The sequence below is a fragment of the Peribacillus loiseleuriae genome (assembly GCF_001183985.1).
GTDB lineage: Bacteria > Bacillota > Bacilli > Bacillales > DSM-1321 > Peribacillus > Peribacillus loiseleuriae.
Window position 1 is genome coordinate 1 of record NZ_LFZW01000002.1, and the last position, 57,671, is coordinate 57,671.

General features: G+C 37.2%; 55 protein-coding genes, 4 pseudogenes and 1 other annotated feature. Of the genes and pseudogenes, 19 read left to right on the forward strand and 40 right to left on the reverse strand.

Going from position 1 to position 57,671, the window contains the following annotated elements; translation table 11 throughout:
• Nucleotides 1–245 precede the first annotated feature (245 nt).
• From AC625_RS23720 to AC625_RS23735, 4 genes are all read right to left on the reverse strand, one after another.
• Nucleotides 246–1,448 (reverse strand): IS110 family RNA-guided transposase, encoded by a 1,203-nt coding sequence (locus AC625_RS23720; RefSeq protein ID WP_049683896.1) that lies wholly within the window; start codon nucleotides 1,446–1,448, stop codon nucleotides 246–248.
• A 300-nt stretch (nucleotides 1,449–1,748) separates the two neighbouring features.
• On the reverse strand, nucleotides 1,749–2,165 hold the full coding sequence (locus AC625_RS23725; RefSeq protein ID WP_049681167.1) for an Rrf2 family transcriptional regulator: 417 nt from the start codon (nucleotides 2,163–2,165) through the stop codon (nucleotides 1,749–1,751).
• A 224-nt stretch (nucleotides 2,166–2,389) separates the two neighbouring features.
• On the reverse strand, nucleotides 2,390–3,022 hold the full coding sequence (locus tag AC625_RS23730; RefSeq protein WP_049683897.1) for an NAD(P)-dependent oxidoreductase: 633 nt from the start codon (nucleotides 3,020–3,022) through the stop codon (nucleotides 2,390–2,392).
• A gap of 345 nt (nucleotides 3,023–3,367) precedes the next feature.
• Nucleotides 3,368–3,604 carry a DUF3953 domain-containing protein gene (locus AC625_RS23735; RefSeq protein ID WP_049683898.1) on the reverse strand — a complete coding sequence of 79 codons (237 nt, stop codon included), beginning with the start codon at nucleotides 3,602–3,604 and terminating at the stop codon, nucleotides 3,368–3,370.
• A gap of 177 nt (nucleotides 3,605–3,781) precedes the next feature.
• Between AC625_RS23735 and AC625_RS23745 the strand changes: the two genes are divergently transcribed.
• Nucleotides 3,782–4,929, forward strand: a protein-coding gene (locus tag AC625_RS23745; protein WP_425415446.1) for an IS3 family transposase whose coding sequence is annotated in 2 segments (ribosomal slippage) — nucleotides 3,782–4,028 and nucleotides 4,028–4,929 — 1,149 coding nt in all. Because the reading frame shifts where the segments join, the coding sequence is not laid out codon by codon here.
• A 320-nt stretch (nucleotides 4,930–5,249) separates the two neighbouring features.
• On the opposite strand, the gene AC625_RS23750 is transcribed toward AC625_RS23745, so the two are convergent.
• The 11 genes from AC625_RS23750 to AC625_RS23795 all read right to left on the reverse strand — a co-directional run bounded on the left by AC625_RS23750 (nucleotide 5,250) and on the right by AC625_RS23795 (nucleotide 15,905).
• The gene (locus AC625_RS23750) at nucleotides 5,250–6,002 is read right to left on the reverse strand and encodes an SDR family NAD(P)-dependent oxidoreductase (protein WP_049683899.1); all 753 of its coding nucleotides are present in this window, start codon (nucleotides 6,000–6,002) and stop codon (nucleotides 5,250–5,252) included.
• Between the two features lie 398 nt (nucleotides 6,003–6,400).
• Nucleotides 6,401–7,828, reverse strand: a complete 1,428-nt coding sequence (locus AC625_RS23755; RefSeq protein WP_049683900.1) for a YVTN family beta-propeller repeat protein — start codon at nucleotides 7,826–7,828, stop codon at nucleotides 6,401–6,403.
• Nucleotides 7,829–7,955: 127 nt separating this feature from the next.
• The gene (locus AC625_RS23760) at nucleotides 7,956–8,708 is read right to left on the reverse strand and encodes an anti-sigma factor (RefSeq protein ID WP_049683901.1); all 753 of its coding nucleotides are present in this window, start codon (nucleotides 8,706–8,708) and stop codon (nucleotides 7,956–7,958) included.
• The gene (locus AC625_RS23765) at nucleotides 8,698–9,282 is read right to left on the reverse strand and encodes an RNA polymerase sigma factor (RefSeq protein ID WP_049683902.1); all 585 of its coding nucleotides are present in this window, start codon (nucleotides 9,280–9,282) and stop codon (nucleotides 8,698–8,700) included. Before AC625_RS23765 ends, AC625_RS23760 begins: the two co-directional genes overlap by 11 nt.
• 128 nt (nucleotides 9,283–9,410) lie before the next feature.
• Nucleotides 9,411–9,914 (reverse strand): hypothetical protein, encoded by a 504-nt coding sequence (locus AC625_RS23770; RefSeq protein ID WP_049683903.1) that lies wholly within the window; start codon nucleotides 9,912–9,914, stop codon nucleotides 9,411–9,413.
• A 695-nt stretch (nucleotides 9,915–10,609) separates the two neighbouring features.
• Nucleotides 10,610–11,434 (reverse strand): carbohydrate ABC transporter permease, encoded by an 825-nt coding sequence (locus AC625_RS23775; RefSeq protein WP_049683904.1) that lies wholly within the window; start codon nucleotides 11,432–11,434, stop codon nucleotides 10,610–10,612.
• Entirely contained in the window at nucleotides 11,431–12,309 is an 879-nt protein-coding gene (locus tag AC625_RS23780; RefSeq protein WP_049683905.1) for a carbohydrate ABC transporter permease, read from the reverse strand. Before AC625_RS23780 ends, AC625_RS23775 begins: the two co-directional genes overlap by 4 nt.
• A gap of 113 nt (nucleotides 12,310–12,422) precedes the next feature.
• A complete protein-coding gene (locus AC625_RS23785) occupies nucleotides 12,423–13,742 on the reverse strand; it encodes an ABC transporter substrate-binding protein (RefSeq protein ID WP_049683906.1) in 1,320 nt (439 codons plus the stop codon).
• A gap of 121 nt (nucleotides 13,743–13,863) precedes the next feature.
• The gene (locus AC625_RS23790) at nucleotides 13,864–14,424 is read right to left on the reverse strand and encodes a substrate-binding domain-containing protein (RefSeq protein WP_082191304.1); all 561 of its coding nucleotides are present in this window, start codon (nucleotides 14,422–14,424) and stop codon (nucleotides 13,864–13,866) included.
• Nucleotides 14,425–14,484: 60 nt separating this feature from the next.
• On the reverse strand, nucleotides 14,485–14,655 hold the full coding sequence (locus AC625_RS26210) for a LacI family DNA-binding transcriptional regulator (RefSeq protein WP_082191305.1): 171 nt from the start codon (nucleotides 14,653–14,655) through the stop codon (nucleotides 14,485–14,487).
• A gap of 206 nt (nucleotides 14,656–14,861) precedes the next feature.
• Nucleotides 14,862–15,905, reverse strand: coding sequence for a zinc-dependent alcohol dehydrogenase (locus AC625_RS23795; protein WP_049683908.1), 1,044 nt, complete (start codon nucleotides 15,903–15,905; stop codon nucleotides 14,862–14,864).
• Between the two features lie 734 nt (nucleotides 15,906–16,639).
• Between AC625_RS23795 and AC625_RS27090 the strand changes: the two genes are divergently transcribed.
• The 3 genes from AC625_RS27090 to AC625_RS23800 are packed head-to-tail and all read left to right on the forward strand — an operon-like array spanning nucleotide 16,640 to nucleotide 17,740.
• Entirely contained in the window at nucleotides 16,640–16,816 is a 177-nt protein-coding gene (locus tag AC625_RS27090; protein ID WP_156187675.1) for a hypothetical protein, read from the forward strand.
• A gap of 49 nt (nucleotides 16,817–16,865) precedes the next feature.
• Nucleotides 16,866–17,267: a hypothetical protein gene (locus AC625_RS28695; RefSeq protein WP_425415494.1), complete on the forward strand. Its 402-nt coding sequence runs from the start codon at nucleotides 16,866–16,868 to the stop codon at nucleotides 17,265–17,267.
• Nucleotides 17,228–17,740: a tyrosine-type recombinase/integrase gene (locus AC625_RS23800; protein ID WP_180320164.1), complete on the forward strand. Its 513-nt coding sequence runs from the start codon at nucleotides 17,228–17,230 to the stop codon at nucleotides 17,738–17,740. Before AC625_RS28695 ends, AC625_RS23800 begins: the two co-directional genes overlap by 40 nt.
• Nucleotides 17,741–18,233: 493 nt before the next feature.
• Here AC625_RS23800 and AC625_RS23805 read toward each other — a convergent pair whose 3' ends face one another.
• The 9 genes from AC625_RS23805 to glpX form a co-directional block, all read right to left on the reverse strand.
• Entirely contained in the window at nucleotides 18,234–18,692 is a 459-nt protein-coding gene (locus AC625_RS23805; RefSeq protein WP_281177280.1) for a hypothetical protein, read from the reverse strand.
• A gap of 122 nt (nucleotides 18,693–18,814) precedes the next feature.
• Nucleotides 18,815–20,053 (reverse strand): M24 family metallopeptidase, encoded by a 1,239-nt coding sequence (locus AC625_RS23810; RefSeq protein ID WP_049683910.1) that lies wholly within the window; start codon nucleotides 20,051–20,053, stop codon nucleotides 18,815–18,817.
• Between the two features lie 249 nt (nucleotides 20,054–20,302).
• Complete coding sequence (solA, locus tag AC625_RS23815; RefSeq protein WP_049683911.1) at nucleotides 20,303–21,466, reverse strand: N-methyl-L-tryptophan oxidase; 1,164 nt, start codon at nucleotides 21,464–21,466, stop codon at nucleotides 20,303–20,305.
• 851 nt (nucleotides 21,467–22,317) lie between these two features.
• Nucleotides 22,318–22,461 carry a GapA-binding peptide SR1P gene (locus AC625_RS26220; protein ID WP_082191308.1) on the reverse strand — a complete coding sequence of 48 codons (144 nt, stop codon included), beginning with the start codon at nucleotides 22,459–22,461 and terminating at the stop codon, nucleotides 22,318–22,320.
• A 463-nt stretch (nucleotides 22,462–22,924) separates the two neighbouring features.
• The gene (gene rpiB, locus AC625_RS23820; protein ID WP_049683912.1) at nucleotides 22,925–23,371 is read right to left on the reverse strand and encodes a ribose 5-phosphate isomerase B; all 447 of its coding nucleotides are present in this window, start codon (nucleotides 23,369–23,371) and stop codon (nucleotides 22,925–22,927) included.
• Nucleotides 23,372–23,463: 92 nt separating this feature from the next.
• Nucleotides 23,464–24,423: a 6-phosphofructokinase gene (gene pfkA, locus AC625_RS23825; protein WP_049683913.1), complete on the reverse strand. Its 960-nt coding sequence runs from the start codon at nucleotides 24,421–24,423 to the stop codon at nucleotides 23,464–23,466.
• Nucleotides 24,424–24,904: 481 nt separating this feature from the next.
• Nucleotides 24,905–26,908: a transketolase gene (tkt, locus tag AC625_RS23830; RefSeq protein WP_049683914.1), complete on the reverse strand. Its 2,004-nt coding sequence runs from the start codon at nucleotides 26,906–26,908 to the stop codon at nucleotides 24,905–24,907.
• A gap of 39 nt (nucleotides 26,909–26,947) precedes the next feature.
• Nucleotides 26,948–27,811, reverse strand: coding sequence for a class II fructose-1,6-bisphosphate aldolase (gene fba, locus AC625_RS23835; protein WP_049683915.1), 864 nt, complete (start codon nucleotides 27,809–27,811; stop codon nucleotides 26,948–26,950).
• A gap of 29 nt (nucleotides 27,812–27,840) precedes the next feature.
• Nucleotides 27,841–28,815: a class II fructose-bisphosphatase gene (gene glpX / locus AC625_RS23840; RefSeq protein WP_049683916.1), complete on the reverse strand. Its 975-nt coding sequence runs from the start codon at nucleotides 28,813–28,815 to the stop codon at nucleotides 27,841–27,843.
• A 583-nt stretch (nucleotides 28,816–29,398) separates the two neighbouring features.
• Between glpX and rpe the strand changes: the two genes are divergently transcribed.
• The 4 genes from rpe (at nucleotide 29,399) to hxlB (ending at nucleotide 32,585) form a co-directional block, all read left to right on the forward strand.
• Nucleotides 29,399–30,064, forward strand: coding sequence for a ribulose-phosphate 3-epimerase (rpe, locus tag AC625_RS23845; RefSeq protein ID WP_049683917.1), 666 nt, complete (start codon nucleotides 29,399–29,401; stop codon nucleotides 30,062–30,064).
• Nucleotides 30,065–30,658: 594 nt separating this feature from the next.
• Nucleotides 30,659–31,006, forward strand: coding sequence for a winged helix-turn-helix transcriptional regulator (locus AC625_RS23850; protein WP_049683918.1), 348 nt, complete (start codon nucleotides 30,659–30,661; stop codon nucleotides 31,004–31,006).
• A gap of 377 nt (nucleotides 31,007–31,383) precedes the next feature.
• Nucleotides 31,384–32,025 carry a 3-hexulose-6-phosphate synthase gene (hxlA, locus tag AC625_RS23855; protein ID WP_049683919.1) on the forward strand — a complete coding sequence of 214 codons (642 nt, stop codon included), beginning with the start codon at nucleotides 31,384–31,386 and terminating at the stop codon, nucleotides 32,023–32,025.
• 2 nt (nucleotides 32,026–32,027) lie between these two features.
• Nucleotides 32,028–32,585 (forward strand): 6-phospho-3-hexuloisomerase, encoded by a 558-nt coding sequence (hxlB, locus tag AC625_RS23860; protein WP_049683920.1) that lies wholly within the window; start codon nucleotides 32,028–32,030, stop codon nucleotides 32,583–32,585.
• A 945-nt stretch (nucleotides 32,586–33,530) separates the two neighbouring features.
• Here hxlB and AC625_RS23865 read toward each other — a convergent pair.
• The 9 genes from AC625_RS23865 to AC625_RS23905 all read right to left on the reverse strand — a co-directional run bounded on the left by AC625_RS23865 (nucleotide 33,531) and on the right by AC625_RS23905 (nucleotide 42,172).
• Nucleotides 33,531–33,995, reverse strand: coding sequence for a Rid family hydrolase (locus tag AC625_RS23865; protein WP_049683921.1), 465 nt, complete (start codon nucleotides 33,993–33,995; stop codon nucleotides 33,531–33,533).
• A gap of 138 nt (nucleotides 33,996–34,133) precedes the next feature.
• Nucleotides 34,134–35,582: an amino acid permease gene (locus AC625_RS23870; protein WP_049683922.1), complete on the reverse strand. Its 1,449-nt coding sequence runs from the start codon at nucleotides 35,580–35,582 to the stop codon at nucleotides 34,134–34,136.
• A 364-nt stretch (nucleotides 35,583–35,946) separates the two neighbouring features.
• On the reverse strand, nucleotides 35,947–37,371 hold the full coding sequence (aspA, locus tag AC625_RS23875) for an aspartate ammonia-lyase (RefSeq protein ID WP_049683923.1): 1,425 nt from the start codon (nucleotides 37,369–37,371) through the stop codon (nucleotides 35,947–35,949).
• Between the two features lie 90 nt (nucleotides 37,372–37,461).
• Nucleotides 37,462–38,721 (reverse strand): Zn-dependent hydrolase, encoded by a 1,260-nt coding sequence (locus AC625_RS23880; protein WP_049683924.1) that lies wholly within the window; start codon nucleotides 38,719–38,721, stop codon nucleotides 37,462–37,464.
• A gap of 41 nt (nucleotides 38,722–38,762) precedes the next feature.
• Nucleotides 38,763–39,440, reverse strand: coding sequence for a DUF1028 domain-containing protein (locus AC625_RS23885; protein ID WP_049683925.1), 678 nt, complete (start codon nucleotides 39,438–39,440; stop codon nucleotides 38,763–38,765).
• A 103-nt stretch (nucleotides 39,441–39,543) separates the two neighbouring features.
• Complete coding sequence (locus tag AC625_RS28280; RefSeq protein WP_049683926.1) at nucleotides 39,544–39,783, reverse strand: nucleotidyl transferase family protein; 240 nt, start codon at nucleotides 39,781–39,783, stop codon at nucleotides 39,544–39,546.
• A 52-nt stretch (nucleotides 39,784–39,835) separates the two neighbouring features.
• Nucleotides 39,836–40,099, reverse strand: a complete 264-nt coding sequence (locus AC625_RS28285; RefSeq protein ID WP_049683927.1) for a nucleotidyl transferase family protein — start codon at nucleotides 40,097–40,099, stop codon at nucleotides 39,836–39,838.
• A 24-nt stretch (nucleotides 40,100–40,123) separates the two neighbouring features.
• The gene (locus AC625_RS23900; protein ID WP_049683928.1) at nucleotides 40,124–41,587 is read right to left on the reverse strand and encodes a 4-hydroxyphenylacetate 3-hydroxylase family protein; all 1,464 of its coding nucleotides are present in this window, start codon (nucleotides 41,585–41,587) and stop codon (nucleotides 40,124–40,126) included.
• Nucleotides 41,588–41,659: 72 nt separating this feature from the next.
• Nucleotides 41,660–42,172, reverse strand: coding sequence for a flavin reductase family protein (locus AC625_RS23905; protein ID WP_049683929.1), 513 nt, complete (start codon nucleotides 42,170–42,172; stop codon nucleotides 41,660–41,662).
• A gap of 221 nt (nucleotides 42,173–42,393) precedes the next feature.
• On the opposite strand from AC625_RS23905, the gene AC625_RS23910 reads away from it, so the two are divergent.
• Both AC625_RS23910 and AC625_RS23915 read left to right on the forward strand, forming a co-directional pair.
• Nucleotides 42,394–43,728: an amidohydrolase gene (locus AC625_RS23910; RefSeq protein WP_049683930.1), complete on the forward strand. Its 1,335-nt coding sequence runs from the start codon at nucleotides 42,394–42,396 to the stop codon at nucleotides 43,726–43,728.
• Nucleotides 43,729–43,731: 3 nt separating this feature from the next.
• The gene (locus AC625_RS23915; protein ID WP_245645126.1) at nucleotides 43,732–45,048 is read left to right on the forward strand and encodes a helix-turn-helix domain-containing protein; all 1,317 of its coding nucleotides are present in this window, start codon (nucleotides 43,732–43,734) and stop codon (nucleotides 45,046–45,048) included.
• A 161-nt stretch (nucleotides 45,049–45,209) separates the two neighbouring features.
• Here the strand turns inward: AC625_RS23915 and AC625_RS23920 are convergent.
• Nucleotides 45,210–45,410, reverse strand: a pseudogene (locus tag AC625_RS23920) (IS4 family transposase); the annotation flags it as partial.
• A 108-nt stretch (nucleotides 45,411–45,518) separates the two neighbouring features.
• Here AC625_RS23920 and tnpA point away from each other — a divergent pair.
• Nucleotides 45,519–45,668, forward strand: a complete 150-nt coding sequence (tnpA, locus tag AC625_RS27100) for an IS66 family insertion sequence element accessory protein TnpA (protein ID WP_425415495.1) — start codon at nucleotides 45,519–45,521, stop codon at nucleotides 45,666–45,668.
• Nucleotides 45,643–46,123: pseudogene (locus tag AC625_RS23925) on the forward strand (IS66 family transposase); the annotation flags it as partial. The gene tnpA and the pseudogene AC625_RS23925, both read left to right, overlap by 26 nt.
• Nucleotides 46,124–46,496: 373 nt before the next feature.
• On the opposite strand, the gene AC625_RS23930 reads toward AC625_RS23925, so the two are convergent.
• The 3 genes and pseudogenes from AC625_RS23930 to AC625_RS23940 form a co-directional block, all read right to left on the reverse strand.
• On the reverse strand, nucleotides 46,497–47,534 hold the full coding sequence (locus tag AC625_RS23930; RefSeq protein ID WP_049683933.1) for a PTS sugar transporter subunit IIC: 1,038 nt from the start codon (nucleotides 47,532–47,534) through the stop codon (nucleotides 46,497–46,499).
• Nucleotides 47,535–47,572: 38 nt separating this feature from the next.
• Nucleotides 47,573–47,799, reverse strand: a pseudogene (locus AC625_RS23935) (amino acid permease); the annotation flags it as partial.
• A 59-nt stretch (nucleotides 47,800–47,858) separates the two neighbouring features.
• Nucleotides 47,859–48,093, reverse strand: a binding site (T-box leader).
• A gap of 439 nt (nucleotides 48,094–48,532) precedes the next feature.
• On the reverse strand, nucleotides 48,533–48,898 hold the full coding sequence (locus tag AC625_RS23940) for a winged helix-turn-helix transcriptional regulator (protein WP_049683935.1): 366 nt from the start codon (nucleotides 48,896–48,898) through the stop codon (nucleotides 48,533–48,535).
• 167 nt (nucleotides 48,899–49,065) lie between these two features.
• Between AC625_RS23940 and AC625_RS23945 the strand changes: the two genes are divergently transcribed.
• The 5 genes from AC625_RS23945 to AC625_RS23965 all read left to right on the forward strand — a co-directional run bounded on the left by AC625_RS23945 (nucleotide 49,066) and on the right by AC625_RS23965 (nucleotide 54,508).
• Nucleotides 49,066–50,253 carry an MFS transporter gene (locus tag AC625_RS23945; RefSeq protein ID WP_049683936.1) on the forward strand — a complete coding sequence of 396 codons (1,188 nt, stop codon included), beginning with the start codon at nucleotides 49,066–49,068 and terminating at the stop codon, nucleotides 50,251–50,253.
• Nucleotides 50,237–51,088, forward strand: coding sequence for an aldo/keto reductase (locus tag AC625_RS23950; RefSeq protein WP_049684043.1), 852 nt, complete (start codon nucleotides 50,237–50,239; stop codon nucleotides 51,086–51,088). The genes AC625_RS23945 and AC625_RS23950 overlap by 17 nt, the downstream gene beginning before the upstream one ends.
• Nucleotides 51,089–51,957: 869 nt before the next feature.
• The gene (gene sigH / locus AC625_RS23955; RefSeq protein ID WP_425415496.1) at nucleotides 51,958–52,593 is read left to right on the forward strand and encodes an RNA polymerase sporulation sigma factor SigH; all 636 of its coding nucleotides are present in this window, start codon (nucleotides 51,958–51,960) and stop codon (nucleotides 52,591–52,593) included.
• 717 nt (nucleotides 52,594–53,310) lie between these two features.
• Complete coding sequence (locus tag AC625_RS23960; protein WP_180320165.1) at nucleotides 53,311–54,105, forward strand: ParA family protein; 795 nt, start codon at nucleotides 53,311–53,313, stop codon at nucleotides 54,103–54,105.
• Entirely contained in the window at nucleotides 54,077–54,508 is a 432-nt protein-coding gene (locus tag AC625_RS23965) for a ribbon-helix-helix domain-containing protein (protein ID WP_049683939.1), read from the forward strand. Before AC625_RS23960 ends, AC625_RS23965 begins: the two co-directional genes overlap by 29 nt.
• A gap of 106 nt (nucleotides 54,509–54,614) precedes the next feature.
• Here AC625_RS23965 and AC625_RS27110 read toward each other — a convergent pair whose 3' ends face one another.
• Genes AC625_RS27110 through AC625_RS23970 form a run of 3 tightly spaced genes read right to left on the reverse strand, consistent with a single transcriptional unit; the run spans nucleotide 54,615 to nucleotide 55,440 of the window.
• The gene (locus AC625_RS27110) at nucleotides 54,615–54,749 is read right to left on the reverse strand and encodes an FbpB family small basic protein (RefSeq protein WP_156187678.1); all 135 of its coding nucleotides are present in this window, start codon (nucleotides 54,747–54,749) and stop codon (nucleotides 54,615–54,617) included.
• Nucleotides 54,750–54,908, reverse strand: coding sequence for a Fur-regulated basic protein FbpA (locus tag AC625_RS26230; protein WP_082191311.1), 159 nt, complete (start codon nucleotides 54,906–54,908; stop codon nucleotides 54,750–54,752). It abuts the gene before it with no gap.
• A 13-nt stretch (nucleotides 54,909–54,921) separates the two neighbouring features.
• A complete protein-coding gene (locus AC625_RS23970; RefSeq protein ID WP_053178207.1) occupies nucleotides 54,922–55,440 on the reverse strand; it encodes a flavodoxin domain-containing protein in 519 nt (172 codons plus the stop codon).
• Between the two features lie 467 nt (nucleotides 55,441–55,907).
• On the opposite strand from AC625_RS23970, the pseudogene AC625_RS28040 reads away from it, so the two are divergent.
• Both AC625_RS28040 and AC625_RS26235 read left to right on the forward strand, forming a co-directional pair.
• A pseudogene (locus AC625_RS28040) lies at nucleotides 55,908–57,431 on the forward strand (IS3 family transposase).
• 64 nt (nucleotides 57,432–57,495) lie between these two features.
• The gene (locus AC625_RS26235) at nucleotides 57,496–57,630 is read left to right on the forward strand and encodes an FbpB family small basic protein (protein ID WP_082191313.1); all 135 of its coding nucleotides are present in this window, start codon (nucleotides 57,496–57,498) and stop codon (nucleotides 57,628–57,630) included.
• Nucleotides 57,631–57,671 lie beyond the last annotated feature (41 nt).

The window sequence follows — 57,671 nt, forward strand, 5'->3', positions numbered from 1 at the left end:
TTTATCGTTTATACATGATTTTATACAGTGTTGATGAATCAACATTTTCGGCTTCTGAAGAAGCCTGGTAGCTGCATAAAAAAGGGGCGTTTTATGCAAATTCTTCTTTCACTAACCAGCTAATAGGAAGTCAATATCTTTCTCTAAAATTTTCATTTCCCTTATGTTATACTATTTTTGGCCATGCCAAATAACCCTCCAAAACCCTTTTGGAAGGATTTCTCTTTGTTTCACAAAACCGTTAATTAAGCTAAATCAAGGAACGTTTCTTTTCTCTTTAATAAAGCATAAATCCAATGAAGAAGTTTATTAATACAGGCAACGATCGCCACTTTGGCGGGCTTTCCTTCTGATTTTTTCTTATCATAGAATGCTTTAAGCTTTTTGTTTCTTGAACTCCTTATACCGCATAATACGGCAAGATACAGGGAATGGCGTAGTCTGCTCGAACCTCTTTTAGTAATATGATTGATTGTTGCCGTAAACTTACCTGATGAGTGAACACTAGGATCGACTCCAGCGAAGGCAACGAGTTTTTTGGGATGATTAAACCGATCGATTTCACCAATCTCAGAGATAATCGTTGCAGCGATTTTTTCTCCGATTCCCGGAATCGATTGGATGATCTTGTATTCCTCCACTTCATTTGCCAAGGCAACGATACGACCTTCCAAATCAGAAAAGTGCCCTTGGTAATGAAAAAGCAAATCAATATACATGCGTAGATTGATTAAGTGACTTTCATACACGACTTTTTGAAATGGATTTCGAGATGCGGAGTCCATTATTTTTTTTGCTTTTTCCCTCGCCCATTGACCAGATCGCCTCGGACAGAACTCCATAACACTCTCTACTAGTCTACTTTCCCCGGCTGTTAATATGGCCTCTGAAGTGGGATATTCCTTTAACATCGATAAAGAAACCTTTGAATATAGATCTCCAAAAACCTTCCGGTATTCAGGAAACACTTGATCTAAAATGGTGTGAAAATGAAGTTTAACTTCCACATACATATTCGTTACAATCTCCTGTTGTCTTGACAAATTCCGAAGGTTTAAAAGCTGAATCCCTCTATTTTTATGGGGTTCAAAATCTTCTTTGTAATAGAGCACACACAACTGATACGCATCGATCACGTCTGTTTTTACCTTTCGTAAACTGGACTTCTTTGCCTGATAAGAAATAATAGGATTAAGCAAGATATATAAAATCTCGTGTTCCTCCATGCATTGAACAATGGGGGAATGATAATGGCCTGTAGATTCTAAAATGACCATAGGAACTTGCCCTGTCACCTCTTCGATCTCTTTTAAAAATCCTATAAATTGATCTAATTCCTCTCTGGTATGCTTCATTGAGAAACTCTTTCCATACGGTTTTGATTTATCTGAAAATTCCTGAACTTGACTTTCTCCCTTTGCCACATCCAGACCAACTACTGGATTCATTGTCTTCTCCTCCTCTACTTACTAACCAGTACCCCTAGTCCTCCATGTAGTGTCATAGCTTCGCTTGTTATACGAGATCTACGTCCCAACCAGCCTCAAACATGTTTCTACAAGTAGGGGGCGGACAGTTTAGTTGACGGGATCAATGCCCCACGCACCCGTACGTCCTACCCTGGCTACTGATATAATAGATTCTATTAAAAAAAGGTCAACCAGTAAAAACTGGCTAACCTTATAATACGAAAGCACCCGTTAGTGACATAAGAAATGTTCTTTTTTTAAACACATAAAAACTATTTGTTAATTATTTACTACTTTTTTCATAATATCATGTAGTGTTTTTTTCTTTAAATTTTCCTCTAGTTCAAACTGTAAAAGTCGAAATTCATTTTCAATTACTTTAACAATCGATTGTCCGTAAGTGCATTGAGGGTTTACTTTCTGATGGGCAATAAATAGCTCATTAGAAGGGTCAACAGCTTTTAATATCTCATATAATGTAATGTTTTCGGGTTTCTTAGCTAACATAAGCCCTTTTTTTATTGATACTGATTTTAATAAACCTGCTTTTTTTAATGCACTTGACATGCGACGAACTACAACAGCATTTGTCCCTATACTTTCTGAAACTATTTCTGAATTTATACTATCTTTCTCTGGCACACATTCTACAAAAGCTAATATGTGTATGCCAATTGCTAATCTTGTATTAATCACTTTTTCCCCTCCTCCCTATTATTTTCACTATTTATCGTCAAGTATACGGATGTAATGAAGTTTTAATTTATATCATGTGAAGAAAATAATTCAAAATTTTTATACAAAGTCTAGCAAATTATTCAATAAAATTTAATGTTAGTTAATAAATTTAATTAAAGACTTACTATAAATAGTAGCACGTTTTTATACTAACATTTCTAATCATTAAAATTAGGAGATGTCTATTCTTTTTCTCCAATAACAGTAAACGCTGCGCAAAGATGTTTTTCATTCACAGCTTCGTCAACAATCGCCACGGCTAAATCTGCATAACTTATATAACTTTCACCTACTGAATTAAAAATTAAGTGATCTTTACCTATTTCATAATTTCCTGTTCTCTTTCCTTCTGGATCAAAAAATGCTGCAGGGGATACGTAAGTCCAAGTAATAGTAGATTCTTTTAAATCTAAATAACTTTGGTATTGATTTTTTGAAGAAGGAATTAAAAATTTTGGGAAATCAGGAGTATCAAATAGATGTGTTGAATTTGTATCGTCAATAAAAAGTCTTCCGGCACCACCAATGACAATTAAGCGAGTCTTAACATCATTAAAAATATCAGTTAAATGTTTCCCCATCACCCGATATTGTTCTGCTTCCGTTAACGGTGCTGAAAAAGTGCTTATAATTACATCAAATGGTTTAATATCATCTTTTGTTAACTCTAATATACTTTTTTCAATCACATTTAATGATTCTGTAATTTTTGTAGCATCTCGTACAATCGCAGTAACTTCTAATCCTCTTGTAGTGGCCTCTTCTACAATTTTTTTCCCAGCCTTACCAGAAGCACCTATAATACCAATTTTCATAATAATTCTCCTTTGAATAATATCAAATTTCTTATTTACTGTAACAATCATGGTTACGGTAAATAATATTATAGTTACAGTAATTGATATTAGCAAGCATTTATTATTTGCTGTTCATTTAAAGGCATTTAGTTAAAAAACTGCTTAAAGTAAAAGGCTAATTTCATTCAAAAAATAGCATTGAAAAGTGAAAATTAAAAGATTCTTCATAAACGAGAAGTAATCCTTCTTCCGCTAAACTGCTTCGTTAGTTGAATAAGGTTTTTTCGAATGTCTGATTTTAGATAAATTCATACATTAAAAAGGCCGTCATTTGGCAGCCTTTTTATAGCGCTATCGCACCCGTTAGCTTAATAAGAACACCTTTATGGAAACAAAAAAAACAAATAAAGAAGCAATAATGCACATATACCCCGAAAATCCTTTTCTGTCTTTTTGAAGTTCGACTAATCCTGTAATCAATATTGAAATACCTAATATCAACATTAAATAAGGCATAAACTCAAAGTTTTTAGTTATTAGAACAAAGCCAGCTAACACAACACCAACTATTGATAAGATAATGCTTAATGTTTTTAGCATATTTCTCCCCCTTTCTGAGAACCAAATATAAATTTATTTAATCTTTTTTACCTTGAGTAGCCTTAATTAATTCATCAAGTTTCTCACTTTTTTCTCGGTCTAATGGAGTTAGTATAGTTTCATGGACACGGTTTAGTTAACTCTCTATGATAAAAAATAAGAGGGGAAGTGTCCGGCATGGAATCAAGAAACAAGCGTAAATATAACGATGATTTTAAGAAAATGGTGGTGGAACTTTATCACACTGGTAGCTCGGTGAGTACGTTAAGCAGCGAATATGGTGTATCTGAAGTCACAATTTATAAATGGATTAAAGCTCTTACTCCAGTGAATGGCGAGGAAAATAGTCTAACACCACAGGATATAACTGAAATCCAAAAAGAGAATCTTCGAATGAAACAGGAAATTGAAATCTTAAAAAAGGCTATGGCCATATTCGCCAGAAAGTAACCGATACCGAGCTAACAAACTTGATTCACGATCAAAAAGAAGTATTCCCCATCCAGTTCATGTGTGAAGTGTTGGATATGCCAAGAAGCACGTATTATCAGTCCTTGATTAAAACAGAATCAGCACGTGACCGGGAAAACCGACTGCTTCTTGAACAGATTCAGTTGATCCACATCAAGAGTAAAGGCCGATATGGAGCACCTAAGATTCATTTCCTTCTATTAAAAGCAGGGTTTTCGGTTAGTCTTAAACGAGTTCAACGGATCATGAGAAAGGCGGGAATCTATTCGATTACGATTAAAAAATTCCGTCCACAAACAAATAGAAAACCGATTGAGGCCCGTGAGAACATACTACAACAGGATTTTTCTACTTCTAAATTGAATGAAAAATGGTTGGCCGATATTACCTATATCCACACTTTGCGAGATGGCTGGTGTTATTTAGCGACGGTCTTAGATCTGTATTCTAAAAAAATCATTGGGTATTCTTTCTCTCGTTCTATGACGACTGAACTTGTTTTGCATGCTTTAGACAATGCCGTTTCTATCCAACAGCCAACGCCTGGCCTCATTTTGCATACAGATCTTGGCTCTCAATACACAAGTGAAGGGTTTAGCCAAGCGCTTAAAGAACAGAAAATCATTCCATCTTTTAGTCGTAAAGGCTGCCCATACGATCATGCATGTATTGAATCTTTTCATTCCATTTTAAAGAAGGAAGAAGTCCATCACGTAACCTATTTAAATTTCGAATCGGCGAACGCAGCCTTGTTTCAGTTTATTGAAGGCTGGTATAATCGTCGACGTATTCACGGCCAATTAAACTTTCATACGCCGCAAGAAGTTGAAAATCAGTTCCATCAATCAGCGTGAAAAGTTAACTTATTTGTGTCCACGATATTGACTCAGATCCATATAACTGTCAAATAAACTTTTTTCATATATTGCCCCTCCCATAGATTACAATCACTTATTACATATAGAAAATTTTAACATTTATTAAAGTGTTTTATCAATAAACCCGTAGTTGTAATCAATGTCAGTCTTAAGGCTTAGATTTATTACATCAAAAATCAAATTCCTTCTTCCACTATCCTGCAACGTTACTTGAATAAGAAAAAGGTGCTCTACCCTTGTTGCAGTAAAGCACCCATTAGTGAAAGAAGAAAGTCTGTGGCTATAGCCCTTTTTAGTTACCTTCCACCACTAACATTTATAATTTCTCCTAATATGTAATTTGAAGCATCGGAAGAAAGGAAAGCAATTACCTCAGCTATTTCCATTGGTGTTGCAGCCCGTTTAATAGGTACAGAAGAAGCCATACGCTCAAGACGATTATCGTTTGGAGCAAATTTCTCGTGAAAAGGCGTTTCTACCATTCCTGGTGCCACTCCATTCACGAGAATTCCATATTCAATTAGCTCTCTGGACATACCAATGGTCATTGTATTAACTGCTCCTTTAGTCGAGGCATAGTGAATACTTTCTCCTGCCCCTCCAATTCGAGCTGCTGCCGAAGATACATTGATGATTTTGCCATTCTTCTTCGGAATCATATGTTTTAATACGGCTTGAGAGCATAAAAGAACACTTTTTACATTTAATCTAAACGTTTCTTCCCACAGTTCTTCACTCATATCCATAAAGGTGCTTTGACGGATACCACCACCAGCATTATTAACTAAAACATCAATCGTGCCAAATGTGGAAAGAGCCTGTTCAACCATTGAGTTCACTTCTTCTTTTTTCTTAACATCAGCTTGAATAGCAATAGCATCTCCGTCTTTATCTCGAATAAGTTGGACAGCCTCCATAGCCCCTCTCTCATTTGAATGAAAATTAATAATAACTTTTGCTCCTCTAGATGCCACTAAAAGGGCTGTGGCAAGCCCAATCCCTGAACTTGCTCCAGTAATAAGAATTACTTTGCCTGATAAGTCCTGCACAGCTTTCCTCCTAATAAATTTGGTTGTAATAGTTATTCGACAATTTAAGTCCTTATCCTTTTGAAGAAGAATTTTATATATTAAAATGACGTTCTAATTAGGTTATTAGCTAGCTTAAGCAGAATTCCTTGTTGAACTAAACTGCTCCTTTAGTTTAAGTACATTTGTTCATAAACTTCCATATATACTTCAATTATTTCTATAAATTCAGTTTACACTGAACTACTTAATCAAGTTAGTCCTTTTACAACGAAACACCCCTTTAGATAAAAAATCCAAAGGGGTAAAGCTTCGCAACTTTTTTAAATCGTCGCAACTTTATTCAAAACATCTTATCTTTTTTATAAACATCGTGACTTTATTTCAAACCAACAATGAGAGCCTACTTTTTACAAATATCACTTTTCAATCACAGCATTATGCTGGACAGTATCTTTATTAATCCACCTTACCGTTGTACCAAGCGTAATTTCAAGACTTTCCGGTGTATACGTGTAATTTTTTATTTCGACTGCTTGTTCGCCCATCTTTTCACCATCTTTAACAATGATCGTCATTGTCATATATGGGTGAGGGTCACAATGAATCGCATATTCTCCATAATCTTTAAATGTATAAGTATATGTTTCATCTGTTTTTAAAAATGGGGAGCTTTCAAGAACAGTTTTTGATGCTTCTCGTTGTGAGCTATTTGAGGTCTTTTGTGTTTCGGATATCTTTTCTTCAGAGTGATGATTTTCTGCCCTTGATGATTCAGTAAAATATGCTGTACCACGGCTACCTACTATTGCTGTGAAAAACGGGAAAGCATCTGTTTCGATGGTTTGTTTCACTTCATTCGTTGTTGTATCAATGACAACAAGTATATTTTCTTCTGTAACAGGTACATAGACTTCTTTATTGTCAGGGGTGATCGCAATGCCGTGCGGACCTTGCCCTACTTTAATGGACTTTATGACTTCTTTTGTTGCCGTATCAATGACTGTTACGGTATCGTCTCCAATATTTGCAACATAAGCAAATTTGCCATCATTCGTTAAATCAATGACGTGATGACCTTTTCCAACAGGAATTGTTTCAACCATCTCTCCTACTTTCAAGTCAACAATTCCAATGGCATTCGATTTTGTTAACGTCACCCAGAGTGTTTTTCCATCTGGTGTAATGGTTACATTATGCGGCAGGTCTTTAACTCCTTCAATTGTATTGATCACAGATTGCCTTTCTGTATCAATAATGGATATCGAATTGGATGCTGTATTAGTAACATAAAATTTGCTGCTATCTGGACTGGAAATTCCGTTATGAGGGAATTTTCCTGTATTAATCACAGCACTTTTCTCCATCTTAATAACATCAATGACAGTTACAGTATCTTCACCTTCGTTTATAACATATGCCCATTTCCCATCTGTTGTAAAGTTTACACCTTTTGGTGCTTTACCAACTTGAATGGTCTTAATCACTTTATTAGATTTGGTATCAATAATTGAAACATCTTCTGATTTACTGTTAACAACATATGTATAGGTCCCATCAGGGGTTACTTGAACATAAGTAGGTTTTTCTCCCACATCTACAGTACTGACAACAATGTATGTTGTTGGATCAATAATTTGAACAGTGTTTGCTTCTTGGTTGTTTACATAGACTAAAGGGTTTTGTTCAGTTTCTGTATCAGGAATTTCTTCAGTTGCGTCTGATGTATTTTTCTTATTTTCACTTTCGGATTGAGCATTCTGTTCATTTGTGCATGCTACGACTAATAGTAATGATGTAACAAGAACTAGCAGGACATAAGATGATTTTAGATGTTTTTGTATCATAAAAGATACCTCCTTTTTATTCCTATCGAATAAGTAAACGAAAAAAAGAAGATATCGGTTTGCAAATGAAATAAAAATGAGATAAAAGTCTTGCATTGGCTTTATTTTTCACCTTGATGGGAGCCTCCTAGGAGGTGCCCATCACTTTTTGACCTTGAGGCTGAGTGTTATCTGGATTCGGTTCTAGTGTAATCCCAATCTCATCAAACGAGTGATCTTTCGGTAGTCGGTAGGTGATCAGTCCGTTCCCGTTTTGATCAGGTTTTAAAGTACCAGCATTTTGACGATTCCCGTTCTTTAACAGCCACACTTGGTATACTTCATCGGCGTTCGTTTTTGGCATATTGTTTAACTTAACGACAAGGCTGGTATCACTCCCTTCTTTTAGAAGGTAGGCGTTCCCGTTTGCTAAACCGGCTAAATCTTGTCCTTTTAAATTAAATGATTTAACAATTTTAGTAGGGGAACCAGCTTTGTTTTCTAGTGCTGTAATTGTATCCCTCAAATGGAGGTTAATCCATAATAACCCAATTAGACCTATTACTAAAACGGCCGTTACGCCTATAGATAATGGTGAGAATTGAATTGTCAAGATTAATTTCAAACGTTCAAGAAAGCTCTGTTTATTATTACTTACTTCTTGAGCTTGTAATGGTGTTTCGTTTTCTATAAAAATAAAATCCATGACTTCTGCTTTTAGTGATTCTGGGACGTCAGTTTCTTCGACATCATATGAAAGCATCTGCCACGTTGCCTGTAAGGAGTCTATTTCACTTTGACAGTGGATACATGTTTTAAGATGGCGTTCAAATGGTTCTTTTTCATGTTCAGGCAGTTCATCAATGATATATAAAGACAGGTTTTCGCATTTATTTTCCATGCCGAACCCCTCCTGTTTCTTCGTTGAAATAATTCCGTAGTTTTTTTAATGTTTGATGCAGCCGGCTTTTAATCGTACCGAGCGGTTTTTGTTCAAGTTCTGCAATTTCGCTTAAGGAGTAACCTCCCCAGTATAATAAGTCGATTAGGCGCTGTTGTGGCTCAGATAGATGCCGTTTTGCTTCTTGAAGTTGCTGCTTTAATAGATTTTTTGAAACTTGCTGCAATACATCATCTGTCTGCTGATCTTGCATTTGTTGCCATTCATTAATTTCTAACTGGACCGTTCCTTGATGTTTTTGTTCTTTGCGAATATGATCGATGGCGATGTTTCGGGTAATGCTGAGAAGCCAGTTTACAAATTTTCCTTTTTCCGAGCTGTAGGTCCGTTTTGTTGTCCAAAGCCGGAGAAAGACTAGTTGAACAATTTCCTTCGTTTTTTCCGTATCACCCTTTGTCATTTTTAAAGAGAAGCTGTAGATGAGCTTTACATAGCGGTCATACAGTTCTTCAAGTGCCGGGCGATGATTTTGCACAATTAATTCAATCAGTTCTTCGTCCGATTTAGATTTCACTACCAAATTCTCTCCCTTATTGAAGGCGTTTTATATTAGTATAAATCATAGACTAGGTTAGATGGAAAATTTAAGTAGAGAGAGAAAAAAGAACTGCCGTAGTAAGGCAGTTCTTTCAGTAGCATGCATTATTGTGAAAATGTTGACTCGCTGTTTACAATAAACCAAACGTCTTTGACGCCTTGTCCGTTTATATCACCGGATGCTTCGTCTTTTACAAAGTAGTAAAGCGGGTAGCCTTTATAAGTTGTTTGTTTTTCGCCAGTGTCTTTGCGCGTAATTGTGCCGAAATCATCTTTAATAAATCCTTTAGGAACTTCTAGGCTTTCAGAGTAGAAAGCAGGCCAGTTTTCAAGACATTCGCCGCTACAGTTTGTTGTATTTGGCTTATCTTTTGCGAAGTAGTAAAGTGTTACACCGTCAGAATCTGCAAGATATTTACCTACTTTTTCATCTTCCATTAATTTCAATACTGTAATTGGTTCTTCAGAGGTTACTTCTGTCTTATTTTCAACCTTTGCTGCTGTTTCTTCAGTTGGATCATTTGTATCCTCCGCCTTTTTTTCAGCGCTGCATCCAACAAGTAGTATTCCTGTTAAAAGAAATGCAAATAACCAACTCCACTTTTTCACTAGTAACTCCTCCTTAAATTGTTCTTTTCAATAATAGGTAACGGAGGAAGAGGGGAAACGGTTCGATATAAACGCTATTTTTTTACATCTTCTTTTTTAGCAGGTTTTGTAGCCTTAACGTACATTTTTCTTAAATGTTGTCTGTACCCAATGCCCATCATAAGACTTGTATCCAAAAGATTAAGAAGTGAAGTAAGACACAGAAAGCCCAAAAAACAACAATATATCTCAATATTCTCCTCGATAGAATATTTTAAAAAACTGTTATTCCATATTCAGAAAAAAAACCAGTGTTTTTATTTAGAACTTCTTTCGAATATTACCCACTATCTCCTTGTTTTTTGTTATTTCCTTTTATTTTTTCGCTTACTAAGCAAGTACATTAGATTTCCCCCACTCTAATTGATACGAAATTATTGAGTTAGTTTTAAAGAACCCATATTTAATTAATAAAGAGGAGTGTTAGCTGTGCATTTAGTTTTTTTAAAAAGCTATAAATCCACTTTTCTGTTTATTGCTATCTAGTTCAACAAGTTGTAAATATAAAGAGGAGCCAACTTGCTCCTCTTGCTTTAAACAACCTGTTTACATCTAGTTTGTCATATTCGACCAGACACTTTTTACGAATGTCAAATGAGGATGAAAAACGTCATGATAGGCGTTAAGGTACCATTGAAAAAAGTGTTGCTATCTTCTCAACCTTTCACTGCTCCACCGGTTAAACCTGCGATAATGAATCGCTGCATGAATAGTGCAATGATAAGCACAGGTAATGTGATAATCACAGACGCAGCCATTAACCCACCCCAGTTAATTTCGGAATAAGATAGGAAATTAAAAATCGCAATCGGTAACGTTTTAGTTTGTTCACCTGCAAGGATTAATGAGAACATGAAATTATTCCACGAAAAAATAAAGGCAAGGATAGAAGCCGTAACAATCCCTGGACCTGAAATGGGCAAGATGACACGAATAAAAGCCCCCGTTGTAGTGCAACCATCTATTCTCGCTGACTCCTCTAATTCCCCAGGCAAACTTTCAAAAAAAGGAATCATCACCCAAATGATGAATGGCATCGTCACGAGCATGTGACTTAGAGTCAGGGCTGTATAGGTATCAATGAGCTCCAGTCTCGAGAAGATGATAAACCAAGGAATCAAAAACGAAATACCTGGGACAATTCGAGCGATCAGTATCAACAAGCCAAGTCCACTTTGTTTATATTTAGCGATGGCATAAGCTGCAGGCAAGCCTAGTAAAAGGCCAAAAAAAGTAGACGCTGCTGCCACAAGGAATGAATTCACAATGAAATCCATGAATGCGTATTGGGTGAATACGCTCACATAGTTTTCAAAGTTTGGTGTAAATACAAAAAGATTGGACGTATCCAGGATCTGTTGTTGATTCTTAAACGAGGCCAAAATCATCCAAAGGAAAGGTAGGATGAAGATAAAAAGAATCAGGTAAACTGATATGTTGGTGAGTATAGTTTTCACAGCCATTTTCTTCTGCTTATTCATAACGAAGCACCTGCCTTCTTACGTAACACAATCACTAGAATACTAAGGGAGAGAACAATTGCGAAGAACACCATCAATAAAGCCGAGGCCTTCCCAATTTGAAAATATTGAAACCCGAGCACATATCCGTAAATATTTAAGGTCTGGGATGAGGTGCCTGGTCCCCCGTTGGTCGTCGCGTAGATGATATCAAATGTTTTCAATGCATCAATTAAACGTAGTAACACCGCTGAATAAATAGTTGGTTTTAAGAGTGGTAGAGTAATGTTCCAAAAAACCTGCCATCTACTTGCCCCATCCACGATTGCTGCTTCATAAGGATCCTTTGGTAAGGTAACCAGACCTGCAAGTACGATGAGTGCAATTAATGGCGTCCATTCCCAGACATCGATCAAGATCAGAGATGGAAGGACAAGATCAGGTGATGCAAGCCATTCTTGCACCGGCAAACCTAGAGCTTGCAAAAAAATATTCGCTACCCCAACATTCGGCTCGTAAATCAGGACCCAAACTAAACCTACAGCCACTGGTGTGGCAATCATCGGAAGAAGGAAAAGCGTCTTGACAAGTCCTTTACCGATAATTTGGGCATTCATCAATAATGCAAGTAAAATGCCGAGCACCATCTGAATCGCGACGGCAACAACGGTAAAATAAAACGTAATCCAAAGGGATTCTCGAAATAGTTCATCTTGGAAAAGAGCCTTATAGTTTTCAAGGGCGACCCACAAAGGTGGGGTAACATTCGACATGCTCCATTCGTGGAAACTGAGCCAAAATGTATAACCAATCGGAAAAACCATCATCAAGCCAACAAACAATACCGCTGGCAAGGGGTAGATCCATTTGATATGTTTGTCTATCCAGTAAGACATTATCTTTTCCCCTTTTCATTAAGTATGTATATAGTTGATAAAAAATACAGGATGACTTTCGGCGGGGGTCAGGAAAGACTCCATTCTACACCGAAAGTCATCCTCTGAATCGGTTATTCTTTGTCCAAAATATTTTGGAACGCCGTATTGGACTTACTAGCAGCGGCTTTTACATCTTTTCCTTCAATCGCGGCATTGATTACGTCACCAATGGCATCTCGAGCCTCACCCACATTAATGATGGCCGGACGGTCATACGGTACCCCATGTTTGTTATTTTCAACAATTGCTGCGGATAAGTCTTCTGGGAAGTGGGCAACGCCCTCTGGAGACTCCCAAACAGATGTAAGAGCGCCTGTGATTCCATTTGCTTGAAGATCCAACACAATCTCTTTGCTCGTCGCCCATTTAACAAACTTCCATGCCGCATCTTTCTTTTCAGAGTTGGCACCAATCGCGATGGCCCAAGCTGGAGGTGTAGCCACTTTGTTACCACTAGGACCGGCTGGGAACGGGGCAAAACCTACTTTGTCAGCTACGCCTGACTTTGTAGCATCCGTTGCGTTTGTGTAAAGAGCAGACGCATCCGTATAGAACACCGCTTTTCCTTGTGTAAAGACGGCCATTGCTTCCGGCCAGCTCATATTCAAAGTTCCAGGAGGACCATAATTTTTCAGCAGCCCACCGTAATATTCAAATGCTTGGATTGCTTCTGGTGTATTTAGGGTAGCTTTTCCATCTTTCATGAAATCAGCACCGTGGGCGTAAAGGAAACTTGAGAACTGCGTGACAGCCGGGGATCGTTTCCCACGAGCTACAAACCCATATAGACCGTTTTTAGGATCGCTTAATTTCGCTGCTTGTTCTTTCAATTCATCCAATGTTTTCGGTGGTTGAAGCCCCGCTTCTTCTAAAATGTCTTTACGGTAGTATAAAACTGTCGATTCAGTTACAACTGGAAGACCGTACAGATTGTCCCCGTTTTTCACGCTGCCAAGAGCTGAAGGAATAAAATCATCCGTAGAGCCACCTTCTTTGGTAACGTAATCATTCAAAGATGCAAAGTATCCATTCTTCTCAAACTGTTTTCCGTCTTGAAGAGGACGGAACAAGACAGCATCGATACTCTTTGCGTTAGCCGCAAACTCAACAGAGGTCTTTTGGGAAAGTTGATCTTCGAAGTAGCTGTCTACTTGCACCTTTATGCCTGTTTCTTTTTCAAAATCAGGCAATAATGGCTTGATAGCTTCGGTCCATGGATGGTTAGCAGCAACTAAACGAATCGTTTGAGGTTCCTTACCGGTTGAATTATCTCCAGTATTGGCTTTCTCCTCATTTGAGCCTCCACTACAGGCTGAGAGTACGGCGCTTATTCCTACCACAGCAGCCAGAGAGAAACTGGCTTTTTGAAAGCGATTCCATTTTTTTCTCATTTAAATTCCCCTTTTTTATGTTGTATTTATATAAACAGTACAAGAATCGATTCTCCTTCGGAAAACGATTTCTTATACAGGTCTATAAAAAATATGGATTCTGACCAGTGTTCTTCGAGGATTATGCTTTAAATCCTTCGCCAGACTTCCCCCCGCACGTATCTCTGATTATTAACTCGACTGACAGGATGGTCTTTTGGTAGGCAAAAGGATTGGTATTTGAAAGTCGATCAATGAGTATATTTGTTCTGATACGACCAAGTTCATGGCTTGGGATTCGTACCGAAATCAATTGAATTCTTCGAGTGGACGCGAAAAACACGTCATCAAATCCAATTACAGCCAAATCGCTAGGAATGCTCATCCCCAAATCTAAAACAGCATCCATCACCCCCAGCGCACCTGTATCGGTGATGTTGATTGCCGCTGTGGGTCTTACTTGTTTTGGTAGACTCATCAATAACTTTGTAGCTTCATAACTTTCTGTATACCCGAGTCGTCCTGGAAGAATCCATTCCTTCCGAACGGCAAATCCATGTTCGTTCATCGTGTGGAGAAACGCATTAAGCCGGGTAGTACCTACCGTAGAACCAAAAACGCCGCCCATAAAACAAATTCGTCGATGGCCCAATGCGATGAGATGATTTGTGGCTTGGAAAGAACCACTGAAGTTGTCTGACACGACTGAGTCAGCTGTAGTCTTCCGATGTTCGGTGGACTAATACAACGGGATTACATATCCTCAATTATGGGCCACCACTTCACACGCCTTTGCTAGGTCTGCATAGAATGGATTGCTGACGTGCTTGACCCGTTCTTCTTTTTCAGGACTGACATACCGTGTATTGTTAATCACATACGAAACCGTGGCTACTGAAACTTCCGCTTTTTTGGAAATGTCTTTTATGGTCACAAGTTTTTTTCATCGTCATATCCCATCCTACCTACCCAAAACTAATAATAGGTATAAAGGTACAGTAAAGCTTTATATTCAATCCACCCTTACCGACTATACAGACCATTGTTTTTTCATGGTCAAATTTCAACTGATTTCTCTCTTTTTCCTACTATCATGAATGACTCAGTTCACTCTCTTTATTTAAACGATTAGATGCGTTATTAAGCATCTATTTCCCCATTCGGAACGAAAAGAACTTTGAATGCATCTTTGTTATCGACCATTTCAATCGCTTTTTTCCAATCATCCAAAGGTAATTTTGTTGAAATTAGAGGTGCCACATTGACCTGTTTCATTTCTAAAAGCCTAAGAGCGCGTTCCCATGAGGTAGGCTCCGAAGCGAATCCATTGGTAATGTTGATTTCTTTAGTCAATGCCAAATCCATATCAAATTCAACCTTTTTCCCATACAATCCTACTTGGACATATAATCCAGTTTTTTTCAATAGTTTCAAACAATTATAAGCAGACGGGCCAACACCAGCACATTCAAAAGCAACATCGACTCCTAAGTTACTAGTTAGCTTTGAAATCTTTTCATGAACATCTTCTTCGTCAATGACAATAGTCGCAAATGCGCCTAGTTCCGATGCCAATTTCAACCTCTCTTTGTCTTGTGAAGTACCGATGACAATAACATTCCCCCCGTTTGCTTTTGCTACTTGCATTGTAAGTAGACCGATGGTTCCAGGTCCAGATACAAGTACATAATCACCGGCCTTTACCGTCCCTCTTTCAATGACGCACCGAACCATACACGCTAATGGCTCTGTAAGGACAGCCTCATCCAAAGTTACATTATTCGGGATTTTGAAGGCGATTTTTTCGGGAATGACCATACATTCAGCAAAGGCCCCGTTTACTCCAGACCCAATGGATAACCTCTCTTCGCACAACATATACAGGCCTGAACGGCAATAAACGCAATCTTCGCATTTCACGGCAGCCGTTAAAGAAACAACTCTGTCCCCCACTTGATAATCCGTTACTTTATTACCAACTTCCATGACAGTACCTGAGTATTCGTGTCCCATAACGACCGGATAGTTACACGAATACTCATCGTGGATAATGTGCATGTCTGTCCCACAAATGCCAGTAGCATGAATTTTCACTTTTAATTCATGGCTTTTAACCTGAGGTTCTTCAATTTCCAACAGTTCTACACCATTTATCCCTTTTTTTGTTTTTAATAGCGCTTTCATTTTCGCGACCTCATTTCACGTGGGTTTTAATTTAATTTATAATTATTTACAAATATGTAATTTAATCTATTAGATAACTAATTTTAACACTACATCAGACTATTTGTCTATAAAATTAAGAATTTTCAGTTTTGTTAGTAGATATAGAGCACTAGTGAAACAAGATAATAGTTTCAAAAAGGGAAAAATGTCTACGTCCCAATAAAAATAGGCTTCTTAACGCAGGAAATTACGAAGTATTAGAAATTTACAATAGATAGAAACAGCTATTTATCAATCCATTAAAGCCACAATTACAGACTTTCCTGAACGAGAAAAAATACTTCTTCAGAGGTTCGACTTTTTTATATTTTCTCGTAGCTAATTCTGTTTGATAAGAATCTGTTATGGGAAAATGCTAGGCTTCTGCAGGATGTTTGACCATAGTGCGTAGGGTGCGTAGAGGTAATCAGGAATATCGCATGATGTGATTACCTTCCCTTAGCCATCCCTATACATCTTTATTTATTGGCGTTGCAAAAAGCTCTCTATTGAAATGAATGGACAATGACCTTATAAAACAAAATTAATTTCGTCTGAGAGCGAATCTCAGACAGTTAAAATTAATTTATATAGAAACGAAAAACAACACACAGAACAAATGCTCTACTATAAAATAGAAGTAAAGATAATTAAAGATTATCTTTACTATACATAATAATTTTATTATATACTTGGTTTAGGAGGCAATAAAAATGAAATATTTGACGCTTCTTAATAATTTGACTAGTGATCAATACTTGGCTCATTTACAACATACTCTAAATGAACGACAGTTACTCGACGAAAATAGAAATCTTTCTCTCACGGAAAGCACTGAACAAGATTTTTTAGAATTATTTTTTTTTAGAAAAAGGTTTTCCGCAAGATAAGCAGCTTTCTCCTCACACGGTTAAAGCGTACCGTTCAGATGCAAAAACGCTGCTCACTTTTTTAACGGACCATTCCCTTTCTTTTCGGGATATTGGTTTTCCAGAAGTCAAAGCATATAACAAATATATTAAAAAACAATATGCAGTTAAATCCGCCATACGGAAATTAGAGTTCTTTCGAAGGTTGTTAAGCTTTGGTTATGAAACGCAATTTTACAAAGCACATCTTTCCACTTGGATTACAAAGCGGGTATCGAAAAAAAGGACACTATATAATAGAAGAAACTCGTCACCAAGAAGGACAAACACGCGTACAAGTCAGGGAATTGAGTCAAAAAGAGGCGAATATCTGATCCCTTTTTCCAAAAAAAAGTGGGAAAAGCAAGGTGGAATCGGGAACAGTTTGGATACTTGCTATACACAACTGGACTTCGGGCAAGTGAGCTCCTAAGCTTAAATTGGGGCAGTTTTCGTTACAATCGCCAAGGGCATCTATATCTCGATGTCATTGGCAAAGGGAAAAAACCACGAACCATCCCAGTAAAGGAAGAAACCAGAAAGCTTCTATATCAGTATCGTACGAGCCTTGGGGGGGCTACAGAAATAAATACGGAAGACACGAGCCCCCTTTTCTTCACTTTATATAATAGAAGAGAAATTGGATTCAATAAAAAACGGTTAACCTATCCAACTTTATATAAAATGGTCAAGGAAGCGGTTTATATGGCTGGGAAAAATTTAAATGTTACACCGCACTGGTTCCGACATACTTTTGTGATTATGCTGCTTGAAAATGATGTTCCTCTTGCTGTTGTAAAGGATTGGGCCGGTCATTCGGATATTTCCACGACGAATATCTATTTAGAACGAGTGAATCAGGATCATACGTATACTCATTTAAATAAGGTTGAACTATTTAAATAATTTTAATTTGATTTTTCCTTGTAAAAATAATGCCAAGCAATAAAATGACCTTTTCTTACCATTCCTAAGGTTTCCGAAAGGGTCATTTTATTGCTATATATAATAGAAGAAACTCGAACTATATCTGCGAAGCTCTACGAGGAGAATAATGGGTAGGAATCCCAGAAAAGATCATTAAATGCAGCAGAGAGTGAGTCTCAGAAAGTACTTATTAAAAGAAAATTAAAGTATAAGATATTTAAGGCTGGCAGGACACCTTTATATTCTATCGAGTTTGATTATAAAATATAGATAGTGAATTATTATTACTTATTTCTTGGTAGATGGTGTCAGACCAACAATTTACTTGTATTGTGCTGATATAAAAAAGGAAAGTGATGGGGAGAAATATCCTCAACCCATCACTTTCCTTTTTTCTGTGGTTCCCTATGTTCTCAGTTAATTAGAACTTTATCCCTCAGCCAACTCATCTTTCTTGAATGCGATGGATGTATTATAAATAAGAAGGGTTGGCTGCTACATTTTTGAAATAAATAGCTTCTCCATCACTTTCTCCATCGAAAATAACGGTTGTTTTAGGAGAGAAGATTAGAACATCTCCTACTTCCCCTACATATTTATTCCCTTGGACATCACGTACAACCATTTTTCCTTTTGTCACGACTTTAATTTCAATAAAATCAAAGTCTGCAGAATAATCAACGGAAGGCTGCAAGGCAAAGTAACCCAGTGTTAATACTTCTTTTTTGTCTGTAAGAGGTATATCAAGAATTTGTCCCTTTAATTCCGGTGTTCCTCGTAGTTCACTCAATTCATTTAAATTGTAAGTACCGGCCTTAAGCAACTGAATTCCAGGCTCTTCACATAATAATTTTGATTCTTGGTTAATCGTTTTTTGGCCCATCTTTTCCACCTCTATACTTTTTCTAACTGTTTCAAGTGTATTTAACAACTTACAGTTGAATTTGATTCTGCTGCCTTGATAAATATGATTTAAAGCAGTTAAAGAGCTCCTTCGTATTTAGCCCTCTACATCTCCTCCCTCTTGATTAAAGAGAAAGGAGATCGATTGAATTACTTTTTAATAATGTTATGTTCTGGACCAAATGGGAATCCAGTGATATTATCTGCACCGTTTTCGCCAATCACAAGGATGTCATGCTCACGATATCCGCCAGCTCCTGCCTCTCCTTCTGGAACCATGATCATCGGCTCCATCGACACAACCATACCTGGCTCTAGTACTGTCTCAATGTCCTCCCGAAGCTCCAATCCTGCCTCACGACCGTAATAGTGGCTCAGTACACCGAATGAGTGTCCGTACCCGAAAGTCCGGTTCGCTAAAAGATTGTGCTCACGATAGATTTCATTCAATTCAGCAGCAATATCCATACATCTAGCACCTGGTTTGATTAATTCAAGACCGCGTCTGTGCACTTTACAGTTGATTTCCCATAGCTCTAGATGGCGATCAGACACGTCTTCCAAGAACAATGTACGCTCAAGGGCCGTATAGTATCCAGCGATCATCGGGAAACAGTTCAGGCTCAGAATATCTCCTTTTTGTAACTTGCGGGAAGTTGCCCAGTTATGCGCTCCATCCGTGTTGATACCGGATTGGAACCACACCCATGTGTCTCTCAGTTCAGCATGAGGGTACGTACGAGCAATTTCACGTACCATCGCTTCTGTACCTTGGAGAGCTACTTCATATTCCGGTACGCCTTCGCGAATCGCTTCCACAATGGCAGCCCCACCGATATCTGCAATACGGGCTCCGTTTTTAATCAGATCAATTTCCTCTTCCGACTTAAACATCCGGTGTTTCATCACATCTTTCGAAACATCAATAAGTTCTGCGTCAGGCAAAGCATCCTTCACCTGACGACGTAAATCTAGCGTCAAATGATCATCTTCCACACCGAGACGTCCACGTGTGAAGCCTGATTCTGTTAAGATCTTTTTCACAGCATACAGATAATTGTCCCTTCTCCAATCCGTGTAGACAATATTTTCATCAAAACTGCGTCTCCATGGCATACCAGCATCAATATTGGCACTCACTGTCACATGCTTGTCTTGCGTAACAACAAGCGCATAAGATCTGTTGAAAGATGTATATAAGAAGTCACTATAATAATTAATATTATGGTAAGAAGTGAACACAATCGCATCGATTCCCGATTTGGCCATATATTGGCGTAAATTCGTATTACGACGAGTCATTTCTTCTTTTGAGAAAGTAGGTTGTACTTTTTTTCCACCGTTTTGTAGAATTTTTGTTCTCTCAAGATCTGTGATTTGTTGTACCATATGATTCACCTTTCCTTTTCCACAATTTTAATTAGAGTTTTGTTTTTCTATTTATATATAATTCTGTTTATATAGATAAAAACAGATAACTCACTGATTTCCCGACTAGCCCTTTTACATATAAATGGAGCTTAGTTCATTCACATTTAGAGCTGATAATTCAGTCACTTTTCAACCACTGCGCTCTTACGAACAAATATGAATCCGCTTTCAAATAATTCCTGAATTATGATATACAAATTGACTTTTTTAAATCGTTGTTTTCTGTTTTAAAGCAGGTCGATTTATCGAAAATAAAGAAATATCATGTTCCGTTTTACCAGTTGTTGCTAATTGACTTAACACTTCACCGACTACACTTGAAAATTTAAAGCCATGTCCAGAGAAACCAGCTGCGATAAAGACGTTGGAATGTTCAGGATGCGTATCGATAACGAAATGCTCATCTGGTGTTTTCGTGTACATGCAGACGGCCCCTCTTTTTAATTCTCCATTTGCTTCTGGCATATATTTTTCCAAGAAATTGCGAAGATTACTTTCATCCTCTGGATAAGCGCCAAATTCACGGTTAATCGTATCAGGATCAATTTGTTGACCATACGTATGATACCCTATTTTCAATCCGCATCCACCGAAGCTTGGGAATCCGTAATAAATACCGTTTGGAACTTCAACCATGAATCCCGGAAAATCAGTCGCATTGTTATACTTTGATTCATCAGATTCAAAGAAACCGACAACTTGACGGTATGGTTGTAATGGAATGTCAAGATTTAATTTTGAAAGGAGTTTGCTATTCCAAGCCCCCATACTAACGATTAATTTATCAGCTGTATAGGACCCATTTGCTGTTTGAATTTTAACCAGATCCTGAGAAACTTCAAAATCTTCAACACGTGTATATGTTAATATTTTAGCCCCCTTTGCTTCAGCTAGCTCGCGATAGGCACGAATACAATTTTCACTGAATAATACGCCTGAGTTTGGTTCAAAAATAGCATTGAAATTTTCAGGAACGGTTATTCCCGGCCACCGCTTGTTTATTTCATCCCCTTCTAGTAAATCAACAGTCAATGAATGTTCCGCTGCCGCTTCCATCGTTTCTGCAACAAAATCTGAATCACCTTTTGGACCAAATACCAGTACGCCAGTTTTCGTAAATATTTTATGGTGTGTTTCTTTTTCTAGTTCATACCATAACTCTTGTGCTCTTAGGGCAAAAGGAACATATTCTCTTCCTTCACCGTAAGCATGGCGGATAATACGAGTATCACCATGATGGCTACCTTCTGTATGTGGTGGATCATATGCATCCACCAATAATGTTTTGACTCCTTGTTTTGCTAATTGATACCCTGCGGCCATTCCCATTGATCCAGCGCCGACAACGATCACATCAAAATGTGTACTCATAATAGCCCCTCCAAAGATCATTAATATCGTAATAATTTAAAATCTATATCACTCAATTCATATTTTTCAAAGTTAAGATAGAATGTAAAATGCAGTTATGCTAAAGCATACCGATTCTTTCTGCTCTTCCCTCTCTGAAAAATTGAGAAAGTGACAAAATCTTTTCTCTTTTTTGCAGCAGTTTAAGGTTTATATCTTCATCTCCTTTAGTGAAAAACCTATTTCATAAATTAATAACGAATTAGGTTAAGTCTTTTTTCACTATACAAACAGCTGTTTTTTACTGGGTTACTTATTTAATTTTTTATTAAGAATGTTCTGGATATTTAATGTATAAATGTATCATACAGCCATTCATCATGTGTAACAATTGTACAATGCTGCTTAATATTTTTTCGAAAAAAAGTAATTCTTGTGCATCATGAACAAACATACGAATTAATAACTCTTTCATTCTTCGATATCTTGTAAAAGAGGGAGTAGTAAGTAAACATGTACTCACTATTTTCTTCTTTAATCATCGAGAAAATTGAACGACCGCCTACTAAAGTAGGTGGAATCCATTTAGACTAAAGCCCCCCTGAAGAACAATAGTTCAAAACTAAAGATCTAGGCTAAAGCATATACCGTCTAAAGACAGTGGTTTTAAACCACACTTTTTGAAAATAAAAAGCCGATTTCCTTAACATATAAGGAAATCGACTAAGTTGAAATGTAACTGGTAATCTATCTAAAAAATTTAATCCTAATAACCACTTATATGATGAGTCCTAAATTGACTCTTTCATCGAGGTTATTTCTGTCGATCCATCCTAGATTAGTAGTATTACTGCTTCTATGCTTCTATGCTTCTATGCTTCTTGTGACTCACGATTTTCGCATTTTTCTTGCTTACATTCAGAATAGTAGACAGTCACTTTTTCTGTAGGCATAGTGTCAATGAGCTCTCCACAGTGTTTACAAATAATTGAACCTTGCGCAATATAGTTTGACATGTTTCTCCCACCTTTTTATAGAATAATTGTACTCATTCTCATATTCCGCAAATATAGGCTCATTCATGGAATACAGACATTCACTTGATTTTGATGGATCATCTACATTACCAATTTTTCATTTCCAATAAAATTTTGTAGCGACACTCTTTACAAGTAGTAAGCAATTCCTTCAACGAACCCGATACATATCATTTCTACTTTAAGATACGTTTGTCACCCTGCTCATCACTGTTTATAAACAGTGTAAGCGCTTTGTTAGTTTAATTATTAAGCAAATGTGCTTTCTAAACAAGTACACACTTTATTTTTACATAGTGTGATAAAGGATACTTTCTTTACATTCCACCGTTCTTCTTCAAAAATTAACAAAGACTGCTGAAACCAACTCAGCAGTCTGACACATTCATTGAAACGATCTATTTGCTCACTCATAGTATTCTTACATGATCATTGGAAAATTTCATCCAAGAGCGTTTTCATACTCGGTTATTTTACAGACGCGACTTTCGTGTCTGCCTCCTTCAAAAGGAGTTGTCAACCAAATTTCCGCAATCGCACGAGCTAATCCTGGACCGATGACACGTTCTCCCATCGCTAACACATTGGTATCATTATGCTCCCTCGTTGCTCGAGCGCTAAACATGTCGTGCACTAATGCACATCGAATTCCCTTTACTTTATTCGCCGCAATACTCATTCCAATACCTGTCCCACAAATCAATATTCCTCGATCCACTTCACCATTCGCTACTTTTTCAGCAACTGGAACGGCATAGTCTGGATAGTCTACAGATGTACTACACTCACACCCTAAGTCCACATATTCAATATTCATATCTTTCATTAAATTGATAATTTCTTGGCGAATATTTACTCCACCGTGATCTGAAGCAATGGCTACTTTCATTTTCGTTCCTCCCTTTTATGCAATGATTCATGTAACTCTTATCGTTCCACATACTGGTTCGCTTACAATATCAATATCTCATGTGTCTCCCTCTATATAGAAAGACTTCTTGCTAGATCATAGATGTCCAAATCAATCGTACGCTTATTCTCTAAAGCCTCCTTAAATGGTGTATGAACCAGTTTTCCATTCTTTAATCCTACCATTACACCTGAAACCCCTTCTACGAACAAATCCACAGCTTTCGCTCCCATTTGAGTGCTCATCATCCGATCGTAAGCGCTAGGTGAGCCTCCTCGTTGAAAATGGCCGAGGATTGTCACTTTTGTTTCAAATCCGGTTCGCTCTTCAATGACTTGTCCAAGTTCATGACCTTTTCCTACCCCTTCAGCTACAACAATAATGCTGTGGATTTTCCCACGCGCAGCTCCCCTTTGCACGCGATCAATCACATCATCTACGTCATCCATCGCCTCTGGTATAATAATAGACTCTGCACCGGCACACGTACCCGCCCACAATGCAATGTCTCCTGCATTTCTCCCCATTACCTCAATCACATACGTACGTTCATGGGAGGAAGCAGTATCACGAATTTTATCAATAGCGTCCACAGCTGTATTAACAGCTGTATCGAATCCAATTGTATAGTCCGTTCCTGAAATGTCATTATCAATCGTGCCTGGAATACCAATGGCAGCAAACCCTTTGTCATTTAGTTTACTCGCCCCTTGAAAAGAACCATCTCCTCCGATAACAATTAAACCAGAGATCCCCGCACTTTCCATTTGTGCGATTGCTTGTTTCTGACCTTCTTCTGTCTTGAATTCGTCACATCTTGTACTTTGTAAAATCGTGCCTCCTCGATGAAGAATATCACCGACACTTTTAAAATCCATTGGTGTAAAATGCCCAGACATTAACCCTTTGTAGCCGTTTTTCACTCCGTAAACATCCAACCCTTTAAAAATCCCTCTTCTAACGACTGCTCGAATAGCAGTATTCATACCTGGCGCATCTCCGCCACTTGTTAATAGGGCAATTTTATTCATCGCTCATTTCCTCCATCTTTACGGCATCACGAAGTGCCAACATATAGACGCCTCGTATAGTGGTGAATAAGATTCACTTCATCTTGAAGTACAAATTTTAGCCTAATCCTCCTCTAATTGTATTAATAGAAAGTAGAATGGCTAACGGAGTTCCTGTTTTTATCTATATTTATGCTGAGAGACTCATATAAATCCCCTACAATTACCTTAATGGACCTAAATTTTAAATTAAGTTAACATTTATGAGATTTCTACCTTATTTCACTTAAATTAATAGTTTGGTTAAAAAAGGGCAGGTCCACCTATTGGTGAAATCTGCCCAAAATCCATACCCGCTTATTCATAAAACAAGCTATTTGAATTTGAATTCTGAGCCGTAACTTTCGTATCATCTGGCTCTTCTTCATTTATTCAGATAATAATTTATCATCTGAATTCTTTAATTGTTTATTTTCCTCGGTATTAATAGATACAATTATTTTTACAATAATTTTTTAAAGCGAGTGACGACATTTTCAACGGTAAAACCATACGCCTCAATGATCTTGTCATAAGGTGCCGAAGCGCCGAATTGATCAATAGCTAATACATCTCCACTATCGCCAACATATTTACTCCAGCCTATAGATGCACCCATTTCAATACCTAGTCGCGCCTTTACATGCTTCGGAATTACTGTTTCTTTGTATGCAGTAGTTTGTTTTTCAAAACGGTCCCAACTTGGCATACTAATAACAGAAACGTAAATTCCTTCTTCTGCCAACACTTCTTGTGCTTCAACTGCCAAGGGAACTTCAGACCCTGATGCCAATAACAAGCCGGCAACATCCCCTTTTGCTTCTGAGATTACATACCCTCCATAACATACACCTGCATACGCTTTTTCAGAATCAGCAAGTGTTGGTAAGTCTTGGCGTGTAAGGATAAGAGCCGTTGGTTGATCTTTGCTTTCTAGAGCAAGCTTCCAAGCCGCAGCCGTTTCATTTCCGTCAGCAGGACGAATGGTAGAAAGTCCTGGCATCGCTCGTAAAGAGGCTAATTGTTCAATAGGTTCGTGTGTTGGACCATCCTCCCCTACGGCAATACTATCATGTGTAAATACATACGTAACTGGCACCTGCATTAAGGCTGAAAGACGAATAGCCGGCCGTAGATAATCGGAGAATACAAAGAATGTAGCTCCAAATACTTTCACGCCTCCGTGAAGTGCCATTCCATTGAGAGCAGCACCCATTCCAAACTCACGAACACCAAACCAGATATTTCGCCCGCCATAATTGCTAGCGCTAAAATCCGTTTCGCCTTTTAGTAATGTTTTATTTGAAGAGGATAAATCAGCTGAACCTCCGAATAACTGAGGAACATTTTTATTAAGACCATTTAACACTTCACCGCTGGAAGTACGAGTAGCAAGCTTGTCTTCCCCTACACGGTAAACGGGAACATTTGCGTCCCAATTTGCAGGAAGCTCACCATTTATTGCAAGGGTTAACTCTTTTGCAGCATCCGGATACAATTTTTCATATCGAGCGAACAATTCATTCCACACTTGTTCTTTTTTCTCGGATGCTTCTTTAAGTTCAGCAAAATATGATTGTACCTCTTCTGGAATATAAAAGTCTTCTTCATAATTCCAGCCGTATTGTTCCTTCACCAGTTTCATTTCGTCCTTACCTAGAGGTGCTCCATGTGAATCAGATTTGCCACCTTTATTTGGTGATCCATAACCAATGACCGTTTTCACTTCAATTAATGTAGGTTGGCTCTCATTAGCTTTTGCTTTACTTAAAGCGTCTGCAACTGCTTTGATATCATTTCCGTCCTCAACACGAAGTACTTGCCAACCATATGCTTTAAAGCGATCTGCAGCACTTTCACTAAAAGACTTATTAAGTTCACCATCAAGTGAAATATCATTTGAATCATAAAGTACAATTAATCGGCCAAGCTGAAGGTGACCAGCTAATGAGGCTGCTTCTGCAGATACTCCCTCCATTAGATCACCATCTCCACAAATACTGTATGTATAGTGATCAATGACATTCAAATCATCCACATTATACGTTGTGGCTAAATGTCTTTCAGCCATCGCCATTCCAACAGCCATCGAAATACCTTGACCAAGTGGTCCAGTCGTAGCATCGACACCCGCCGTATGTCCAAATTCAGGATGTCCCGGTGTTTTACTGCCCCATTGACGGAATTGTTTTAACTCTTCTATTGGTAAATCATGACCTGTTAAATGTAACAAACTATATAGCAGCATAGAGCCATGGCCTGCAGATAACGTAAAACGGTCACGATTAAACCATTTCGGATTACTTGGATTATAGTTCATAAACTGTGTCCAAAGTGTGTAAGCCATTGGTGCGGCCCCCATCGGCATGCCAGGGTGACCAGATCCAGCTTTTTCAATTGCATCAATGGAGAGGGTTCTAATCGTATTAATAGACAGTTGGTCAACACTTACTTGTTGTTCAATCATGTTTTTTCCCCTTTCTTTTCATAAAATACTTTTTACGAATTAAGCTTGACCTGAAGAACCAAATTCACGCATTTTCCCTTGAACCGTTTCTTTAATTGCATCGCGAGCTGGTCCTAGGAATTTACGTGGATCGTATACTTTATCATCATTACTTAACACGGCACGAACCGCATTCGTAGAAGAAATTTGGCTTTCTGTATTCACGTTAATTTTTGCTGATCCAAGTGAAATAGCTTTTTCAATATCTTTTGTTGGAATACCTGTTCCACCATGAAGAACGAGAGGGATACCTGTTAGTTCCATTACTTCCTTCATACGGTCAAATCCGAGATTAGGTTCACCTTTATACGGTCCATGGACAGAACCTAATGCAGGGGCAAAGCAATCTACGCCAGTTTCACGAACCAATTGCTCACACTCTGAAGGAATCGCATAAAATGCATCTGCTGCATCTACACTAAGATCATCTTCTTGCCCGCCGATTCGACCAAGTTCTGCTTCAACAGATACACCAACCGCGTGCGCGATTTCTACGACGCGTTTCGTGATTTCGATATTTTCAGAAAGTGGATGATGAGAACCATCGATCATGACAGATGTAAATCCAGCATGAATGGCTTGCACACATTTTTCTAAGCTAGAACCATGGTCAAGGTGGATGGCTACAGGAACGGTTACATCATATTCTTCGATCAATTCTTTTACCATTGATACGATTAATTTAAAACCACCCATGTAACGAGCAGCACCTTCGGATACTCCAAGAATAACTGGTGAATTTTCTTCTTTAGCAGCGAGTAAAATTGCTTGAGTGAACTCAAGGTTATTGATATTAAATTGTCCTACTGCATACCCTTTTTCTTTTGCTTGAATTAACATATCCTTCATTGATACTAATGCCATATGATTCTCTCCTTTTTATATGTTATTTATTAATGAAACGCTTCAACAAACTGATAATGCTTCGAGTTACCGCCAACTGCTACAAAAGAATGTGAAAGGATTAAACCATCATTGCGTTTTCGAATCCCTCTCATTAGCATGCCATCGGTAATTCCTGTTGCGACAAAAAAACAATCTTCAGATTTCACAATATCATCGATTGTTAAGGCTTTTTCAGGATCAGATATTCCCATTTTAATGCAGCGATCAAATTCTTCTGGTTCTTGAGGCGCAAGTTTTGCTTGGAAATCTCCTCCCATACATTTCAAGGCTGTCGCGGCAATAACCCCTTCTGGAGCACCACCCATACCTACTAATATATCAACATCGATTTCTTCGATTGCAGTAGCGATGGCTCCTGTAACGTCCCCATCAGCAAACAACTTAACTCGAGCACCTGCATCAAGCACTTGTTTAATTAAATGATCGTGACGTGGTCTGTCTTGGATCATAACCGTCAATTCTCTCACGTCTTTACGTAAAGCTTTAGCAACTGATTTCATATTTTCTGTCAAGGTTGCATCTATGTTTATGGAACCTTTTGCTTTTGGCCCTACCGCGATCTTGTGCATGTACATATCTGGAGCATGTAATAAACTACCTTTAGTGGATACAGCAATAACGGTTAAGGCATTATCTTGTCCCTTGGACATCATCGTTGTCCCTTCAACCGGATCAACCGCAATATCAACTTGAGGACCGTTCTTCGTTCCAAGCTCCTCGCCAATGTAGAGCATCGGTGCTTCATCCATTTCACCTTCACCAATAACAATCAAACCACTCATATCGATAAGATTCATTTGATTGCGCATGGCTTCGGTTCCAGCACCATCCGCTTCTATCTTGTTTCCTTTTCCTATCCACGGATAGGAAGCGATAGCTGCTTTCTGTGCGACTGTGAGAAAGTCCATAGCTAGTGTCTGAATATCTTTTTCGTAAAGTACATTATTTTTCAAATGGTTCATCAGGTCACCTCCTGTTAAATATTACTTACGATACGTTACAATGTTTCTAAATTGAGTTCCCACCTGTACAGCCATAGTATATCGCGTATATTCCGTATCTGTAAGTACGCACTTTATTAACATATAGTATTCGGGAGTATACTTTTAACTAAATTTTCTGAAAACAAAATCCCGATTTTTTCCTAATTTATCATTTTTTCAAAAGATGAAGCTGAGCTCAACTTGATTTCATTATTTTTTTGAAAAATTCGATCGTCCATCTTCTTTTATCTCATAATTTTTAATAAAATAAGTTTTATGATAAAATCCCATTATTCGGGAAAATACAGTTTCTTTATGTAATTATTTATGTAAGCATAGGTTCAACCGGGATATTTAATAAAACCTAGACACACGATAAAAAAATAAATAGTATAGAAGCATGAAAGTAAAACTAGTCAACACTAGTAAGCAGACTATACCTATTTATACAAAAAACTAATATCGAAATGATTCATAGTTCCTAATTCATCAGGGGGAAAACAAACATCACTCTAACTATAGTGAATGTTTTTTTCTACTAAAAAAATCGGAGGATTACATTATGATTAAAATTGCACCTTCTATTCTTTCAGCTAACTTCGCGAAGCTTGGAGAAGACATAAAAGATGTTGAACGGGGCGGAGCGGATTACATCCATGTCGATGTTATGGATGGTCATTTTGTTCCGAATATAACCATTGGACCACTCATCGTCGATGCCATTAGACCTGTCACTCAGTTACCGCTAGATGTACATTTAATGATTGAAAATCCTGATCAATATGTCGATATGTTCGCAAAAGCAGGGGCTGATATCATATCTGTACATGTGGAGGCCTGTCCACACCTACACAGAACGATTCAACTAATTAAATCAACAGGTGCGAAAGCTGGAGTTGTTTTAAATCCACATACACCTGTTTCCACGATTCATCATGTGATTGAGGATGTTGACCTTGTATTGCTAATGACAGTGAATCCAGGCTTTGGGGGACAATCGTTTATTCATTCTGTTCTCCCTAAAATTAGAGAAGTTGCTGATCTTGTGGCAGAGAAAAACTTGGATGTTGAAATTGAGGTGGATGGTGGCGTAAATCCTGAAACAGCTAGACTATGCGTCGAAGCAGGTGCCAATGTTCTTGTCGCTGGATCAGCCATTTATAATCAACAAGATCGTAGTCAAGCCATTCAATCCATTAGGCACGGAGTAAATTCAGCTATAATTTAACAATTCGTACATGTTGATTAGTAGTGTATCATCCAGCAAACCTTTGTGATAAGTACACTCACCTATTCTAATTGTATACCCTTTTCTTTGTTGCATGCTAGACTGCGAACGAATGCTAGTCATGTTGCAGAATTCGCCAAGTGCCTTTCCTAAAAGCCTTGGCTTTTTCTTAAAGTAAAGTTTAACGCGATGTAAGCCGGAAATTGACATGTATTTAAGAAAAAATTCCAGAGTATTTTGCTTACCTTAGACATTTTGATTGCTTAATCTAAGCTAGCATAGGATTTATAATACTTTACGATTTACAGATAATGTATTTACAAAGTGACATTTTAATAGTTTTTCTAGGTTGAAGTTCAAACATTACTTAAAGACAGCATTCTCTATCTCCTACAACAAACAGGCTGTGCATGAATTGTGACATCGTCATACTGACATTCTTAATGAACTGTTCACCTTCTTCTATCATTTCCCACCTGTATAGCTTCACTGCATAGAATGTATTATCCCCATCCAGAAGTAATGAACTGGTAAGTGAATGTTTAAACTGATTATAGACGGGTTTATATCTTTTCCAAATTGGAGGTGACAAACATGATAGAGCTTTGTGGTAAGTCTTATAACTGTGAAAAAGAATTAACCCTTTCTGTTATCGGGGGAAAATGGAAGATGCTGATTTTATGGCACTTAGGCAAAGAAGAAAAAAAACGTTTTAATGAACTACGATCTCTCATGCCAGGTATCTCTCCAAGAATGCTCGTCAGTCAATTGCGAGAATTGGAAGATAATTTCATCGTGCATCGTGAAGTGTTTGCTGTAGTCCCTCCCAAAGTTGAATACTCTCTTACAGTGCAAGGCAAAAGTTTAATGCCTATTTTGGAAGCTATGTATAGCTGGGGAAAAGAGTATATGGGGACGGCCAATACTGTAAAAACACAATAGATAACAATCCTATACCAGATTATTTTTAACGTAATTTTGAATTTTTCCAAAGTGAGTATTCTGTCATTTATAACAATAAAACATTTAAACGCCTTTCATCCAAATTAAATATGTCTCATAACCGTGTGTGGAAGCCTTAGTGGTACCTTATACACACGGTTTTTTTATGGGTTCACTTCCTTAATACATTGGTATAGTTTAATCATATCTCCATCACTATTACACTAAAAACGCCTCCTTACTTTCCTTTTTTACTCTAATAGTATATTTTCCTACACTATATGATAATAAAGTGCGTACTTTGTTTTTCGAAAGTTAGAATATATACTATCGTTAGTAACAATTATATACAAACTATATTAAGGAGTGGGTTATTCATGGAACTACAATTGGCGATAGACCTAGTAAATACTGAAGAAGCAATTAAATTGGTGGAAGAAGTTAAAGATTTCATTGATATCGTAGAGATTGGTACACCGGTTGTTAAAATTGAAGGTCTTCAAGCAGTAAAAGCTATGAAGGAAGCATTCCCTCAATTACAAGTTTTAGCTGACATGAAAACAATGGATGCAGCAGGTTATGAAGTTTTAAAAGCATCTGAACATGGCGCTGATATCGTCACTATTCTAGCTGTAGCTGAAGATGAGTCTATCAAAGGCGCAGTTGCAGAAGCAAAAAAACAAGGTAAAAAGATTCTTATTGATTTAATTGCTGTAAAAGATCTTGCTAAACGTGCGCAAGAAGTTGACGCAATGGGCGTAGACTATATTTGTGTACATACAGGTTACGACCTACAAGCAAAAGGTCAAAACTCATTTAAGGACCTTGAAACAATTAAAGGCGTTGTGAAAAATGCAAAAACTGCAATCGCAGGTGGTATTAAATTAGAAACACTTCCTGAAGTTCTTAAATCAAACCCTGACCTTATCATTGTAGGTGGCGGTATTGCTAACCAAGATGATAAAAAGGCTGTAGCTGCTGAAATGCAACGCTTAATTAAAGAAGCGGTGACCGTTTAATTATGCAAACAACTCAGTATACCGAACTCGTTTTGCAAGAACTTCAACGAACAGCAGCGCTCGTTCGCGATGAAGATGCCGAACAACTCGTAAACGGCATTCTGAGCGCAAAAAAAGTATTTGTGGCAGGAGCTGGCAGATCAGGCTTCATGGCTAGATGTTTTGTCATGCGTATGATGCATATGGGGCTTGACCCTTATATTGTGGGCGAAACCGTGACACCTAATTTGGAAGAAGGCGATATCTTTATCATCGGCTCCGGATCTGGTGAAACGAAAAGCCTGGTTGCCATGGCAGAAAAAGCAAGAAGCATCGGTGCAACAGTAGCGGCAGTAACGATTTTTCCGAACTCCACCATTGGTGATTTGGCAGATATCGTCATTGAAATTCCTGCTCAAGCGAAGTCCGGTGTCGATACAGGGAATAAATCCATTCAACCAATGGGCTCTCTGTTCGAACAAAGCCTTCTATTATTCTATGATTCTATTATTCTCCGCTTCATGGAGAAAAAAGGCATGGATTCCGACAAAATGTATGGACGCCACGCCAATCTAGAGTAGAATAACTGAATTTTCATAACGTAAAATACGTTTTCAAAAAAGGATGACTTTAAAGACAATGGCTCATTGACTTTATCGCATCCTTTTTTGAATTTTGTTGTCTTGCCCTTTTTGGCTCTATACTGAATGTAATAGTGTCTTCAACACTGCCAATAGTTCCACTTTGCTTAAAAATAGACAAAAAATAAGTGGGAGGTGAATCGATTTTTTTCGTAGAAAAACACTTGTTTGCATGGTACAATCTTCAACGTTCTTTCGCCTTCACACGTACCGAAGTTACTAACCCTTAGTTAAAGTAGGGCGTGTGGCAAGTCAACGTACAAAATATTAAGTTATAACCGTAGGGACTACGAGGTTAGCCTGCTAAATAGCCGAAGGATACTTGGATGTTCTCAGGAATCCCCTACTTCAAATTTCGTATAAAATTAAGTGGTGGGTAGTTCAAGATGACATTGAACTAATGCTTCCTTATTTAATAGATGTGCAAGAGATGCAAATTTCATTTTAGGATCAGATTTTGCTAATTTTGCTATCCTTAGTAGTTTTGTTTCCATTTATTATTCCTACCTCTGTGTGTAGTAAATGTGTCCCTAGTAACGGTGATAACTGGTAGCTAGCCTTTCCTCCATCGGCATTACCCAACTCATTGTACTACGCCGCTATCCGACTCCCTACATCGGCGTTTAGTTTCCTTGCTTATTATCGCTTGTTGACCATACTCTTCTAAAAAAGAAAAGACCGGTAGGGTCTCCCAAGTTGCCGTATCATATCAATGTATAACATACCAAGGACTCTGACTCCAGAGAAGTTTTATCCATCTTGCCCTTAATATAAAGAATAGATTTATAAGAGCTAATTAAACAGTAAAATGTGATTGTTTAGCTTTATTCCAAACAAAAACCGTAAACTCTTTTTAAGGGTTTTACGGTTTTTGTATTACATCTATTAATTTTCGTTATTTCCACTGATTACAGCTTCAACATCAATTTCCATTAACATCTCTGGCATCGCAAAGCCACTTACGATTAAACCTGTGCTACAAGGGTAGACACCTTTGAAATGCTCCGCAATAACTGGATACACTTTGCTTCTGTCTTCCCGCTTAAGGATATATACTGTGATTTTACAAATATCGTTGATTGTACCACCGGCTTCTTCAATCAGTTGTTTAACCATCTTACATGCCTGATCAGTTTGTTTTGCGACATCTCCAATACCGTGGAAATTCCCTTCCATATCAAAGCCTGTTTGTCCTCTTAAGAAAATTCTATTTCCAGCTCTTACGGCCATGCAGAATTCATTTTTAATATGATGCTCCGGCTGACCTAAAGTTGAAGGATAATATTTCTCTGTCTCGAATTTTCTAAATCTTTTAATCTCAATATTTTTAACTTCACCTTGAACTGTCATAGCGTATAATTCCTCCTAAATACAATTATGTTATCATTAAATTAAGGAATTAATCCTTAACTATTCCTTTAATTAAAATATACAGACATTTATTTCTGATGTCAATATATTTACAATATTCTGAATTTTACATCTAATTTATTTGTTTATCGGTACATCAATATGTTCCCCTTTTGGTTCAGTTACTTGGTCTTGGACTTTCTTACTGTAACGAGATTTAACAAGATATGCCACAAGAATGGCTCCAAAACTAATCAAACTTAATATCACTTGTGAGCGTGTACTCGGAATCCATGCCATGACAGCGATAACCGCCATCATCCAAAAAATCGTGAAATAGGACAAATAAGGGAATAGCCACATTTTTAATTGCAGTTTTTCCGGTGCATCCCGTTCTAACTTACGGCGAAGACGAATTTGAGCAAACGCGACTATTAAATAGTAGAAAAGCATAACTGCCCCAGCTGAATTAATCAAAAACAGAAAAACAGTTTCTGGGAAAAAGTAATTTAAGATGACACCGACATATCCAAATACTGTTCCTGCAAGTATAGCTCTTACTGGTACGCCCCTCTTATTTAATTTAATAAGGAATTTAGGCGCATCTCCTTTTCTAGTTAGGGTAAATAAACTTCTAGAAGTAATGTAGAGGCAGGCATTAAGTGAACTTAGTACTGCAGTAAGAACGACAATTTCCATTAGAAAAGGTGCAAACGGAATCCCTAATTGTTCAAGCGCAACTGCGAAAGGACTTTTAATAGCAACGCCGGCAAATTCGAAGTTCCACGGTACAATCGCTACAATAACTAAGACGGAGATGACATAGAAGAAGAGGATTCGATTCATTACTTGTTTTGTCGCCTTAGCAGCAAGCTTCGCAGGCTCATCTGATTCAGCCGCAGCAATCGTAGCAATTTCTGCTCCTCCCATAGAAAAAAGACAAGTTACACTTCCAATTAAAGCCGCAACAATTCCATGAGGGAAAAATCCACCTGAGGTATAGAAGTTTGAAAGGCCTGGTGATTCACTCCCTGGCCAAAATCCAAGTAAGTACACCGTTCCCAATACAATGAAGAAAACAATGGCAAATATCTTAATAGAAGCAAACCAAAATTCAGTTTCAGCAAATGATTTTACCGAATAAAGATTAGTTAAAGTAAGGATAACCAACAAGACTAAGCATAAAAACCAAGGTGGTATATTCGGAAAATAATTAACGAGAATACCTGCGCCTGCTACTGCTTCAATGGCGGCCACAATTACCCACATATACCAGTAAAGCCAACCGACACTAAATCCGGCCCAATTTCCTAATCCGGACCTAGCATATTCGGAGATAGAACCAGCCCTTGGTTGAGCTACCGCCATTTCCCCAATCATACGCATAACTAAAAATATTAAGGCTCCTGACAAAGCGTAACTAATAACAGCAGCTGGCCCGGATGAATTGATAACTGCCCCACTTCCTACAAATAGCCCTGCTCCGATAATCCCACCAAGTGCGATCATTGTGATATGACGATTCTTTAACGTATTCTGAAGTTGGCTCTGTGTAGAGGAATCCTGCTGATTATAGTTATTCTCCATATTTCCACCTTCCTTTATTTTGATTTTCATTCAATCTCTCAACCGGCTCGGAATACCACTTCACTCGAAACGAATCCGCTTACACCCTCTTTAAATAATTGATCATTAATCCTTTTACAACCGGTTTGTGTCCCTTAGTATTCCTTTAGTAGAAGATTATAAGTTCTTGTCTTGGAAGTCAATAATTTTCAGAATATTCAGTTCGATTTAAGTATACCTATTTTGTATAGAAATTTCGATGTTCATTATCTTATTTTAATCATTAATACCTTTCATATAGTGAAAAAATAGTACCAATAGCCAATCAAGATTATTACTTGACTGGCTATTGTAGTGGAAATCTATCACTCTTTTATAGTGAGGTTTACTTTGAGTCTAATAATGCGACTCCAGCAATGCCCGGTTCCGTCATTTCATATGGATTTAAAATAAGATCTAACTCTTCTTTTGATAAAACTCCTTCTTGAATGCATAATTCACGTACAGATTTTCCTGTTAAAATGGCCTTTCTTGCTATTCTTGCCGCAGTTTCATAGCCAATATGTGGGTTAACAGCTGTAAGGACTCCTACACTTTTTTCTACATATTCTTTCAGATGAGCTTCATTCGCTTCAATTCCAGCTAGGCAATAATCTGTAAATGAACGAAAAGCATTTTTCATGATACTAATCGACTGAAGTAGATTGAATACAAGAACAGGTTCCATAACGTTCAATTCAAACTGTCCGGCTTCGGAAGCTGCACAAATCGTATGGTCATTGCCAATAACCTGAAAAGCTACCTGGTTAATCATCTCAGGCATCACTGGATTCACTTTTCCTGGCATAATAGATGACCCAGGCTGACGAGCTGGAAGGGAAATCTCAGCAAGTCCTGTGCTTGGACCTGATGCCATTAAACGAAGGTCATTAGCAATTTTGGACATATTAATCATACAAATTTTTAAAGTAGCTGAAACTTCCGTATATGAATCCGTATTTTGAGTGGCATCAATCAGGTGCTTAGCCCTTTCAAGGGGTAATCCACTAATATCCGCGAGAATTCTTACTACTTTCTCAATATAAACTGGGTCAGCATTCAATCCTGTTCCAACTGCGGTCGCACCCATATTTATTTCATATAAAGGTTGACATGCTTGGTGAATGCGCTTGATATCACGTTCAAGAACACAGCTATATGCTTCAAACTCTTGTCTAAGGCGAATAGGAACAGCATCTTGCAAATGAGTACGTCCCATTTTAATTACGTGGTCAAATTGTTGGGCTTTTCCCCTAATCACTCTATTCATATCGTACATCGTTTCTAATAGTTTCCCTAAACATTTAAGTGTTGAAATATGAATCGCTGTCGGAAACACATCATTTGTTGATTGAGACATATTCACGTGAGTATTCGGACTTAAATGATGGTAAGAGCTTTTTTCATATCCAAGCAATTCAAGTGCGCGATTAGCAATGACCTCATTGGCATTCATATTAAGGGATGTGCCTGCACCGCCTTGGATAGGGTCAACAATAAAATGACTAAGCCATCTACCTTCAATAATTTCATCTGCGGCCTGCACAATCGCTTGACCTAGTCGAGCGTCTAAACGTTGATTATTCATATTGGCTATTGCGGCTGCTTTCTTTACCATTGCAACTGCTTTGATTAATTCTTCGTTAATACGATATCCCGTAATCGGAAAATTTTCGGCAGCACGTATCGTTTGAATCCCATAATATACATCTGATGGTACTCTTTTTTCACCTAAGAAGTCTTTCTCTATTCGCCATTTCTCTTTTAACATGTTGAATCCACCTTGTCTTTTAATAATAAAGGGAACAACTCTATCAAAATTCGAAACAATGGTAAAAGAACCACTCTATCCTTGATTCCCCTAAAGAACCATAGTCTTTGAAAACCGTTCTTGATCTAAATTGATGATCCCTTTTAAGATTAAGTTCCCCGCCTTTTCAATATCTTCAGGCAAACTTAATTCCTCAGGACAATGACTTTTTCCGTCAATACTTTTTACAAAAACCATGGCTGCCTTTGTGATAGAAGCCATATGAGCCGCATCATGTACTGCCATACTAGGTAACGTCATAAATGGCTCTCTCATCTCATTAGCTGTATTCTGTAAAGTTTTTACAATGTCTTCGTTAAGAACAACCGGCTTTTGATCAAGAAAAGTTTGCTGCTGAATTTTAACCTTCCTATTTATAGCGATTTCTTTCCACGCACTTTCTATCGCGCTGACAGTATATTGGATATCCTCTTCTCTCTCTCCTCTTACTTCCAAGATAAAATCGATTTGACCTGGGATAATATTCGCTGCATTTGGGGAAACATCCAATTTCCCAACAGTTCCTACCACACGGCGATGACCATTTTTGCATTGACGTTCCACCTCAAGAACCATTTCAGCTGCAGCTGTTAATGCGTCTTGACGATGTTCCATCATGGTTGTACCCGAGTGATTCGATTGTCCGATCACCCTTACCTTACTTCGATAAGTCCCAACTACCTTATCTATAACTGCCATCGAAATATCTTTACTTTCTAACCGCTGTCCCTGCTCGATATGCAGTTCAATAAAGGCTTTTGTGTCTTTCTTCATCCCTGCCATGACTGGAAACTTATCAAAGCCCCCTCCAGCCTTTTTAAGTTCATGACTAAGTTTAGTTCCTTTTGAATCATAGACGTCCTCTAACATCTCTTCCGTCAACTTACCAACAAATGAACGACTGCCAAACGTTGATAAATTGAAATCATTTGACTCTTCGGCTGTAAACGAAACAATCTCTAAATCATGATCAAACGTTACTTGATTTTCAATAAGAGTTTGAATGATTTCTTTCGACATAAGGACACCAAGAGGACCATCATATTTGCCACCATTCGGAACAGAATCCAGATGTGAACCGATGACTAAGCTACCTTGCTTTTTCCCTGTTCCTTTGAGCTTTCCCCAAATATTAGCAGCACCATCAATAGTGACTTCTAATCCCATGTCTTCTAATTCTTTTATAAATAATGCCCTTATTTCATAATCAGCTGGGGAAAAACTAGGCCTTGTTACTCCACCTTGATCATTTTTTCCGTAATGTGCATACCTTTCGATATCCGCCATTAATCGATCGATATTTATTTGCATGGCTCTTCACTGCCTCGCTTCCTACTCACATTCAATCTCTATTACGTGTCACCTTTTACCCCATAAGAAGGTGCAAGTTCTGGCTCGATCGCTCTAATTTTGTAATCCTTTGCTTGAGGTCCGTAAATTTCCCAAAGTCTTTTCAAGTCATTTAATGGATCGTCACTATAATCAACACGCAAATCTACAAACGCAAATGAAGTATCTGGGTGATAGACTAGCAGGCCAATGGAATGCTCTTGATCCAATTCCCCTCCCATAGTAAATCCGCGTTCAATCGCTGCGATTAATCGTTCAGGTAAAGATAGGTGCTTTAATTCTAGAAAACATTGCCCCATCGCCTTTGGAATTTCTAGGTCACTTAATAGATTGCCAATACTAGCAACATCTTTCGCGTAAAATTCTCCGTTTACTCCAAGTGCTTTTTCTCCAGTAAATACACTAGAATTTCCGTCAGCATCTACACATGCTAATTGTCTAAATTCCGAAAAGTCAGAAGCACCTACCATCGTTCTAATAGCTGCCTGAGCATGATAACCTTTTTCTAAAGTTGAAAGACCGATGTCTGCCAATCTCGGATCCGTTACGTTCTGTGTCAAGATCACCCCAGTATTAGATTTAACCCACGGACATCTAGCACCCACAGAAGGGCTACTAGAAGTAACAATAGCTCCCAATGCTCCTGTTGATGAACAGCGTCCTGCTACAGAAAATGTCATTTTAATTTTCCTCCCTCAAAAAATTAGGGTCAACAAAGATGAGTACTGCATCTTTGCTGCACTGATCATTTTATTTTTCACTCAATTGATCATTTAAAAAACTTTAAATTTTGACAGCCTTAAATGATGGTAAACATTCCTCTCCTAATAACTTTTCTGCTTGTTGGTAGTTTCCTATTTCCAACAGCTTTCGAATACGTGAGGTTGAAATCATTTCACCATGTTCACATGTTAAGGGCTGCAATACTTCTACTTTAAATTGGTGACATAATACTTCTATCGTTCCTTTTCTACCTTTCCCGAATAAGAAGTTAGGTCCTTCCCATACTTCAACTGGATTCAATTCTTTTAATTCGGTAATGAATTCTGGAACTTCTTTTTTAGTAAACGCTTCGTCAAATACCTACAATCACAAAGTCAGCCCCTAGCATGTCAAGACGTTGAAGTTTTTCTTCTACTGACATTAACTGCTGACAATCTTTAAAGTATACTTTCGGAGGAGGTTCGAACGTGTAAACAACAAACGGAACTCTTAGCTTTACAGACCGCTCTTTTGCTTTTAACAGCAATGCTTGATGCCCTCTATGAATACCATCAAGAGCACCGATCGTTAGAACAGATGCAGAAAGCTGTAAAGTACCTGGTGTATGAATGTTCAATAAATCTTCCCCTTCCTATCTTTTTTAAAGGCTAGTTAGAGATACAGCTGGTTTTAAAACCGCTGCTTTTCGAACCATTTCACGTTGCGCTTCCGCATCAAAACTATTGAAAACAGCCATTTGTTGAGCGAATGGTGGGCTTTGTGCAAATAATTCGAAGGTTGTTCTATGTCCTGCATAAGAAGAATTTAAAAGATCTCTTGCAAAGTATAATAATTTCCCTCTTTCTTCTGCACTCCAATCACCTACAGAATAGTACGTATCGACATATTTTTGAATAGCTGGATCTGCTAAAGTAGTAGAATCTGGTGTAACTGCTAATTGCCCTCCTACAAGCTCTCTTGTTAAATGAGCCATCGCTGGGAAATTAGATAATGCAAATACTCGACCTGTATATAGAAGTGATTGATTTGGCATCATTAAACCACCTGGGCTAACTTCTGCATTAGCAACGGCCGCTGTTAGATGAGCGTTAATGCCTTCACGATAATTAATAAGTTGCGAAATTTTTTCTTTTACTGCTTGGAGTTTTGTTAAACCTGTTTGTTCTACATTCAATAATGCTGTTCCTAGTAAATAATCTGCTCTTCTTAATACTCTGAGGACGTAGTTGAAGGCCGAATAACGATGTAATGTTGAACGAATGTAAGCAGCAGATGCTAAAGAGCGATGGAATAATACATTTTCCCACGGAATAAGTACATGATCAAAAATAAGTAATGTATCAATTTCTTCAAATTTAGTAGCAATCGGATAATCGGTACTATCTTTATTTGTTCCAAGGGATGTACGACAAATATGTTTTAATCCTGGTGCACCCATATCTGCAATGAATCCACAAGCAAAGGGAGCCATTGATTCTTCTCCAGCTTCCCAGTTTAAGATCGTTGGTTTAACGAAAGCCTGGTGAGCATAAGCTGCGGCTGTTTCAAATTTCGCACCTTTTACGACAATCCCTTTATCATTTTCTTCAACAACGTGAAGCAAAGTTCCGCCATCTTTTCCACTAAACAACTTACTACGATCTCCTTTTGGATCTGTATTGGCAGAGACATGGAATACATCTTTTCTAGCAATACGGTCAATATGGTGTTCAATATTTTCTGCATAAGTAGGATCTATTTCTTTTAATTTATCTTTCGCATCATATAAAGACCACATTTCTCCAATGGTTTCATCGCCGACTCGGTAAACGACACCCCCAAGATCATCAAGAACCGTTTCAACATAATTACGGATGGCTGTTAGATCTTCTTTTGTTTTAGGAGCTTTGTATCCTCTAGAAACAATCTCACCGTCATCTAATCGTGCTGTAACTGCTTCTTTATATTGTGGTTCATAGGCTAAATCGTACATTCTTGCTTTTACATCAATAATCGGCTTAAACGTTGGATGTTCAGCTATATTCGTCACTCTTTCTCCATCAACGTATACTTCCCTTCCATCATTCAAGGATTCACGATACTGATTTCCTGTCATCAATGCCATAAAAAAACTTCCTCCTTTTAATCGTTTAATTTTCTAATTTGAAAGGGCTTTCAATAATCCTTATCTTTTATTTTAAGATTGCTTAAACTGGCCAAACTTTCCTTTAAAATATACTAGTGGATCCCCTTCAGAAGCATGAGCATTTTGAACTTGGGCAAGAAAAACGGAGTGAGTGCCTCCCATCACTTCCTCAACCACTCGACATTCAAGTTGGGCAAGACTATTATTTAAAACAGGGTTACCAAGTTCCCCATAGATTTTTTCCACATCATTGAATTTTTCCGTATTAGATCTAGCAAACTGTAACGCAAGTTCTCCCTGATTTTCTCCAAGAATATTGACAGTAAAAGAACCTGCTTTTGAAATAGCATGACGGGTTCCTGTATTTTTATTAGCACAAACAAGCAGCATTGGAGGCTCAAGAGATACCGAACAAACTGCGCTAGCTGTAAGCCCATAATCTATGTCATTTTCTCTTACTGTGATAATCGATACTCCACTGGTGAAATGACTAATGACATTTCTAAATACCTCGTGATGGACTAATTGTGACGACTGATAATCTTTTGAAGAAATTGAACTCATATAACATGTTTCCTCCTTCCACACTTATTTATGGAATTATTCTTAATATGTTCCTTAAATAAAATATAACTGAAGATAAACGATGGAGTCAACATATTTTTTAGAAAATTCAAATATTTTTACCAACCTTCTTTTTTTTGTAAATAGAAAAGGAAATCTACGATAAATATCGAACCAGATTATTAACTCTTAAAATTTCATTTTGTTAAAGGAGATAGAAGATGATCGAACATTTATCAAAGTTAACAGAAAATATTTATCAGTCATTAATCAAATGGCGCCGAGATTTTCACAAACACGCGGAATCTGGGTGGGTGGAATTTCGTACAGCATCCATTGTTGCGTCGAAACTCCTTTCATGGGGATATGAAGTTCACGTGGGCCGAGATGTCATCAATGAAGATGATAGAATGGGGGTTCCTAAAACAGAAGTACTCGAGCAAGAGAAAAAGCGCGCCTTATCTCAGGGAGCTGATCCAGAATGGGTGGAACAATTCTCTGGTGGATTTACTGGAGTGGTCGGAATTCTCGACACTGGTCTTCCTGGTCCAACGATTGCTTTTCGCGTCGACATGGATGCTTTAGATATTCAAGAAGCCTTATCCAATGAACACCGACCAACGAAAGAAGGGTTCTCTTCCATTAATGCTAATATGATGCATGCTTGTGGCCATGATGCCCATACTTCGATTGGATTAGGGGTTGCTTACGTCCTTTCTCAAATCAAAGATCAACTTAAAGGGATAATTAAATTGATTTTCCAGCCAGCTGAAGAAGGGGTACGAGGCGCGAAATCCATGGTTACTGCGGGTGTGGTAGACGATGTCGATATCTTTATTGCTATTCACGTTGGTTTTGAAGCCGAACTTGGTGAATTAATTTGTGGTGATCTCGGTTTCATGGCCACAACTAAGTTCGATGTAACATATACAGGTGAGGCCTCTCACGCTGGTGCTAGACCTGAACAAGGAAAAAATGCTCTACTCGCCGCAGCAACAGCAGCGCTAAATCTACACGCTATTTCAAGACATAGTGAAGGTTACTCTCGTGTGAATGTCGGATTTTTACAAGCTGGCAACGGTAGAAATATTATTCCTAATCAGGCAATCTTCAAAGTCGAAGTTCGCGGAGAGACAACCTCCATTAACGACTTCATGTATCAAAAAGCATTACAAATCATTCAATCCGCGGCTGATATGTATGAAGTTGAAGTAAATATAGATATTGTTGGTGCAGCAAAAAGTGTTGAATCGAGCGAAGAACTCATCTCCTTTATTAGTCAACAAGCTAAACATATTAATGAAATTCACACCATTCAAGACTCGTATAAATTAGGCGGTTCTGAAGACGCAACCTATATGATCTCACATGTGAAAGAAAGAGGTGGTCATGCGGCTTATATCGTGTTTGGAACCACACTCTCCGCCGGCCATCACAACGAACAGTTCGACATCGATGAAAATGTAATACCCATCGCAGTAAAGACACTCACTCTTTGCGCTTATAATGCGGTGAGTTATAATACTAATAGAATGATATACAACCCCCAATGTTAGGTGGTGAACAATATAAAAATAATAGCAGGTATTGTCGGCCCAAAAGATACAGTCATGTTGATATCTGATATTGCGAAAGAATATTCAGATAAACTGGACTACCTTCCATTTATATACAAAAGTTCCGATGAAACAATTGATATTATAGAAACCAACCAACACTTGGTCGACATTTGGATCTTTTCAGGGGTTACTCCTTACGTAACAGCCCAACAAAGTACATCAAAAAAACCTTTCTTCTATCTAGAGTTAAATGGAACAAGTTTAACGAATGAATTGATTAAAATTAAGTATAAAGATCAAAAAAGCCTTAACCGTGCTAGCATTGATTTACTCGAAAAAAATGATGTTTACGAGACGTATCATGACCTAGATTTTATCTATGAAAATATTTACCTATATGAGTATCCAGGATTTACAGAAGTTCAAGAAATTATCTCTTTTCATGAAAACCTTTTTAATCAAAAAAAAGTAGACGTATGTATCACTTGTTTAAATTTCGTATATGAACATCTAAAGGCTAAAGGAATCCCGATTTATCGGGTCACTCCTACACGTGCCAATATTCGTCAAACATTAAAATCAGCACTTCAACAATGGGAAACCTTACATTTCAAACAATCACAAATTGCGATTTTATTAGTAAAAATAGAGGAATCAAATAAAGATACGAATCATCACACGATTTCTTATGATTTACATCGATTAAACCTAGAATTGCAAGCTGCTGTTTTAAACTTTTCCGAATCTATTTACGGTTCCTTTGTAACACTTGGGGTTGGAGTATTTCTGATTTTTTCAACAAGAGGTTCTTTAAATAAAACAGGACGACAAGTGGGAGATCTCTTAGAAAATCTCGCTTTGATCACCGAATTACCAGCAAACGTTGGCATTGGATATGGAGAAACGGCTTTAATTGCTGAAGAGAACGCTCGCATCGCTTTAAATCATGCAAAACATTACGGTTCTTTCTGTGCCTTTCTTGTAAAGGATAACGGAATCATCGAGGGTCCTCTTAAGGAACAGGAAAGTATTTCTTTTAGCTATTGGACCGAGAATAAAGAAATAAGTGATAAACTGAAACAATGTGGTGTAACCATTACAACATTTAATAAAATTTTGTCCGTCCAAAAAAGGGCTGGGAATAACTCAATCACCGCATCCATTCTCGCAGAGTGGCTCAAAATGACACCTCGAAATGCACGTCGTATTCTTAACGGTTTAGCCGAGCAAGGAATTGCAGAAATCATCGGCGATGAAGCCCCAACCTCGAAAGGTAGGCCAAGAAAGATTTATAGGGTTAATAGCGACGTTGAATAAGCTTTTTAAGCGAAAAATAATATTTTCGCTATGGGGTACAGACACATGCCCATCAAGCTAACGATGGAAATGACTCGGTACGAAATGACCCTTGTTTCAAAACGAGCGAGTGATGAAACAGTAGGCATGCCAAAGAAACCTATTAAAATGTGATTTTTTTGCTAAGCGGCTTGTTTATGCTTTACTGTCTTTTCGTACACTACTCCTAGAATATCAAAAACGGTCTTCTTCTTATACCGATAACATTTACGTCCATTTTTCTTAAGCAATTGATAGAGGCGATGAAGAATCTTTACAAGTTCATTTGTGCTACTAGCCATTGCCTCAAACAGTAACGGAAAGTAGTCCTTAATCATATAAATGTAAGCGTCAAACACACCCCACCTTCTAACCTCTTTCGTGTTATGTGATAATCACATTAACATCAATGGTTAGGAGGTTTTTTCATGACAAAAAACGAACGGCGAGCCATGTGGCAGGCGCGAATTGAAGCATTTAAAGCGAATGAGGAATCCAGCGTCTCGGCCTGGTGTTCTGCAAACGATATCAGTGTCCAAAGTATGTATACATGGCTAAACAAGAGTTACCAAACACAAACATCCGAAAGCCTTCCTTTCTAGCTTTGAAGGATCCCTACATGTGAATGGCTATCAATGATTTACCGAAGGTAAAACTGGTGGGGTGCTGGGCACATGCACGCAGAAAATTTGACAAAGCACTCACTGCGCTACCTGCGGAAGCAAAGAATAAAGAAACACCTTACGCCGCTGAAGAAGGACTCCAATTTTGTAATCAATTATTCGCCATCGAGCGAAAATTAAAGGATGTCAGTCTTGATGAACGCCAAAAAGAACGTTTTGAACGTAGTCAACCTGTGCTGGATGCTTTTTCAACATGGGTACAAAAGCAAAGTTCACGCGTCACACCCAAAAGTGCTCTGGGACAAGCCATCAAATATTGCCGAAACCAGTGGCCACGTCTAACAATGTTTTTACAGGACGGACGCTTAGAAATCGATAATAATCGAAGTGAACGCGCCATAAAGCCCTTCGTGATTGGTCGCAAAAATTGGATGAATAGATTGAAACTCTGATTTATCTAACTGTTGCATAATGGTCGAACGCTTAAGATTCATCCTCTCTAAAAAGGAAATTGCCCTACCTCGGCGAAAGGTTTTTGGTCCATGTTGTTGTGAGCCATCTTCTCCTCTGTAACGATCACCACTATGACGTCCCTCTTTCTTAAAATCCTTAAAGTCTTCATTTCTCATTATAAATCACCCTTCTTTGTATACAACCGTATACATTTTGTCAATGTTAATTCCATGAAAATGCACCTCGCATAATGGCATTTTGGGTTGTTTAGTCACTCCCATTTTCCGTTTTTCACGAAGGTGCGTTTTTGTTTTTTTATGAAAGGCATGACTTTTTGAACACGCTCTTTATATATTAATCGAAATCTAATTTATAATCCGCGGCTTTAATCATTTTTAGTTTTTTAGAGAAAACGTAGATTAAGCCTAGGTTAATGATTATCGGAAGAATGAAGAACGTGCTTAGCATGATTGAAATATTTTTAGCTGTCCATCCACCTTCAGCCAAATTTATATAATTCAACGGTCCAACTAATCCTGTCAAACCGAAACCGGCACTAAAAGGTGTGCCTTGAATATTTAACAAACCTGCCAATGCGCCGAGAATAGCTGCTGTAATCACCATTGGAAAAGCAATTTTAGGTTTCAGTAAAAAATTTTTCATTTGAAGTTTAGGGGTACCAAAAACAATAGCTAATGCGGTTCCGAGTGAGTTTGCTTTGTAGCTAGCGATTGCAAAACCCACACCTGCTGCAACTATTCCGAGATTAGCAGCCCCAGCCCCTATACCTGAAAGCATAATAACAGTTGCCATACCTACTGTTGAAATGGGTAACAGAATCATAATGCAGAAAATAACTGCAATAATTGCGCCCATTACGATTGGTTGTAATGAAGTCAAATTTGAAATAGCAATACCTAGTATGCCTGTAGAACGTGTCGTTAATGGAAGAAGCATAAGCCCAATCATACCTGGCACTAAAATACTTAAGGTCGGCATCAGAAGAATAGAGTAGGCTTTTAATCGGTCGCCAAGTAATTGAACGAACAAAACCGCTAGCGCAGCCGTAATTCCTGTATTGATCACAATTCCAATCCCATCGAGGGTAATTAAACCTTCAGCGTTTTTTTGAATAACCCCACTGCCGACCATTGCTGCAATCCCTACACTTGCAGTTTGAATAGGCGTCAACTTAAACGTGATTCCTACCATTACGCCAATCATTATGGGTAACAAACTCATTACAAATACGGTGATGTCGAATACTTGCTGTAATGCAGGAAAATGAGGAATTAATAACTTAAGTATTTCTCCAAGTAAAGCATTTGGAATTAGGGCAACTACAATTCCAATACTAATTCCATTCAATAACTTATCAACGAACTCTTTCACTATAATAATCCCCAATCCCATTGATGTTGAAAAAAACTAAAGGTTCTTGCATCGCTATTGCGAACTGCATCTCTGCTAGACCTTGCATAACAAATAATAGAATAATACCGCCTATTAAGTACGCAATAAGTACCGACGGACCTGCCATATCAATGGCTGCACTACTTCCTTTAAATAATCCTGCACCAATGGTACCACCTAATGCCATCATCATAATATGACGTGAGGTCATTGTTCTCTGTAATTTCTGGTTGTCATTTTCCATTTTCTTACCTCCTAAAATTAAAAAAAGGCATATCGTCTCTTCTTTCATCTGATGATGAAGGAAGAGACGATATGCCTTAAGCAAACCGCGGTACCACTCTAATTGGTTCTTCATGAACCCTACTTAAAAACCTGGTAACGAAGGTTAATCGTTAAAGTAAATAGAATAGTCTATCAATTCTATTTACTTTACCACTCCTAGGCAAGTTCAAAGTCTTATTGGACTGCGTTGCACCAACCCGCAGCTCTCTCCATCCAATAATGAGCTTTTACTACTCCTATTCTTTGCGTTTTCTAAAATTATATTAAAAACATTTTATTTGTTATCCAAGATAATACTGGCTTGTTTTAATTCTGTCAACCTTATATTTCAAAATAACTTTCAATATAGAAGTATTTTACGAAATTTGGACATGGCTTTTCTAAACTCTATACACAAATTAACCCACCTGTTACTTGAACGAGAATCTTATAAAATGGGAAATAAAGCACGTAATGGATTACTGTTTACAAAATGTCCACCTAATATATTCCCTATTGAAGTAAGTGACGAAAAAAATTGACTTAGAGAACATCGTTGAAGAAGGCCTGGAGCTTCTTATTGCAGATAAAAAACAAGCGAAAATCTTAATTGAAATGCCTTTAAAAAAGCTAATGGCTGTCCAAAAAATCTTTTTGGACAGCCACATCTTATGTTTTTTCATTCTTTAAATACTCATCACCTTATCCTTGAACTAATCATTCAACCCATTATCCTCTAAATATCCCTCAGTACTCCCATATACTTTAATAATATGATCCTCACCCCAATTGCAAAGTGAGGTCAAAATTGGCTCTAAGCTTTTACCGTACTCACTTAACTCATACTCTACTTTTGGTGGGAGTTCGTGATAAAGAATACGGTTAATGACACCATCACATTCTAACTCTCGCAATTGTTGTGTCAGCATCTTTTGTGAAATATTTGGCATAAGTCTTTTAAGTTCACTTGTGCGTTTTTTACCGTGTGTTAGATGACATAAAATAACACATTTCCATTTCCCCCCAATGACATCTAGTGTAGCTTCAACTGAAATATTGTATTTTTTCTTCGTTTCCATCCTTTATAACCCCTAATCTTTAATAAAAACATGTGTATGCAGGAACCAAAAGGTACCTATATTACAAATAAGTACGTACTTTCCTTTTTGTTTTACATGTCTCATAATAGCATTTGTTCCGGAACATTTGGCAAGTAATTGCACACTGAAAGACAGAAGGAGATTCTATGAAAAAACAGAAGCAAACAAATACTAAGGCTCTACTTGCGCTGGCAGTGACTGCTTTTGCCATTGGGACAACTGAATTTATAAGCGTTGGTTTACTACCAATGATTGCAGCGGATTTACAAACTTCAGTCAAAGTAACAGGTTTGACAGTATCCGTTTATGCCTTAGGTGTAATGATTGGCGCACCTGTCTTAACATCGCTACTTGCACATATGCCTCGGAAAAAATTGCTCCTTGGCATTATGTTAGTTTTTATTCTAGGTAATAGCATTGCCATGTTCTCTACAACAATTGGTGTACTTCTTGTAGCTAGACTCGTCTCAGCATTAGCTCATGGTGTATTTATGTCGATAGGCTCAACTATAGCTGCAAGTCTTGTTCCAGCAAATCGACGTGCAAGTGCGATTGCTATTATGTTCACTGGCTTAACTGTAGCAACCATTACCGGAGTTCCTTTTGGGACATTAATCGGTCAGCAATTTGGATGGCGCATGGCATTTGCCTTTATTGTTGTAATTGGGGTTCTTGCTTTTATTGCCAATATCATTTTAGTACCTGCTTCAATTCAAAAAGGAACTAAAACTGGCTTTGGTGAACAACTTAAGTTATTGAAAAATGGCCGTTTAGTATTAGTGTTCATCATTACGGCATTAGGGTATGGTGGAACATTTGTCGTCTTTACTTATCTTTCACCTTTATTGCAGGAAGTATCAGGATTTACGGCAAAAACTGTTACACTGATTATTTTGTTATATGGACTAACAGTTGCAATTGGTAATTCAATTGGTGGTAAACTAGCTAATTACAATCCAATTCGTGCATTATTTTATATGTTCGTTGTACAAGCGATTGTGTTATTTATTCTATACTTTACCGTACCATTTAAAGTAGCTGGGCTAATTACAATTTTGTTTATGGGGCTCTTTGCGTTTATGAACGTTCCTGGTTTACAGGCTTATGTTGTAATTTTAGCAGAACGTTTTGTACCAAGCGCAGTTGATGTTGCTTCGGCCATTAATATTGCTGCATTTAATGCTGGTATTGCTATTGGCTCTTATGCAGGTGGTGTCATAGCAGAGTCAATTGGTTTGATCCATACAACGTGGATAGCAGGTATTATGGTTATTATAGCTGTCTTTTTGGTGGCCATTTGTGTCAAACAAGAAAAAAATGAGGAGAGTGTTTAAATTGAATTCACAAACAACTACATTAAATAATGGATTGAAAATGCCTTTGTTAGGCTACGGTGTTTTCCGTGTAGAAAATGGGGCTGCACTTGCTGAGGCTGTTAAAACAGCGATTAAAAAAGGCTATCGTAGCATCGATACTGCTCAAATTTATGGTAATGAAGAAAGCGTAGGACAAGGAATTAGAGAAGCCATTTCTGAAGGATTAGTTACACGTAAAGAACTTTTCATCACATCAAAAGTATGGAATGCTGGCCTAAATTATGAAGCTGCACTTGCAGCATATGATGACAGCTTAACTAAAATGGGATTAGATTATTTAGATTTATACTTAATCCACTGGCCTGGCCAAGATCAATATTTAGAGGCTTATAAAACACTTGAAACAATTTATAAAGAAGGACGCGTACGTTCAATTGGTGTAAGTAACTTCCAAGTTCATCACCTAGAAAACTTACTTAAAGAAACAGAAATTATACCAGTTATCAATCAAATTGAATTCCATCCTCGCCTAGTACAGCAAGAGGTACGTGACTATTGTGCTAAGAATGACATTCATGTTGAAGCTTGGTCTCCACTTATGAACGGTGAACTTTTAAAAGATGAAACGTTACAAAGCATTGCATCAAGTCACAGCAAGTCAGTTGCACAAATCGTCTTAAAATGGGATATACAGCATCAAGTTGTGACGATTCCAAAATCTATGACAGAATCACGCATTGAAGAAAATATAAATATTTTCGACTTTGAACTAACTTCTGAAGAAATGGCACAAATCGATGCACTAAACGAAAATCTTCGATGCGGTCCAGATCCGGATGTATTTAATTTTTAAAATATATTGTATCAATGCCAAACACACCTAGCTTTCAATCTGCTGGGTGTGTTTGGCCTATTTCTTTGAAATGAGCAAGATTGATACTTCCTATTTCGTCATGACAAGACTAAACAACGTGCTATTCGACGCAGGGGGATCCTTTCAGAGCGTTACTTCCTCATTCGACTCCTCGACATAACCCTTCAGTTTTAGAAATCTAAAACTGCCTGGCCCTTACCGAAATTGTGTGACCACATTTCATTTGAGCCAGGAACATTTCGCACCAACAATATGGCCCTTTAATGGAATAACTAAAACATGATGAGAACTTTTAAAACAAATTAAATCTACTTTCACCAAATCTCCCGTTCATTTGAGTAAAGCGTGTTACAATCGTATTTTAGTAACAATATTATTTATGAATAAGAAACTTATATAAATTTGCTTGGGTCAATAAATATCCTAACAATAAGTCCAATATTTAACATAGATATGAATAGGAATAATAAAGTCATTAAAATTCACTTATAAAAACGTAAAAGGAGACACTACTTAAATTGTAGTATCTCCTTTTAAAGTTCTTTAAAAAGATTAAGCTCAGCTTGACTTCTGAAATAGAAAACAGTGTTATTTTTAATAAACAATAAATTTTTTACTTATTAAACTATTCTGCCATATTCCGACAGCGTTTTCGTTCGTTGTCCTTTATACTACTAATTTGATAGATAAATGATTAAGAGATAATAAATTGAATTAAACAAGCGCTAGTTTCATAATGAATCTATTATTTCTATATGAGTTTACTTTCCTTTAGTGAAAAACAATCTATCAGTTTATTAAACATCAGAACTCAATTGAGTTGCGGAGGGATATGAGTGAGCGCAAACATGGGAGTACAAATAATTAAAAATTACGACAAATTGGAAGATCAAGTTTTAGTAAAGATGGCTCATAGTGGAGATAGTGAGTCATTGACTTTTTTAATTAATAAATATCATAATTTTGTTCGTGTGAAGACAAGACCATACTTTTTAATTGGCGCAGATAAAGAAGATCTTGTTCAAGAGGGAATGATTGGTTTATATAAAGCGATTCGTGATTTTAGAGCGGATATGATGACCTCTTTTAAAGCTTTTGCTGACCTTTGTATCACTAGACAGATTATAACGGCGATCAAAACGGCTACTCGTCAAAAGCACGGCCCTCTAAATTCGTATGTTTCTCTGGACAAGCCCCTTTATGATGAAGAATCCAACTATACGCTTATGGATATGATATCCGGAGAAGAAATAACGAATCCGGAAGCATTAATCATTAATCAAGAAAAAGCTAATGATGTAGATCTTAAAATAGCCGAATTGCTTAGTGATTTGGAAAGAAGAGTGTTGACGTTATATATGGATGGACAATCATATGTGGAAATTTCTGAAGAACTAAACACGCATGTAAAGTCGATTGATAATGCTCTCCAACGAGTAAAAAGAAAACTTGAACAGCATTTAAGGATAAGAATGGCAATCTGATAACCTCGTTTGTTTTTGTGAAAATTGAAAACGTTGTTAATTCCGACCACAAAAATTGCTTGGAAGGCCAAAGCAGTTTCTGTGGTTTTTTCATTGCCCATTTGTTAAATAGGCAGACAAGGAAATTGTACTTTACTTATTCCGCAATCAGGCGCTTTAATTGAAGATGGATTACGGAAATGATCAGACTTAAAAAAGGCTAGAATTATTTCATCCGAATAAACCTCTTATATGCGCATGTCTTTATAACCTTATTATTAATTATGATTATAGTCATATACATTAAAATAGTTTTCAACATATATGTCAATATATATGTTATAAATCTCAACATTAATAATTGTATTACATAAAATATACATACTATATGTATGTAACTCACAGCGTATTCCTAATGATATCTTGACTATCTACTGGTACTACCTTCACTTCCAATAATCCTACCCCTGACCTACTTTACTCGTTCACAAAAATTATCTGACAGAATCTCACTTCCATTACCAGAATACATAGTTTAATTAAACTTTCAACAATAGCAATAATAATAAAGCATATGTTAATATATATATTAACATATGCTTTATTATTGAAAATTCAGTATATTACATCATATATTGTATGATAGAAACCAACAATTCATATAGAGATTTCTTGATCTGTTTATAGTTAAATAGGATTCCAAAACCTTTAAAGTATTTATTGAAAGAGGTGTTAATGTTGACAGCAAAAATAATAACATTTGGAATTAGTAAAGGTGGCTGTTCCAAATCGACTAGCAGTGGTATTACTTCTTATCTATTAAGTAAAGAGGAAAAAGTTTTGGCCATCGATATGGATGGACAAGGGAATTTAACGAGCTTTTTGACTGGCGAATATGACATATGCAATGCCTTTGAACAAAGGACCATTTTAGAAGCCATTTTAAATGAGGACTCACGTTCTTATATCATAAAAATTAAAGAGAATTTAGATTTAATCCCCTCCAACGATTTCCTAGCTACGTTGCCTAGAAAAATGTTTGAAAAAGGCCTGAATTTAGATGCTTTACAAAAAGCACTCCAACCTGTTATGGAGGATTACGATTGGATTATTATTGATACACCACCCGCATTATCCGAACAAACCGTCATGCCTTTAAGTACATACTCAGAAGCTGGTAGTTATGCTGTTATTATGTTCGATGGTTCGATATTTGCATATTATGCTATTCCAAAATTCTTAGAGATCATTGATGGGGCCAGAGAACGATATAACCCCACTTTAAAAACTGCTGGAATTCTATTTTCCCTAATTGATGCTAGAGCTAAAGAAAATGAAGTTATGCAGGAAGCCATCGAAGAAGATTATCCTAACCTAAAGTTTGAAACGATAGTACGAAGAAAAGCATCCACTAGACGGATAGCTATATCAGGATTTGAAAGAAATTCAGAACTGAAAAACGCATTAGAGTTTTACAATCCCTTTGTAGAGGAGTTGAAAAAACGTGTCCAGCAAAAACAACCTCAAAGATAAGATAAAAAAGCCAAATGCTACTCAGGCGTTCTTTAATTCATATGATATAGAGAAAGATAATAACAAAATTAACATTAATGATGAGAACAAAGATGTTGTCGCAAACAACAATAAAAAAGACGATGAAATTGACATCAAAATTGAAACATATGTCAATAATAACAATGTTGTTATTGTTAATGATGAAGACGATGATGATTACTTTAGAAATTTAGCGTCTGGAAAAAAGATACCTAAGAAAAAGCCGAAGAAAGTCTTCACCTCATTTTATATGGATGCTGACCTGGCTATTGAAGTAGATAAAATTGCAGCTAGAGGAGAAAAAGGGGACAAGTCTAAACTTATTAACCAAGCAATTAGAAAATTATTGGAAGACTACGATGTTTTAGAAAAAAGTAATTAACTTTTCAAGTACAAAACAAAGTGGCCAGTATTAAGCAAATAAGGCTAAAACGCGGAAAACCTTGTTTTCCGCGTTTCGTTTGAACTCCATTATATAGTGTTATTATTTATTTCTTTTTTAATGTAAGAGCTGCATTTTGATCTATTTTTTTAAAAATTCGTTCCAACTCATTTTTATCACCCAGCAAACGTTCCCGATTTTCTTTGACCAGTTCATTAAAATATTTACTTTTTCGATACAATTACGATTCACCTCTTACATGGTTGAATTCTTGTTCAAGAACAACAAATGGAAGTTCATATAGCTGCTTATCATATTTTTTATAAATTCCGTTTTTCAATAGTTCTTGAATCAACTCTTCTTTATTTAGTGTTTCATTTATATTTGTTTGATTCATCATGAAGAATCCTCCTTCATAAAGATGCAGACTTCACATAATGAGGGATGTTCAGCACACGACGTCTCGAAAATAATCTCCATTTCTTCCGTTTATTACCCCACATAAGAACTTGATCAGCAAAGTTTTCACACATCTTTATTTGGTTATATGTAGTAGTCTTTTGATGAATTTTTAAAGTTTCCTCATATACATATGCCCCGTGATCCTTCATTTTTTCCAATAACATATCTATAGCTGTATACGTATTCTCATAAGATAAATCATCGGAGCCAAAACATGCCGCTTTTACTCCATGAACGTCTGCCTGTCCGAGTTCTTCATAAAATTCCATTGCCTCATACGGCAATTCTTCCTTATTCCATGTATATGAACCAATCAAGACCAAATCATAGCCCTTTAAAGTATCCGCCTCTATCGTATCCAATCTTTCCATTTCTACTTCACACCCACAAGCAGCCAATCTATCCTTAATGATTACAGCCATTTTCTCTGTATTACCAGATAAACTGATATATCCAATGAATACCTTCATCAAACCCACCTGCCTAATTGAGAATATTTTTCAATATACATTTCAGTATAAATGAAAATGATTCTCATTGTCAATTAATTGTGTCTTTATCAATAATCACCTAGAATCTGTTTTATATTTAAAAACAGATAGATGTGGATGATTTAGCTTTTTAAATCAAAGTAAAGCTAAACTTAAACATAGCAACCGCATCAAAATAATTTGAGAAATAATTCCTCTCGCAAATCTTCCAACGTAACGCTATTGAATATTCATCAGTACTTGCCATAATTCCGCTTGTTTTGACGATATGATTTTTAGAACGATCAAATTCAAAAAGACTAAACTCCCCTCAAAAACATAAATAATTTACACAATTCTTTAATTATTGTCACATAAAGACAACAGAATTCTTTTATTATGATATGCTCCCCATTAGGTAGACAGATAAAAAAATAAAATCTGTTTATCTAATGGGAGTATTTTTTATGGCTCGAATTAAATATTCTAAAGCTGAGAAATTAGCCATTCTACACCTTTATAAAGATGGTCATCATTCAATAGCCGATATTAGCGCTAAATTTTCTGTTGATCCCAGGACTATTAGAGAGTGGAAAAGAAAATATGAAGTGAATGGTGAAGACAGTCTGGAAGAAGCAGCTTCTTAGAATCCTTATTCGAAAGAGTTAAAGTTAGCTGCCTTCACTGATTATCTATCAGGTAAATATTCTTTAAGGGAAGGCAGTCAAAAATACAAATTATCTCGTACGTCGGTTTTGAGAAAGTGGATTAAAAAGGATAATAATCATAGAGAATTAAACGATACTAGTAAAGGAATAACAAACTCTATGACAAATAGTAGAAAAACGACGCTAGAAGAACGAATCCAGATTGTGAATTACTGTCTACAACATCAAAAAAACTATCTATTCACAGCTGAAACAAGTTTCTTACCAACTTGTGTATCAATGGGTCAAGAAATTTGAAGCGAATGGTGAAGAAGCACTTCAAGATAAACGTGGTCGAAAGAAAGAAGAGTATGAATTAACAGCTGAAGAAAAATTTAAGCTGGACATGAAACATTTAGAACGTGAAAATGACCGATTACGTGCAGAAAATGCCTTTTTAAAAAAGTTAGAGGAACTCGAAAGGAGGCGTCGTTAACAAGCGTTCATCTACAAAATAAATATAGAGCCATTCAAGAGTTACATACAAAGGAAAGTCTGCCATTGATCCTTTTATGTAAAGTTGCGGGTATAATATCTCGTGCTGCTTATTATAAGTGGCTACAACGTAAGCCAACAGCTAGGGAATTAGAAAATGAAGCGCTTCTTCGAGATATCCGGGCCATTTATGTACGAGTAGAGGGTATTTATGGTTATCGAAGAATAACATTAAATATTAATCACCATTGGAAGAAAACATTCAATCACAAACGTATTTATCGGTTAATGCAAATCGCCGGATTACAGTCCGCGATCCGTCAAAAAAGAAAACGACATGTTTCTTCTCCAGCACAACATGTCGCTGAAAACCTATTAAACCGTGACTTTACTGCAAGTAAGCCAAATGAAAAATGGGTAACGGATGTCACGGAATTCAAATTAGGAAATGGAAAGAAAGCTTATTTAAGTGCAATCTTAGATCTTGACGACAGTTCCATTATTAGTTATATATGTGGTCATTCCACTAATAATCAATGGGTATTTCGGACATTGGATCAAGCCATCGCCACATTAAAATGCGATGAACAACCATTGGTTCATAGCGATCGTGGTTATCAATATACATCACATGGATTTAAAAGAAAGATTCATAGTATGTCACGTGTAGGAAAATGTATTGATAATGGACCAATGGAATCTTTTTGGGGAACGCTGAAGTGTGAAAAGTATGATTTACATAAGTATGAGACGTTTGAAGCGTTACAACAGGCGCTAAATGGTTATATCCAATTTTACAATAACGAACAGATTGAACGGCTTAAAGCATTTTTACCGCTGTCTACTTGACAGGGAGCAGTTCATTATTTAGATAAGTGGATTTTTCTTAGAAAGAAAAGAAAGGAGTTTCGTGTTGAAGAAACTTAATAAGAAATCATTTCAAGACCTCTTACAAGAAAATAAAAAAGAATTGCTTAATGATAAACAAGTAATCAAAAAAATTGAAATAAGGTTAGAACAACGCCATGAACTCAAAAAGCTAGCTTAATTCAGCTAGCTTTTGTAAGATATACAATTCTATTTCGTTTA

Bases quoted from the DNA above. Each gene is read 5' to 3' on its own strand.
- tnpA (WP_425415495.1), top strand. From the start codon at position 45,519: ATGTGGCAGGCGCGAATTGAAGCATTTAAAGCGAATGAGGAATCCAGC.
- AC625_RS23775 (WP_049683904.1), bottom strand. From the start codon at position 11,434: ATGAATAAGCAGAAGAAAATGGCTGTGAAAACTATACTCACCAACATA.
- AC625_RS23940 (WP_049683935.1), bottom strand. From the start codon at position 48,898: ATGGAAACGAAGAAAAAATACAATATTTCAGTTGAAGCTACACTAGAT.
- AC625_RS26220 (WP_082191308.1), bottom strand. From the start codon at position 22,461: ATGTCAAACTATATTGCGCAAGGTTCAATTATTTGTAAACACTGTGGA.
- AC625_RS23780 (WP_049683905.1), bottom strand. From the start codon at position 12,309: ATGTCTTACTGGATAGACAAACATATCAAATGGATCTACCCCTTGCCA.
- hxlA (WP_049683919.1), top strand. From the start codon at position 31,384: ATGGAACTACAATTGGCGATAGACCTAGTAAATACTGAAGAAGCAATT.
- AC625_RS23755 (WP_049683900.1), bottom strand. From the start codon at position 7,828: ATGATACAAAAACATCTAAAATCATCTTATGTCCTGCTAGTTCTTGTT.
- pfkA (WP_049683913.1), bottom strand. From the start codon at position 24,423: ATGAATAAAATTGCCCTATTAACAAGTGGCGGAGATGCGCCAGGTATG.
- AC625_RS23720 (WP_049683896.1), bottom strand. From the start codon at position 1,448: ATGAATCCAGTAGTTGGTCTGGATGTGGCAAAGGGAGAAAGTCAAGTT.
- AC625_RS23970 (WP_053178207.1), bottom strand. From the start codon at position 55,440: ATGAAGGTATTCATTGGATATATCAGTTTATCTGGTAATACAGAGAAA.
- AC625_RS23910 (WP_049683930.1), top strand. From the start codon at position 42,394: ATGATCGAACATTTATCAAAGTTAACAGAAAATATTTATCAGTCATTA.
- AC625_RS23905 (WP_049683929.1), bottom strand. From the start codon at position 42,172: ATGAGTTCAATTTCTTCAAAAGATTATCAGTCGTCACAATTAGTCCAT.
- sigH (WP_425415496.1), top strand. From the start codon at position 51,958: ATGGGAGTACAAATAATTAAAAATTACGACAAATTGGAAGATCAAGTT.
- AC625_RS23950 (WP_049684043.1), top strand. From the start codon at position 50,237: ATGAGGAGAGTGTTTAAATTGAATTCACAAACAACTACATTAAATAAT.
- hxlB (WP_049683920.1), top strand. From the start codon at position 32,028: ATGCAAACAACTCAGTATACCGAACTCGTTTTGCAAGAACTTCAACGA.
- rpe (WP_049683917.1), top strand. From the start codon at position 29,399: ATGATTAAAATTGCACCTTCTATTCTTTCAGCTAACTTCGCGAAGCTT.
- AC625_RS27090 (WP_156187675.1), top strand. From the start codon at position 16,640: ATGAAATATTTGACGCTTCTTAATAATTTGACTAGTGATCAATACTTG.
- fba (WP_049683915.1), bottom strand. From the start codon at position 27,811: ATGGCATTAGTATCAATGAAGGATATGTTAATTCAAGCAAAAGAAAAA.
- rpiB (WP_049683912.1), bottom strand. From the start codon at position 23,371: ATGAAAGTAGCCATTGCTTCAGATCACGGTGGAGTAAATATTCGCCAA.
- AC625_RS23945 (WP_049683936.1), top strand. From the start codon at position 49,066: ATGAAAAAACAGAAGCAAACAAATACTAAGGCTCTACTTGCGCTGGCA.
- AC625_RS23760 (WP_049683901.1), bottom strand. From the start codon at position 8,708: ATGGAAAATAAATGCGAAAACCTGTCTTTATATATCATTGATGAACTG.
- tkt (WP_049683914.1), bottom strand. From the start codon at position 26,908: ATGATTGAACAACAAGTAAGTGTTGACCAACTGTCTATTAATACGATT.
- AC625_RS23730 (WP_049683897.1), bottom strand. From the start codon at position 3,022: ATGAAAATTGGTATTATAGGTGCTTCTGGTAAGGCTGGGAAAAAAATT.
- AC625_RS23810 (WP_049683910.1), bottom strand. From the start codon at position 20,053: ATGGTACAACAAATCACAGATCTTGAGAGAACAAAAATTCTACAAAAC.
- AC625_RS23865 (WP_049683921.1), bottom strand. From the start codon at position 33,995: ATGACAGTTCAAGGTGAAGTTAAAAATATTGAGATTAAAAGATTTAGA.
- AC625_RS23735 (WP_049683898.1), bottom strand. From the start codon at position 3,604: ATGCTAAAAACATTAAGCATTATCTTATCAATAGTTGGTGTTGTGTTA.
- AC625_RS23870 (WP_049683922.1), bottom strand. From the start codon at position 35,582: ATGGAGAATAACTATAATCAGCAGGATTCCTCTACACAGAGCCAACTT.
- AC625_RS23880 (WP_049683924.1), bottom strand. From the start codon at position 38,721: ATGCAAATAAATATCGATCGATTAATGGCGGATATCGAAAGGTATGCA.
- AC625_RS23900 (WP_049683928.1), bottom strand. From the start codon at position 41,587: ATGGCATTGATGACAGGAAATCAGTATCGTGAATCCTTGAATGATGGA.
- AC625_RS23850 (WP_049683918.1), top strand. From the start codon at position 30,659: ATGATAGAGCTTTGTGGTAAGTCTTATAACTGTGAAAAAGAATTAACC.
- AC625_RS23785 (WP_049683906.1), bottom strand. From the start codon at position 13,742: ATGAGAAAAAAATGGAATCGCTTTCAAAAAGCCAGTTTCTCTCTGGCT.
- solA (WP_049683911.1), bottom strand. From the start codon at position 21,466: ATGAGTACACATTTTGATGTGATCGTTGTCGGCGCTGGATCAATGGGA.
- glpX (WP_049683916.1), bottom strand. From the start codon at position 28,815: ATGAACCATTTGAAAAATAATGTACTTTACGAAAAAGATATTCAGACA.
- AC625_RS26230 (WP_082191311.1), bottom strand. From the start codon at position 54,908: ATGATGAATCAAACAAATATAAATGAAACACTAAATAAAGAAGAGTTG.
- aspA (WP_049683923.1), bottom strand. From the start codon at position 37,371: ATGTTAAAAGAGAAATGGCGAATAGAGAAAGACTTCTTAGGTGAAAAA.
- AC625_RS23795 (WP_049683908.1), bottom strand. From the start codon at position 15,905: ATGAAAGCGCTATTAAAAACAAAAAAAGGGATAAATGGTGTAGAACTG.
- AC625_RS23885 (WP_049683925.1), bottom strand. From the start codon at position 39,440: ATGACATTTTCTGTAGCAGGACGCTGTTCATCAACAGGAGCATTGGGA.